Origin of the sequence: Tenacibaculum amylolyticum (assembly GCF_964511145.1) — a bacterium.
Lineage (GTDB): Bacteria > Bacteroidota > Bacteroidia > Flavobacteriales > Flavobacteriaceae > Polaribacter > Polaribacter amylolyticum.
Window position 1 is genome coordinate 55,308 of sequence record NZ_CAZEFZ010000008.1, and the last position, 57,671, is coordinate 112,978.

At 30.7% G+C, this 57,671-nt stretch carries 58 protein-coding genes (1 of these 58 only partly in view); 39 read left to right on the top strand and 19 right to left on the bottom strand.

Annotation, left to right across the window (positions count from 1 at the left end; all coding sequences use genetic code 11):
- Positions 1–209: 209 nt before the first annotated feature.
- Positions 210–866 carry an HD domain-containing protein gene (locus ACKTTC_RS04155; protein ID WP_408038540.1) on the bottom strand — a complete coding sequence of 219 codons (657 nt, stop codon included), beginning with the start codon at positions 864–866 and terminating at the stop codon, positions 210–212.
- Positions 867–928: 62 nt separating this feature from the next.
- Positions 929–1,939, bottom strand: coding sequence for an aspartate-semialdehyde dehydrogenase (locus ACKTTC_RS04160; protein WP_408038541.1), 1,011 nt, complete (start codon positions 1,937–1,939; stop codon positions 929–931).
- A 226-nt stretch (positions 1,940–2,165) separates the two neighbouring features.
- On the opposite strand from ACKTTC_RS04160, the gene trhO reads away from it, so the two are divergent.
- The 3 genes from trhO to dinB all read left to right on the top strand — a co-directional run bounded on the left by trhO (position 2,166) and on the right by dinB (position 4,972).
- Entirely contained in the window at positions 2,166–3,197 is a 1,032-nt protein-coding gene (trhO, locus tag ACKTTC_RS04165) for an oxygen-dependent tRNA uridine(34) hydroxylase TrhO (RefSeq protein ID WP_408038542.1), read from the top strand.
- Positions 3,198–3,303: 106 nt separating this feature from the next.
- Positions 3,304–3,843, top strand: coding sequence for a hypothetical protein (locus ACKTTC_RS04170; RefSeq protein ID WP_408038543.1), 540 nt, complete (start codon positions 3,304–3,306; stop codon positions 3,841–3,843).
- A gap of 43 nt (positions 3,844–3,886) precedes the next feature.
- Positions 3,887–4,972: a DNA polymerase IV gene (gene dinB / locus ACKTTC_RS04175; RefSeq protein ID WP_408038544.1), complete on the top strand. Its 1,086-nt coding sequence runs from the start codon at positions 3,887–3,889 to the stop codon at positions 4,970–4,972.
- Here the strand turns inward: dinB and ACKTTC_RS04180 are convergent.
- From ACKTTC_RS04180 to ACKTTC_RS04205, 6 genes are all read right to left on the bottom strand, one after another.
- Positions 4,969–6,909 (bottom strand): tetratricopeptide repeat protein, encoded by a 1,941-nt coding sequence (locus ACKTTC_RS04180; protein ID WP_408038545.1) that lies wholly within the window; start codon positions 6,907–6,909, stop codon positions 4,969–4,971. The two genes, dinB and ACKTTC_RS04180, sit on opposite strands and share 4 nt — an antisense overlap.
- A gap of 1 nt (position 6,910) precedes the next feature.
- The gene (locus ACKTTC_RS04185; protein WP_408038546.1) at positions 6,911–7,654 is read right to left on the bottom strand and encodes a LytR/AlgR family response regulator transcription factor; all 744 of its coding nucleotides are present in this window, start codon (positions 7,652–7,654) and stop codon (positions 6,911–6,913) included.
- A gap of 173 nt (positions 7,655–7,827) precedes the next feature.
- Positions 7,828–8,610: an enoyl-CoA hydratase/isomerase family protein gene (locus ACKTTC_RS04190; RefSeq protein WP_408038547.1), complete on the bottom strand. Its 783-nt coding sequence runs from the start codon at positions 8,608–8,610 to the stop codon at positions 7,828–7,830.
- 3 nt (positions 8,611–8,613) lie between these two features.
- Positions 8,614–10,029: a sensor histidine kinase gene (locus ACKTTC_RS04195; protein ID WP_408038548.1), complete on the bottom strand. Its 1,416-nt coding sequence runs from the start codon at positions 10,027–10,029 to the stop codon at positions 8,614–8,616.
- A 50-nt stretch (positions 10,030–10,079) separates the two neighbouring features.
- Positions 10,080–10,553 carry a hypothetical protein gene (locus tag ACKTTC_RS04200; RefSeq protein WP_408038549.1) on the bottom strand — a complete coding sequence of 158 codons (474 nt, stop codon included), beginning with the start codon at positions 10,551–10,553 and terminating at the stop codon, positions 10,080–10,082.
- Between the two features lie 17 nt (positions 10,554–10,570).
- A complete protein-coding gene (locus ACKTTC_RS04205) occupies positions 10,571–11,707 on the bottom strand; it encodes a DNA polymerase III subunit (protein ID WP_408038550.1) in 1,137 nt (378 codons plus the stop codon).
- Between the two features lie 125 nt (positions 11,708–11,832).
- On the opposite strand from ACKTTC_RS04205, the gene ACKTTC_RS04210 reads away from it, so the two are divergent.
- From ACKTTC_RS04210 to ACKTTC_RS04225, 4 genes are all read left to right on the top strand, one after another.
- Complete coding sequence (locus ACKTTC_RS04210) at positions 11,833–12,078, top strand: FeoA family protein (protein ID WP_408038551.1); 246 nt, start codon at positions 11,833–11,835, stop codon at positions 12,076–12,078.
- Positions 12,065–14,158 carry a ferrous iron transport protein B gene (gene feoB, locus ACKTTC_RS04215; RefSeq protein WP_408038552.1) on the top strand — a complete coding sequence of 698 codons (2,094 nt, stop codon included), beginning with the start codon at positions 12,065–12,067 and terminating at the stop codon, positions 14,156–14,158. The genes ACKTTC_RS04210 and feoB overlap by 14 nt, the downstream gene beginning before the upstream one ends.
- Before the next feature lie 205 nt (positions 14,159–14,363).
- Positions 14,364–17,741: a hypothetical protein gene (locus tag ACKTTC_RS04220; RefSeq protein ID WP_408038553.1), complete on the top strand. Its 3,378-nt coding sequence runs from the start codon at positions 14,364–14,366 to the stop codon at positions 17,739–17,741.
- 135 nt (positions 17,742–17,876) lie between these two features.
- Entirely contained in the window at positions 17,877–18,353 is a 477-nt protein-coding gene (locus ACKTTC_RS04225) for a hypothetical protein (protein ID WP_408038554.1), read from the top strand.
- A gap of 284 nt (positions 18,354–18,637) precedes the next feature.
- On the opposite strand, the gene ACKTTC_RS04230 is transcribed toward ACKTTC_RS04225, so the two are convergent.
- Genes ACKTTC_RS04230 through ACKTTC_RS04240 form a run of 3 tightly spaced genes read right to left on the bottom strand, consistent with a single transcriptional unit; the run spans position 18,638 to position 19,545 of the window.
- The gene (locus ACKTTC_RS04230; RefSeq protein WP_408038555.1) at positions 18,638–18,781 is read right to left on the bottom strand and encodes a hypothetical protein; all 144 of its coding nucleotides are present in this window, start codon (positions 18,779–18,781) and stop codon (positions 18,638–18,640) included.
- A gap of 12 nt (positions 18,782–18,793) precedes the next feature.
- Entirely contained in the window at positions 18,794–19,297 is a 504-nt protein-coding gene (locus tag ACKTTC_RS04235; RefSeq protein ID WP_408038556.1) for a hypothetical protein, read from the bottom strand.
- 20 nt (positions 19,298–19,317) lie between these two features.
- Positions 19,318–19,545: a hypothetical protein gene (locus ACKTTC_RS04240; RefSeq protein ID WP_408038557.1), complete on the bottom strand. Its 228-nt coding sequence runs from the start codon at positions 19,543–19,545 to the stop codon at positions 19,318–19,320.
- A 148-nt stretch (positions 19,546–19,693) separates the two neighbouring features.
- Between ACKTTC_RS04240 and ACKTTC_RS04245 the strand changes: the two genes are divergently transcribed.
- Positions 19,694–20,047 (top strand): nuclear transport factor 2-like protein, encoded by a 354-nt coding sequence (locus tag ACKTTC_RS04245; protein ID WP_408038558.1) that lies wholly within the window; start codon positions 19,694–19,696, stop codon positions 20,045–20,047.
- A 183-nt stretch (positions 20,048–20,230) separates the two neighbouring features.
- On the opposite strand, the gene ACKTTC_RS04250 is transcribed toward ACKTTC_RS04245, so the two are convergent.
- The 5 genes from ACKTTC_RS04250 to brnQ form a co-directional block, all read right to left on the bottom strand.
- A complete protein-coding gene (locus tag ACKTTC_RS04250) occupies positions 20,231–20,692 on the bottom strand; it encodes a hypothetical protein (protein ID WP_408038559.1) in 462 nt (153 codons plus the stop codon).
- Positions 20,693–20,904: 212 nt separating this feature from the next.
- Entirely contained in the window at positions 20,905–21,414 is a 510-nt protein-coding gene (locus ACKTTC_RS04255) for a T9SS type B sorting domain-containing protein (RefSeq protein ID WP_408038560.1), read from the bottom strand.
- 136 nt (positions 21,415–21,550) lie between these two features.
- Positions 21,551–22,033 (bottom strand): nuclear transport factor 2 family protein, encoded by a 483-nt coding sequence (locus ACKTTC_RS04260; RefSeq protein WP_408038561.1) that lies wholly within the window; start codon positions 22,031–22,033, stop codon positions 21,551–21,553.
- A gap of 127 nt (positions 22,034–22,160) precedes the next feature.
- Positions 22,161–22,856, bottom strand: a complete 696-nt coding sequence (locus ACKTTC_RS04265; RefSeq protein ID WP_408038562.1) for a hypothetical protein — start codon at positions 22,854–22,856, stop codon at positions 22,161–22,163.
- A 125-nt stretch (positions 22,857–22,981) separates the two neighbouring features.
- Complete coding sequence (gene brnQ / locus ACKTTC_RS04270; protein WP_408038634.1) at positions 22,982–24,253, bottom strand: branched-chain amino acid transport system II carrier protein; 1,272 nt, start codon at positions 24,251–24,253, stop codon at positions 22,982–22,984.
- Between the two features lie 41 nt (positions 24,254–24,294).
- Here brnQ and ACKTTC_RS04275 point away from each other — a divergent pair, with 41 nt between their 5' ends.
- The 4 genes from ACKTTC_RS04275 (at position 24,295) to ACKTTC_RS04290 (ending at position 29,918) form a co-directional block, all read left to right on the top strand.
- A complete protein-coding gene (locus ACKTTC_RS04275) occupies positions 24,295–25,080 on the top strand; it encodes an alpha/beta fold hydrolase (protein ID WP_408038563.1) in 786 nt (261 codons plus the stop codon).
- Positions 25,081–25,469: 389 nt separating this feature from the next.
- Positions 25,470–26,267 (top strand): helix-turn-helix domain-containing protein, encoded by a 798-nt coding sequence (locus tag ACKTTC_RS04280; protein ID WP_408038564.1) that lies wholly within the window; start codon positions 25,470–25,472, stop codon positions 26,265–26,267.
- A gap of 21 nt (positions 26,268–26,288) precedes the next feature.
- Entirely contained in the window at positions 26,289–27,407 is a 1,119-nt protein-coding gene (locus ACKTTC_RS04285) for a helix-turn-helix domain-containing protein (protein ID WP_408038565.1), read from the top strand.
- A gap of 135 nt (positions 27,408–27,542) precedes the next feature.
- Positions 27,543–29,918 carry a TonB-dependent receptor domain-containing protein gene (locus tag ACKTTC_RS04290; RefSeq protein ID WP_408038566.1) on the top strand — a complete coding sequence of 792 codons (2,376 nt, stop codon included), beginning with the start codon at positions 27,543–27,545 and terminating at the stop codon, positions 29,916–29,918.
- Between the two features lie 117 nt (positions 29,919–30,035).
- Here the strand turns inward: ACKTTC_RS04290 and ACKTTC_RS04295 are convergent, their stop codons facing one another.
- The gene (locus ACKTTC_RS04295; RefSeq protein WP_408038567.1) at positions 30,036–30,815 is read right to left on the bottom strand and encodes a hypothetical protein; all 780 of its coding nucleotides are present in this window, start codon (positions 30,813–30,815) and stop codon (positions 30,036–30,038) included.
- A gap of 114 nt (positions 30,816–30,929) precedes the next feature.
- Between ACKTTC_RS04295 and upp the strand changes: the two genes are divergently transcribed.
- Positions 30,930–31,583: a uracil phosphoribosyltransferase gene (upp, locus tag ACKTTC_RS04300; protein ID WP_408038568.1), complete on the top strand. Its 654-nt coding sequence runs from the start codon at positions 30,930–30,932 to the stop codon at positions 31,581–31,583.
- 15 nt (positions 31,584–31,598) lie between these two features.
- On the opposite strand, the gene ACKTTC_RS04305 is transcribed toward upp, so the two are convergent.
- Positions 31,599–32,501 (bottom strand): DUF6427 family protein, encoded by a 903-nt coding sequence (locus ACKTTC_RS04305; RefSeq protein ID WP_408038569.1) that lies wholly within the window; start codon positions 32,499–32,501, stop codon positions 31,599–31,601.
- A 42-nt stretch (positions 32,502–32,543) separates the two neighbouring features.
- On the opposite strand from ACKTTC_RS04305, the gene ACKTTC_RS04310 reads away from it, so the two are divergent.
- The 13 genes from ACKTTC_RS04310 (at position 32,544) to ACKTTC_RS04370 (ending at position 40,441) form a co-directional block, all read left to right on the top strand.
- Positions 32,544–32,762 carry a DUF6341 family protein gene (locus ACKTTC_RS04310; RefSeq protein WP_408038570.1) on the top strand — a complete coding sequence of 73 codons (219 nt, stop codon included), beginning with the start codon at positions 32,544–32,546 and terminating at the stop codon, positions 32,760–32,762.
- A 10-nt stretch (positions 32,763–32,772) separates the two neighbouring features.
- Entirely contained in the window at positions 32,773–33,444 is a 672-nt protein-coding gene (gene trmB / locus ACKTTC_RS04315) for a tRNA (guanosine(46)-N7)-methyltransferase TrmB (RefSeq protein ID WP_408038571.1), read from the top strand.
- Positions 33,445–33,467: 23 nt separating this feature from the next.
- Complete coding sequence (locus ACKTTC_RS04320; RefSeq protein WP_408038572.1) at positions 33,468–34,079, top strand: LysE family translocator; 612 nt, start codon at positions 33,468–33,470, stop codon at positions 34,077–34,079.
- Positions 34,080–34,083: 4 nt separating this feature from the next.
- Positions 34,084–34,410 (top strand): MGMT family protein, encoded by a 327-nt coding sequence (locus ACKTTC_RS04325; RefSeq protein ID WP_408038573.1) that lies wholly within the window; start codon positions 34,084–34,086, stop codon positions 34,408–34,410.
- Positions 34,411–34,435: 25 nt separating this feature from the next.
- Complete coding sequence (locus ACKTTC_RS04330) at positions 34,436–35,272, top strand: hypothetical protein (protein WP_408038574.1); 837 nt, start codon at positions 34,436–34,438, stop codon at positions 35,270–35,272.
- A gap of 147 nt (positions 35,273–35,419) precedes the next feature.
- On the top strand, positions 35,420–36,550 hold the full coding sequence (locus ACKTTC_RS04335) for an Mrp/NBP35 family ATP-binding protein (RefSeq protein WP_408038575.1): 1,131 nt from the start codon (positions 35,420–35,422) through the stop codon (positions 36,548–36,550).
- Between the two features lie 6 nt (positions 36,551–36,556).
- Positions 36,557–36,793 (top strand): NifU family protein, encoded by a 237-nt coding sequence (locus tag ACKTTC_RS04340; RefSeq protein WP_408038576.1) that lies wholly within the window; start codon positions 36,557–36,559, stop codon positions 36,791–36,793.
- A 125-nt stretch (positions 36,794–36,918) separates the two neighbouring features.
- A complete protein-coding gene (locus ACKTTC_RS04345) occupies positions 36,919–37,974 on the top strand; it encodes an NAD(P)/FAD-dependent oxidoreductase (protein WP_408038577.1) in 1,056 nt (351 codons plus the stop codon).
- Between the two features lie 3 nt (positions 37,975–37,977).
- Positions 37,978–38,883, top strand: coding sequence for a sterol desaturase family protein (locus ACKTTC_RS04350; RefSeq protein WP_408038578.1), 906 nt, complete (start codon positions 37,978–37,980; stop codon positions 38,881–38,883).
- Position 38,884: 1 nt separating this feature from the next.
- Positions 38,885–39,166 (top strand): hypothetical protein, encoded by a 282-nt coding sequence (locus ACKTTC_RS04355; RefSeq protein ID WP_408038579.1) that lies wholly within the window; start codon positions 38,885–38,887, stop codon positions 39,164–39,166.
- A gap of 2 nt (positions 39,167–39,168) precedes the next feature.
- Complete coding sequence (locus tag ACKTTC_RS04360) at positions 39,169–39,504, top strand: 2Fe-2S iron-sulfur cluster-binding protein (RefSeq protein ID WP_408038580.1); 336 nt, start codon at positions 39,169–39,171, stop codon at positions 39,502–39,504.
- A gap of 37 nt (positions 39,505–39,541) precedes the next feature.
- Complete coding sequence (locus ACKTTC_RS04365; RefSeq protein WP_408038581.1) at positions 39,542–39,844, top strand: hypothetical protein; 303 nt, start codon at positions 39,542–39,544, stop codon at positions 39,842–39,844.
- A 90-nt stretch (positions 39,845–39,934) separates the two neighbouring features.
- Positions 39,935–40,441: a ferritin gene (locus tag ACKTTC_RS04370; RefSeq protein WP_408038582.1), complete on the top strand. Its 507-nt coding sequence runs from the start codon at positions 39,935–39,937 to the stop codon at positions 40,439–40,441.
- Positions 40,442–40,578: 137 nt separating this feature from the next.
- Here the strand turns inward: ACKTTC_RS04370 and ACKTTC_RS04375 are convergent, their stop codons facing one another.
- On the bottom strand, positions 40,579–41,091 hold the full coding sequence (locus ACKTTC_RS04375) for a flavodoxin (protein ID WP_408038583.1): 513 nt from the start codon (positions 41,089–41,091) through the stop codon (positions 40,579–40,581).
- Between the two features lie 349 nt (positions 41,092–41,440).
- Between ACKTTC_RS04375 and ACKTTC_RS04380 the strand changes: the two genes are divergently transcribed.
- The 13 genes from ACKTTC_RS04380 to ACKTTC_RS04440 form a co-directional block, all read left to right on the top strand.
- On the top strand, positions 41,441–42,598 hold the full coding sequence (locus ACKTTC_RS04380; RefSeq protein WP_408038584.1) for a homogentisate 1,2-dioxygenase: 1,158 nt from the start codon (positions 41,441–41,443) through the stop codon (positions 42,596–42,598).
- Positions 42,599–42,686: 88 nt separating this feature from the next.
- Positions 42,687–43,847, top strand: a complete 1,161-nt coding sequence (hppD, locus tag ACKTTC_RS04385) for a 4-hydroxyphenylpyruvate dioxygenase (RefSeq protein ID WP_408038585.1) — start codon at positions 42,687–42,689, stop codon at positions 43,845–43,847.
- Between the two features lie 151 nt (positions 43,848–43,998).
- Positions 43,999–44,916, top strand: a complete 918-nt coding sequence (locus ACKTTC_RS04390; protein WP_408038586.1) for a tryptophan 2,3-dioxygenase family protein — start codon at positions 43,999–44,001, stop codon at positions 44,914–44,916.
- Between the two features lie 140 nt (positions 44,917–45,056).
- Entirely contained in the window at positions 45,057–45,860 is an 804-nt protein-coding gene (locus ACKTTC_RS04395; RefSeq protein ID WP_408038587.1) for a hypothetical protein, read from the top strand.
- Between the two features lie 195 nt (positions 45,861–46,055).
- The gene (locus ACKTTC_RS04400) at positions 46,056–46,571 is read left to right on the top strand and encodes an RNA polymerase sigma factor (RefSeq protein WP_408038588.1); all 516 of its coding nucleotides are present in this window, start codon (positions 46,056–46,058) and stop codon (positions 46,569–46,571) included.
- Positions 46,572–46,575: 4 nt separating this feature from the next.
- Entirely contained in the window at positions 46,576–47,502 is a 927-nt protein-coding gene (locus tag ACKTTC_RS04405; protein WP_408038589.1) for a FecR family protein, read from the top strand.
- Between the two features lies 1 nt (position 47,503).
- The gene (locus ACKTTC_RS04410; RefSeq protein ID WP_408038590.1) at positions 47,504–50,059 is read left to right on the top strand and encodes a TonB-dependent receptor domain-containing protein; all 2,556 of its coding nucleotides are present in this window, start codon (positions 47,504–47,506) and stop codon (positions 50,057–50,059) included.
- Between the two features lie 64 nt (positions 50,060–50,123).
- Positions 50,124–50,900 carry a DUF3108 domain-containing protein gene (locus tag ACKTTC_RS04415; RefSeq protein ID WP_408038591.1) on the top strand — a complete coding sequence of 259 codons (777 nt, stop codon included), beginning with the start codon at positions 50,124–50,126 and terminating at the stop codon, positions 50,898–50,900.
- 83 nt (positions 50,901–50,983) lie between these two features.
- Positions 50,984–52,282 carry a M23 family metallopeptidase gene (locus ACKTTC_RS04420; RefSeq protein WP_408038592.1) on the top strand — a complete coding sequence of 433 codons (1,299 nt, stop codon included), beginning with the start codon at positions 50,984–50,986 and terminating at the stop codon, positions 52,280–52,282.
- A 6-nt stretch (positions 52,283–52,288) separates the two neighbouring features.
- Complete coding sequence (pgi, locus tag ACKTTC_RS04425; protein WP_408038593.1) at positions 52,289–53,857, top strand: glucose-6-phosphate isomerase; 1,569 nt, start codon at positions 52,289–52,291, stop codon at positions 53,855–53,857.
- A 191-nt stretch (positions 53,858–54,048) separates the two neighbouring features.
- Positions 54,049–56,817 (top strand): TonB-dependent receptor, encoded by a 2,769-nt coding sequence (locus ACKTTC_RS04430; protein WP_408038594.1) that lies wholly within the window; start codon positions 54,049–54,051, stop codon positions 56,815–56,817.
- 102 nt (positions 56,818–56,919) lie between these two features.
- Positions 56,920–57,342, top strand: a complete 423-nt coding sequence (locus ACKTTC_RS04435) for a hypothetical protein (protein WP_408038635.1) — start codon at positions 56,920–56,922, stop codon at positions 57,340–57,342.
- A gap of 41 nt (positions 57,343–57,383) precedes the next feature.
- A protein-coding gene (locus ACKTTC_RS04440; RefSeq protein ID WP_408038595.1) for a lysophospholipid acyltransferase family protein crosses the window boundary here: on the top strand, positions 57,384–57,671 show its 5' end (the start). The gene runs 441 nt beyond the window's last position; only the first 288 of its 729 coding nucleotides appear in the window; it begins with the start codon at positions 57,384–57,386; its stop codon lies beyond the right edge, outside the window.

Sequence of the window (57,671 nt, forward strand, 5' to 3'; positions counted from 1 at the left end):
CTGATATAAAGATTATATTCTTTAAAAGAAGAAACGCTCAATTGTTAAATTGAGCGTTTTTATTTTGGGGATTATTACAAATAAGGGATGTAGTTTAAAACTACTTTGTAAACATATATTATTTTTAGAATATTTGCAAAAAAATTACGTTATAGAAACCATTTATTAACATAGATTAATTATTTACGAATGTAAGTAATTTACTTAGGTTAAATTGTAGCATTCCATTCATTGTAAAACTGCGTTAAAAACTGCTCCATAAACTCATGTCTCTTTGTAGCAAGCTCTTTACCTGTTTGAGTATTCATACGGTCTTTAAGTAATAAAAGCTTTTCATAAAAATGGTTAATAGTAGGTGCTTTGGAACTTTTATATTCTTCTTTGGTCATATTTAGTTGTGGAGCAATTTCAGGATCGTATAAAACTCTATTTTTAAAACCTCCATAATTAAAGCAGCGTGCAATACCAATAGCGCCAATAGCATCTAATCTGTCTGCATCTTGAATAATATCTAGTTCTAGAGATTTAAATTTTTGATTGAAGTTTCCACCTTTAAAAGAAATGTTTTCAATAATGTGTTGCACATGTTGAATGACTTCTTCATTTACTCCTTCAGCCTCTAAAAATTGTCTTGCTTTTGTAGGCCCTATAGTTTCGTCTCCATTATGAAATTTACTATCAGCTATATCGTGGAGTAAAGCGCCAAGTGCAACAATAAATAAATCAGCCTGTTTTTCTTGTTTTCCAATTTGTAAAGCATTTTTATATACGCGTTCTATATGGAAATAATCGTGTCCTCCTTCTGCGCCTTCTAGAGTCTTTTTTACAAAGACAATAGTGTTATCTATAATAAGTGTTGTGTCCATGTGTCAAAAATAAAAAATCCTGCTATGTAAGCAGGATTTTAATGTATATAAGTGTGCTACTATTAAACGGTAGCTACTGTATTTTTAAGTAAATTTTTTGAAGCTAAATACTCAGCGATTTGAATAGTGTTTGTAGCTGCTCCTTTTCTTAGGTTGTCAGAAACAATCCATAAGTTCAAAGAATTAGGTTGCGATAAATCTCTACGAATTCTACCTACAAAAACTTCGTCTTTACCTTCAGCGAAGAAAGGCATTGGATATTGATTGTTTTCAATATCATCCTGAACAATTACTCCTGGTGTTTCAGAAAGTATTTTTCTAATATCTTCTACTTCAAAATGATTTTCAAATTCAATATTTACAGCTTCAGAGTGCCCACCAACAACAGGAATTCTTACTGCTGTAGCAGTAATTCCAATACTTGGGTCGTTTAAAATTTTATGCGTTTCTCTTACTAGCTTTAATTCTTCTTTGGTATAACCAGCTTCTTCAAAAACATCACAATGTGGTAAAGCGTTTTTATGAATTTGGTATGGATATGCCATTTCTCCTTCAGCACCATTAAATTCATTTTCTAATTGCTTTACTGCTTTTACACCTGTTCCTGTAATAGATTGATAAGTTGAAATTACCAAACGTTTCATGGTGTATTTTTTATGAAGCGGAGCCAAAGCCATTACCATTTGAATGGTAGAGCAATTTGGGTTAGCAATAATTTTATCGTTTTCGGTTAGTTCTTGAGCATTAATTTCTGGAACAATTAACTTTTTTGTTTGATCCATTCTCCAAGCAGAAGAATTATCAATTACTGTAGTTCCTACTTCAGCAAACTTAGGGGCCCATTCTAACGAAGTGCTACCACCTGCTGAAAATAAAGCTACGTCTGGTTTCATAGAAACTGCAGTTTCTAAACCAACTACAGTATAAGTTGTTCCTTTAAATTCTAATTGATTTCCTACAGAACGTTCTGATGCTACAGGAATTAATTCTGTTACGGGAAAATTACGTTCTGCTAATACTTGTAACATTACGTTACCTACCATACCGGTAGCACCTACAACTGCTACTCTCATTTTTAATTTCTTTTTAACTTATTTATATTGCTGATACAAAGGTTTAAAAAAATAAGACTAGTTGTATCTCTTTTTATCTAAAATTTTATGTAAAAGTTTAATTCCTATCAATTTGACACAAAAAGTAGTATTTTAAACACTAAATCTAAAAATTATGTACATTTGCAGCGATTTTTAAAGAAAATCGTAACAAAATATCATATTGTTTAACTTAAAAAGGTATAGCATGCAACTGTACAACAAGTTAAGCGCCGAAGAACGCGCTGCATTAATAGACGAAGCGGGAAAAGACCGTATCACAATTTCTTTCTATCAATACTATAAGATAGAGAACCCACAACTTTTTAGAGATAAATTATTTATTGAGTGGAATAAGCTCGATGTATTAGGAAGAACTTATGTTTCCTATGAAGGAATAAATGCACAAATATCTGTTCCTGCTGAGAATTTTAATGAATTAAAAGAGCAGTTAGATAGCATTTCTTTTTTAAACGGGATTCGTTTAAATGTTGCTGTAGAGCAAGACAATAAATCGTTTTTAAAACTAAAAATTAAGGTAAGAAATAAGATTGTTGCCGACGGTTTAAATGATGATACTTTTGATGTAACGAACAAAGGAGTTCATTTATCTGCTGTAGAGTTTAACAAAATGTTAGAAGATCCTAATACAGTATGTGTAGATATGCGTAATCATTACGAAAGTGAGATTGGGCATTTTGAAGGAGCAGTTACTCCAGATGTAGATACTTTTAGAGACTCTTTGGATATTATAGAGGAAGATTTAAAAGAGCATAAAGAGGATAAGAACCTTTTAATGTATTGTACAGGAGGAATTCGATGCGAGAAGGCTTCAGCTTATTATAAGCATAAAGGATTTAAAAATGTATTCCAATTAGAAGGTGGGATTATAGAGTATACTAGGCAAGTAAAAGCAGAGGGAATTGAGAATAAATTCTTAGGGAAAAACTTTGTATTCGATCATAGAAGAGCAGAGCGTATTTCTGATGATGTAATTTCTAATTGCCACCAATGTGGAAAACCTTGTGATACGCATACGAATTGTGCAAATGAAGGTTGTCATTTATTATTTATTCAGTGTGATGAATGTGCAGAGCAAATGGAAAATACATGTTCTAAAGAATGTCAAGAAATCATTCACTTATCGTATGAAGAACAAAAAGAATTACGAAAAGGAAAACACGCAAGTAATAAGATTTTTAAGAAAGGTAGATCTGAAAAATTAAAATATAAGAGCTAAAGATAGCTCTGTTAAAGTTTTTAAAAAGTTCTCATTATTGAGAGCTTTTTTCTTTTTAGGAATGTTTGTTGTTAGTAGTAGCAGGAAAACTAAAAACTACTATTATATGAAAAACAAAATTACATTACTATTACTTTTTGTAGGACTTATGTCTTTTAGTCAACAAATTAAATTTACAGAAAAAGTATGGAGAGTGAATTTTTTAAATCCAGGAGTAGAGCTAGAAGTTCCTACAAGTAATTACTCAACATTTTCAGTTGGTTTAGGAGTTGGTTATGGAGGAAGTTATCCAAAAACAAGTTCTGGAGGATCTGGTTTTTTATATTCAATCAATCCTTTTTTAGATGTGCAACACAAATGGTTTTACAATTTTGAAAAACGAAAAGAGAAAAAACGAGCAACAGATAATAATTCTGGAAACTTTATTTCTGCTAGATTGTTTACGAGAGGAAATACAATAACCAGTAATTTTAATCGTACAAGCAATTTTGATTTTGCAGTAGGTCCAACATGGGGAATACAAAGGAAATACGGTAAAAACTTCCATTTATTGTTTGATGTAGGTCCAATTTATTATTTCGATACCAAAGGGAATCATAACTTTTTTCCAATAATGGTTCAATTAAATTTAGGATTTGATTTATAAATTAAAAAGAGGCTCTTTCGAGAGCTTTTTTTAATTTTATAAAATGGAGGAGCTAGAACCACCTTTTCGTAAAATTATCCATGTAGATATGGATGCTTTTTATGCATCTGTAGAGCAATTGGATAATCCTGAATTAAAAGGAAAGCCTGTTGCTGTAGGAGGAAGCAGTGTACGAGGCGTGGTTTCTGCTGCTAGTTATGAAGCAAGAAAATATGGAGTTAGATCTGCAATGAGTGGAGTATTGGCCAGAAAAAAATGTCCATCATTACTCTTTGTAAAACCTAGATTTGCACGTTATAAAGAGATTTCATTACAAATACGAAAGATTTTTTATGAATATACAGACCTGGTAGAGCCTCTTTCTTTAGATGAAGCATATTTAGATGTTACGGAGAATAAGAAAGGAAATCCATCGGCAAGTTTAATTGCTCAAGAAATACGAGAACGTATTTGGGAAGAGTTAGGACTAAGGGCTTCTGCTGGTATTTCTATAAATAAGTTTTTAGCAAAAGTTGCTTCAGATATTAATAAACCAAATGGACAAAAAACAATTCACCCAGAAGAAGTAGTTCCTTTTCTAGAAGAATTATCTGTAGGTAAATTTTATGGTGTTGGAAAAGTAACTGCAGCTAAAATGTACAATCTAGGTATTTTTACAGGTTTAGATTTAAAGCAAAAAACATTAGAAGAACTGACTAGACTTTTTGGAAAATCGGGTGGTTTCTACTACAATATAGTACGAGGAATTCATCATAGTAAAGTCAAGCCAGACAGAGTTAGAAAATCAATTGCTGCTGAGCGTACATTTAATGAAAACTTATCTTCAGAAATTTATATGTTAGACAAGCTAGAACATATTGCTGAAGAATTGGAGAAAAGGATGAAGCATTCGAAAGCTAAAGGCAAAACGGTGACATTAAAAATAAAGTATAGCGATTTTACACAGCAAACTCGTAGTAAAACAGTTCATAAATACGTTCAGCGAAAAGAAGAGTTTTTTCCAATTATAAAAGAATTGTTATTACAAGACACCTTGAAAAATTCTGTAAGATTATTGGGGATTTCTTTAAGTAATTTGAATACTGAGAAAAAAGATCCTGTTTGGATTCAGTTAGAGTTTGATTTTTAAACCAGCGAGAAAATAATAGAAACCTTTGTTCCTGCTGATGTTCCATCTTCATTTTTTAAATCGTAATATTTTAAAGAAGATTCGTTATCGTAATCTTCAGAAAATGTTTTTAATCTTTCCTTGGTTAAATCGATACCAATAGACTTCCTTTTCAATGATTTTCGTTTCTTTATTTCTCCAGCAGCGCCTCTACCAATTCCATTATCAATAATATTTACTTCTACCAAATTACCTTCAATTTTATTGGCGGTTAATGTAATTTGCTTTTCACCTTCTTTAGAAGATAGTCCATGCCAAATAGCATTTTCTAGGAAAGGTTGTAAAATTAAAGGGGGTACTTTAATGGTGTCTGAATTTAAATCAGGGTTAATTTCTACTTTATAATTTATCTCATTAGAAAAACGGATATTTTCTATACTCATGTATAAATCCATAGTCGCTAATTCCTCTTTTAAACTCACTTCTTTTACTTTAGAAACATCTAAGATGTTACGAATAAGCTTAGAGAATTTATTTAAGTAGTAAACAGCTTGCCTTTGTTCGTTATTAATAATATATAACTTAATAGAGTTTAAAGCATTAAAAATGAAATGAGGATTCATTTGTGTTTGTAAAGCTTGTTGCTCTAAGAGTAATATTTTACGATCGTTATTTAAAAGTCGTTGACGATAAATAGAGTACAAAGCAATACTCAATAACGCGATAGTAATTAATGTAATGATTAGAATATTTCTATTTCTAAAAAACTTTAATGTTTCAATTTTCGATTGACTTTCGAGGTAATTTATTTCATTGATTTTTGATTGTAAATCGTGTTTAGAAATTAAATTATTAACGTATGCTATGGTTTGTTGTCCTAAAGTATTTTTTTCTAAAGCGACAGCTTTCTTGTAAAAATCAATTGCTTTAGTGTGATCACCAAGTTCTTCATGAAGTTCAGATAAATAGAAATAACTACTTATTAAACTCTTTTTAAAACCATATTTTTTAGAAACTTCTAAAGCTTCTTTGAGTGTTGTTTCAGCCTTTTTGAATTGTTTGTTTTTTATTTGAGCTAATCCCAAATTAGCTAATGTTCTGGCATAATAGTATTTGTTCTCAAATTTAGATGCTATAGGAAAAATTTCTTCCATAATTTGCAATGCTTTAGGATGCTGAAGTGTTTTTGTATACACGCTTCCTAAGCTGTTATAGCAAATAATTTTTCCTAATTCAGAATTTATTTCTTTGTTTAGTTGAAGTGATTTGTTGTAGTTTTCTATAGCGTCATCGTAAAACAATAAGTTCTCTTGCGCAAAACCTATATTTTGATAGTTAATGGCAAGGCCTCTTTTGTTCTTTAATTCCTTTTGTATTTGTATCGCTTTTTCGAATTTTTCAAGAGCTAAATCGTATTGGTGTAATGTCATGTAAATATTACCAATACTGTTTTCAGAAATACTAATGCTTTTTTTGTTCTCTATTGTAGGGTTTTTAATCTTGTTAGCTAGGGATAATGCAGATTGATGGTAGTTTAAAGCGTTTCTCACATCATCTTGTCTTCTATAGCAAACTCCTAAGAGATTTAATGTTATAATTCTAATATCTATATCGCCAATAGATTTGGCTAGTTTTAAAGCCTCTTTGTGATACTCGGTAGCTTTTTTATAGTTAGATTTTCTTCTGTAAATTCTACCAAGACTATTAGCTGCATAAATTTGACCAATAGTATACTTGTTTTTTAAGCTTTTATCGTATAACTTCTGATAGTCTTGCTCTGTAAGAGATTTGTTATTTCTACCATTATTGTAAAAAAGAGAATCTAATTCAAAATAATTGCTTGTTTTTTCTTTTACTATTTTTTCAATAAGAACGTCGTTCCCGTTTACTTTTCCATTCTGCGAGAAAGCAACAACAAAAGAAAAAAGTAAAAAATAAAGGAGGACTTTTGGGTTCATATTAAAACTTGTCAAGAAATTCAGATTTTTTTTGTCGAGAGACAGGTACTTTATGGTTCAATTCTAACACAACATATCCATCTGTTTTGTAGTATTCTTTTACCTTGTTTAAATTGATGATATAAGAATTGTGAATTCTGAAGAATTGGCTTTCAGGAAGTAGACTGTTTACCTCTTTTAGTTTTTTAGTTACTACAATCTTTTTTCCTTCATTTGTATGTATAGAACTATAATTACCATCAGATTCTACACAAACAATTTCTTGAGGTTTTAAGAAAATTAATTTACCATCTGCATTAATGATAATTTTTTTCTCTTCTAAACGCTGATTAAAATTAAATAGAATTTTTTCAAACTTTTCATCAGTATCTACATCAGCTATTCTTCTGGTAAACTTCGTTATCTTTTTTAAAGACTGTTCTAAATCATCGGTATCAACAGGTTTTAATAAATAATCTATAGCTTCTTTTTTAAGTGCTTCTATTGCATACTCGTTATAAGCAGTAGTAATTACAATTGCAAAATCTTTTCTAGATAGTTTTTCAATAAATTGAAAACCATCCATAGTAGGCATTTCTATATCTAAGAACAAACAATCAATTTTGTTGTTCTTAATAAAGTCAAGCGCTTTTTCTGGATTAGAAAAAGTATCCAGAATTACAACTTCATCATTAAAATTAGAGAGTTCCCAAGACAAGCTTTTGATGGCTTTATCTTCGTCGTCAACAATTATGGCCTTAAGCATAGATTACAAGATATATGTGTTTGTCGCAATTTATACAAAAAAAACGACCATTCATACAGTTTTCTTGTTTTTTTAATACTTTTTATCAAGAATTAACAGGAAATTGTTGCTAATTTAATTTAAAGTATAAAAAAAGACTTACATTTTTAGTAAGTCTTTATAAATTTTATCATTTACTTATTTGGAAAATCAGGCTTTCGTTTTTCTAAAAAAGCGGTAGTTCCTTCTTTAAAATCTTCGGTTCCGAAGCATTCTCCAAAAGCATTAATTTCTGTTTGATATCCGTTTTCTCCATCTGTAAAACATGCATTGATAGCTTTAATAGCTTTGCTAATTGCTACAGAAGAATTTTTCATGATTTTTCCAGCTAATTTTTCTCCTAAAGGAAGTAATTCTTCTTGAGAAACTACATAGTTTACTAAACCATAGCTTTTAGCTTCTTCTGCACCAATCATTCCGGCAGTCATAATAAGTTCCATTGCTTTTCCTTTTCCTATAAGTAATGGTAATCTTTGTGTACCACCATACCCAGGAATTACTCCTAAAGATGTTTCTGGTAATCCCATTCTAGCATTATCTGAAGCAATTCTAAAATGACAAGACATTGCCAATTCTAAACCTCCTCCTAAGGCAAAACCATTTACTAATGCTATTACTGGAGTTGATAAATTTTCTACATAATCGAATAACAATTCTTGTCCTTTAGCAGCTAAACGTCCTCCTTCTTCTTCAGAAAAGTGAGCAAATTCTGAAATATCTGCACCTGCAACAAATGCTTTTTCTCCGCTACCAGTTAATAAAATAACTTTTACATTCTCATCACTTTCTAAAGCTTTAAAAGCTTCATGAAGCTCTGCAATCGTATTTTTATTAAGAGCATTTAATTTTTTAGGTCTATTAATAGTAATCGTTGCTAAACTATTGTTTTGTTCAACAAGTATGTTTTCAAAGTTCATGAGTTAAGTTTTTGGTAAAGTTACAGTAAAAACAGTTCCAATTCCATAGGATGATGAAAAAGTTATAGTACCATTATAGGCCTCTATAATATTTTTAATCATAGGTAATCCCAGCCCCATTCCACTTGTTTTTGTGGTGAATTTAGGTTCGAAAATTAATCGTTTATTTTCTTCGGAAATTCCCTTTCCATTGTCTGAAACAGTTATTACAATATTTTTAACTTCATCAGTAGCAACTTTTACTTCTATTTTAGGGTTTTCTTCCCCTTCTTTCATGGCTTGTTTTGCATTCTTCACTAGATTGGTAATAATCCTAATAAGTTGTGTTTTGTCTAAATGTGCATACAGTTCTTTTTCTTGAGGGAAATAATGAATGTAATCTTCATTAAAAATATCTAAAGCGTGTTTTACAACTGCTACTACGTCTAAATTCTCTTTACGTTGCGTAGGCATTTTTGCAAAATCTGAAAAAGCAGAAGCAATAGAACTCATAACATCTATTTGCTGTATGAGTGTTTCACTATATTCAGCAACTTTTCCTTTAATATTTACGTCTGTAGGATCAAACTTTCTAAGGAAACTTTGCACTGTTAATCGCATTGGAGTTAACGGATTCTTAATTTCATGGGCAACTTGTTTTGCCATTTCTCGCCAAGCCTGTTCACGTTCGCTTTGGGCTAGTTTTACAGCACTATCTTCTAACTGATCGATCATGTTGTTATAAGATTCTACAAGTGAGTTGATTTCAGCACTTGCGGCACTAAGCGTAATTTTTTCGTTACGTTTATTTAATCGCGTTTCTTTAATTTTTTCAGAAATAGTTTGAATAGATCGAGTAATATAACTTGATAGGAAATATGCCAAGGCAATAGCAGCAATAAACATAAGGATATATACCACTGTTAGTCGAGACATAAACTCTCGTAGTTCTTCTTTTTGTTCTTCGTTATCTTGAGCTATTTTTAATTCTAAAATTCCAATTCTTTTGAAACGAGGGTCGTTAATATAAGTATAAGAAGAAAGGTAAGATATTCCTTTTTCTTCTCTAGTTTTTAAAATTCTATGGTTTGAATTATTGGCAAGTTCATTTACAATTTCTTGTGATAAAGGAGTTTCTTCTACTTTTTCAAAATCATATGGAATGGAAGATTTTAAAAGGTTACCATTCATATCGTACATAGAAATAGTAAGCTTATGCACAGCAGCTATTTCGTAAATACGATCCTGAAATATTTTAGAGAGGTTTTGCGTAGATACTGGATAGGTAGTTTTTTTCTTCAGTTCGATTTCAATATTATATCGAGTAGCGTTTTCTTTTCTACCAAATCGTAAGATATTATAGTCTTTAGTTTGCTCACCATACTGATAATAGGTAACTGTAACAATTAGTATTGAAGCCATTAATACTAATAATATCATGGATAAAAATATCCGTATACGTAAAGAAATATTGTCTAGTTTCAGCAATTTTAATGTAGTTTTTTAGATTTCATAAATAACGTGTCATCAGACTCACCATCGTCATCCCAATCATAAATTACAGTTCCTTCAAATCCTTCTTTAGTAGGTTTAATTAAATACCAAGCTTCTACTTGTTTTCCTAAATAAGGATAATCTATGTATAAACTATCACCTTTTGTTTTCCAGTTTCCTGTTGTTTCTCCAACTTTAGAGCTATCAGGTTGTTTAAACCAAGCAGAAAAGGTACCATCTGCATTGTATTTAGATTGTGCTCTACCAGACGTTGGACTACTAAAATCGTCTTCAAAAACAAAAGCACTATCAGCTTTTTTATAAGTTGGATAGTCAATTTTAATGTAAGAGGTTTCCCACGAACCAACCATATAATCTTGTAATGATTTTTTTTGAGTCTTTTTTTCTGATTTACACGCAGCAAAAATTAGTCCAAACGAAACTAATATTGAAAATAATCGAATGTTCATTTTAAAATATTTTATAGTTATTCTTTGGTATGTAGTAACCTAGTAAGTTTAATAGATAAATCTAATAAAATAATTTTTGCATTACCATTTCTTTCAATATGATATTGTGCATCATTCAATTCTTTTTCAATGGTAAGAATATTTCCACTGTGAATAAAAGGAGCAAATTTTTCTAATTTAAAGTTTGCTGTTTGCGGTATTAAGTAGACTAAGTCTGGAGTACCATAATTTAGTAACAAAGCTTGTCTGAAGAATTGTAAACAATATTGAATAAATTGTTTCTGAGTTTCTCTACCCGATTTTGCAATAGCATCACTCCATTGAATTAAATCTTGAATAACAGCAGCGTTCCCTTTGGCTTTAAATGCACTACGAATCCAAGTAATAAACCATTCTTCATAAATACTATCATTAGAATCGTTATGTAATAAATGTAATGCTTTATTATAATTTCCTTCAGATTGTTGAGCAATACGAAAAGCGTCATTGGAAGACACTTGCTCTTTTTCTACTAATGTATTTGCAATGTCATTTTCACTTAAAGAAGGAAAATGCAATGCTTGACAACGAGATTTAATCGTATTAATAATTTGTCCTTCATCTTCAGTAACTAACAAGAAGATTGTTTTAGAAGGAGGTTCTTCTATAAGCTTTAGTAATTTATTAGAAGCTGCAATATTCATTTTTTCAGCCATCCATATAATCATTACTTTAAAACCACCTTCGTATGATTTTAAGGATAGTTTTTTTACAATATCTTCAGCTTCATCTACACCAATTTGTCCTTGTTTGTTTTCTACGCCAATACTTTTTAGCCAGTCGTATAAACCACTATAAGGCGTTTTAAAAATAAAATCGCGCCATTCGTCTAAAAACAAGTTACTTACAGGGTGTTTTTTAACGGAATCGTTAGTGGTTACAGGAAATGCAAAATGTAAATCGGGATGTTGTAGTTTGTTACATTTTATAGAACATGCTTCTGTATCATCAGAAAAATTGCACAATAAAAATTGCGCGTAAGCAATTGCCATAGGAAGTGTTCCAGAACCTTCTTTTCCAATAAATAATTGTGCATGTGGAATTCTACCATTTTCAGCAGAAGCTAACAGGTGTTTTTTTATGTGTTCCTGACCTATAATCTCGTCAAATGTCATGGGGCAAATATACCACTTCTGCAAAGAGGAAAAAACCATCTCTTTAGAACGGTTCTAATTTAGTATATTTGCATTTCACTACAATTCCCGCCATCGCGGGAATAATTGTATTAAATAAATCATTTTTGAGTACCATAGCATCTTTAAAAATAGGGGAAACGGGAGTTATTTCTGATGAAAATCAACATGCAATTCCATTAAAATTATTAGAAATGGGTTGTTTACCTGGAGCAGAAGTAGAATTGATTCAAATTGCACCTATGAAAGATCCTATGTACATCTGTGTAAATGGAAGTCATATTGCTATCCGTAAAGAAACAGCATTAAAAATTAAACTTACGAATTTAGATTGTATAGATGGGGAAAGATAGGATTCAGGTTTCATTAGTTGGGAATCCCAATACTGGAAAAACATCGTTATTTAATAAACTTACAGGATTAAACCAGAAAGTAGGAAATTATCCTGGTATTACAGTAGATAAAAAACAAGGAACTTGTAGTTTATCTGCTAGTCAAGAAGCAATTATTACGGATTTACCTGGAACTTATAGTATCAATCCAACCTCGGTAGATGAAAGTATTGTTGTACAGGTTTTAAAAGATGCTTCGCACAAACATTATCCAGATGTAATTTTAGTAGTTACAGATGTAGATAATTTAAAGAGAAACTTATTACTTTTTACACAAATTCAAGATGTAGGAATTCCAACTGTATTAGCCATTAACATGGCAGATCAAATGGAGAAAAAAGGAATTGCTATTGATCTAGAAAAACTTGAAAAAGATTTACAAACGAAAGTTGTATTAGTTTCAGCAAAGAGAAACCAAGGAATAAAAGAATTAAAATCAGCATTAGCAAATTATAAAGAGTTAGCATCAGTTTCAAACTTTTCAGAAGTAGCCACAAAAATAGATGGTGCTTATTTTGATAGTTTGCAAGCTGTAAATCCTGAAAAACCTTTATACCATTTGTGGTTAGAAGTAACGCAGCAAACACTTCTAAATAATGAAGAAGATTTATCAGGTTTTTTAGATGATGTTTCTAAGCTAAAAAAATACCAGCATAAAGAAACAATTTATAGATATCAAAAAATTAATCGAGTTTTAAAAGAGTCTTATGTAATAGATAAAACTAAAGCAAAAGACCTAAGAACTAGGTTAGATAAAATATTTACACATCGAATTTTTGGATATGTAATTTTCTTTGGAATCTTATTAGTCATTTTCCAATCAATTTTCGATTGGGCTACTGTTCCAATGGATTTTATAGATGGTTTGTTTGGAAATATTTCTGAATCGTTAAAGACTTCTATGCCAGAAGGGATGTTTACAGATTTACTAACCGATGGAATTATTCCCGGCATAGGAGGTGTTGTAATTTTTATTCCGCAAATAGTTATTTTATTCACACTAATTGCAGTATTGGAAGAGTCTGGATACATGAGTAGGGTAGTGTTTTTAATGGATAAAGTAATGCGACGTTTTGGAATGAGTGGAAAGAGTGTTATTCCATTAATTTCTGGAACTGCATGTGCAATTCCTGCGGTTATGGCAACTAGAACAATTACCAGTTGGAAAGAACGATTGATAACCATTTTAGTAACACCTTTTACTACCTGCTCTGCACGTTTACCAGTATATGCTATTTTAATCGCTATTATTATTCCGAGTAAAAAAATCTTTGGATTTTTAAATTTACAAGGACTTACTTTACTGGGATTATATATACTTGGATTTTCTGCCGCATTAATTGCCGCACTAATTTTACATAAAACATTAAAAATTAAAAGCAAGTCGTTTTTTGTTATCGAAATGCCAGATTATAAAATGCCTTCTCTTAAGAATGTGCTATTAACGGTACTAGAAAAGACAAAAAGCTTTGTGTTAGAGGCAGGTAAGATTATTTTAGCAATTTCTATTGTATTGTGGTTTTTAGCAACACATGGTCCAGCTTCATTTAATAATGTAGAAGAACAAGTAACTGCAGAAGCAAGCGCTAAAGAATTAAGTTCAGAAGAGTTAGAACAAAAAATAGCTTCTGTAAAGTTAGAAAAATCATATATTGGAATTGCAGGAAAAACTATTGAACCAGTAGTAAAACCATTAGGGTACGACTGGAAAATAGGAATTGGTTTAATTGCATCTTTTGCAGCTAGAGAAGTTTTTGTAGGAACATTGGCAACAATTTATAGTATTGAAGGTGTAGAAGATGAAAAAACAATTAAAGAACGAATGGAGGCAGAGGTACGCCCAGATACAGGAAATAAGCGATTTAACTTTGCTACAGGAATGTCTTTGTTAGTATTTTATGCTTTTGCAATGCAATGTATGGCAACACTAGCTGTTGTAAAAAGAGAAACAAAAAGCTGGAAATGGCCACTTATTCAGTTAATAGGAATGGGAGCTATTGCTTATATATCAGCATTTATAGTATATCAGTTTTTAAAATAATGATTCAGCAAATTATTACATATACAATCGTTGTATTCGCAGTAGTTTTTTTACTGAGGAAGTTTGTGTTTCCTTCTAAAAAGAAAACAGGATGCGATACAAATTGTGGTTGTAGTTAGGTTACATAAACATATTTACAATTAGTAATTTAGAACTACTTTGTAAATAATGAACTATTTTTGACCTTACTACGTTTAATAAAGGTATGATTAAAAAATTATTCTTTTGCTTTTTTTTAATAAGCCTTGTTGGTTTCGGACAAAAGAAACTAAAAGAATATAGAACCAAAAAGATTACGGTTAAACGAGATACGATTCAGATAGATTCTGTAAGTATCAACCCAACATTTTTTAAAGTCCGTTCGCTAGATGGAAAAGAGTTGTCTACCGAAAAATACGCTGTTGATTTTCCAAAGTCGCAAATCATTTTTAATAATGTAGGCTATCCTGAAGTCATTTTAGAATACTTACGTTTTCCTGATTTTCTTACCAAAGAATATTCACCTTTAGACGATCATTTAATTGTGCCGAATTCTAATGGTACAGATAAATTATATAGCTTAACAACAAATAAGAAAAAGTCAGGTTATAAGTTTTTTGATGGCTTAAAAACACAAGGTTTTATTACGCGGGGAATTACCTCTGGAAATAATCAGAATGCGGTAACAAATGCTTCTCTAGATTTAACAATTGAAGGAAAACTAGCCAGAGATGTTTTTATACGAGCGAATATTTTCGATACAAATTTTCCATTACAACAAAATGGATATTCTCAAAGTATTACCGATTTCAATAGGATTTTTATAGAACTATACAATAAGAATTGGAGTGTAAAAGGAGGAGATGTGCCGTTAGAAAATAAAGACAGTTACTTTTTAAATTTTGAAAAACAAGTTTCTGGTTTGCAAGTAAAAGCAAATATTAACGATAAGTTAAATGTTGCAGCTTCTGGAGCAGTTGTAAGAGGACGTTTTTCAGTATATAACTTTATCGGAGCTGAAGGGAATCAAGGACCCTATAAAATCTTTGGACCAAACAATGAATCTGCAATTGTAATTGTTGCTGGTAGCGATGCTGTTTTTGTTAATGGAAAACGTTTAGAACGAGGAGAAAATAAAGATTATATTATTGACTATAACTTAGCAGAAATACGTTTTAATACTACGTACCCTATTACTAATGACATGCGTATTCGTGTAGAATTTCAGTTTTCAGATAGAAATTATACACGTTTTATAACGTATGAAAAAGCACAATATAAAAGTGAAAATTTTTCAATCTCGGGATACTTTTATAATGAAAGCGATGCTAAAAGTCAGCCAATACAACAAAGTTTAAGCAACGATCAAAAGCAAATTTTGGCCAATGCAGGAAACGATGTTTCTCTAATGATTGCTCCAAGTGCTTTTGTAGATGTATTTTCTCCGAATAGAATTCAATATCGTAAAATTATTGTTGGAGGTATAGAAACGTTTGAGTTCTCTACAGATGAAACAGAAGAATTATATACTGTTACTTTTTCTAATGTAGGAACTAATAATGGTAGTTATATTGTAGATAGTGCTGTTGCTACTGGAACAATTTATAGATATGTAGGACCTAATTTAGGAAATTTTGAGCCTGCTATTCGTTTAATTGCGCCTACGAGTTTGCAAGTAGCTGTGGTAAATACAAACTTCTCTCCTTCTGCCAAAACAAATATTAATGCCGAGCTTGCTTATAGCGATAGCGATCAAAATTTATTTTCTTCTATAGACGATGGTAAGAATAAGCAAATAGCTACAAAAATTAACTGGAAACAACAGTTATTACAAGCACGTGCATGGAAGCTTTCTAGCAATGTAGATTATGAGTTTGTACAAGAGAATTTTAGAACTGTACAGCGTTTTAGAACTGTAGAATTTAATAGGGATTGGAATCTTAGAAATATTACAGGAAATCAACATCAATTAGCAACTGCTTTTCGATTAGAAAAAGCAAAAGAGAATTTTGTTTCTTATCGTTTCAATCACCTAACATTTTCAGATAATTTTAATGGAAATAAGCATGAAATTATAGCGAATTTTCAAAACAAAAAAACAAGATTTGGAGTTCAAGGAAATATCTTAAATAATACGTCAAACTTAGAAAAAGATGCGTTTTTCAGATTAAACTCTACACTAGAACACAGCTTTAAAAAATCGTGGTTGGGTGGTGTACTTCGTTTTGAAACGAATGAAATAAAAAATAAGGCTACCAATACGTTCAATAATTTAAGTCACCAATACCAAGAGTATGAAGGTTTTTATGGCGTAGGAGATTCTACCAAAGTATTTGCAAAATTGGGATTGAATTATAGAAGAAACGATAGTATTAGAAATAATGCTTTTGCAGAAATAAACAACCGAAATACGTTGTATTTAGATAGTAGGATTGTACAAAATGATAAAGTGACCCTATCGTTATATGCAAACTATCGATTTACAGATAATAAGTTTACTGAAAACGAACAATCGTTGAATTCTAGATTGCGATATAATCATCGTTTCTTTAAGAACTTTCTTACCATAGGAACTGTATATGAAACATCTTCGGGGAATGTGGCTCGACAAGATTTTGTGTATGTACAAACAGAGCCTGGGCAAGGTTTTTATACTTGGATAGATTATAATAACGATGGTATTCAGCAGTTTGAAGAGTTTGAAATTGCACAATTCCAAGATCAGGCATCATACTTAAGAGTTCCGCTTCCAAACGTACGATTTATACCAACACAAAAGGTATCTTGGAAACAATCGGTAACATTAAATCCATCGCAATGGAAAACTAAAAAAGGATTTCAAAAGTTCGTATCTCGTTTCTATAACCAAACGTATTTTTTAATAGATAATGAGCAACAACGAATTGGCGATAGTTTTAATTTTAATCCTTTCCAATTAGACGAAAGTCAGCTAGTTGGTTTGCAATTTAACCTTCGAAATAGTTTTTATTTTCATAGAAATTTGCAAAACTATAGTTGGGTGTATACCTACGGATTATCGAGAAACAAGCAACAGTTTTTAATAGGAAATCAAGAGAATAATTCTTTTGTTCATCAATTAGAATTTGCGCATAAATTGTCTAAGTTTTGGTTGTTTGAAGTAACTTCAGCAGTTTCAGAAAATGAATTGAACACCGAAAATTTAGTCAATAGAAATTACAAATTAAAAAATGCAGAGGTAAATCCTAAACTTACCTTTTTATATAATAAAGACCATCGACTTTCTGCATTTTATCAATTTACAAGGAAAGAAAATGTATTAGTTGGAGCAGAAAAATTGCGACAACAAAAAATAGGATTGGAGTATTATTATTTGAATAAGAAGCAAAATCAAATAGCGGCAAATTTTAATATGTTTTTAAATAATTTTGATGGAAATGCCAATTCTCCAGTAGGGTATCAAATGTTAGAAGGACTTCAAGTAGGACGAAATTTTACATGGGACGTATTGTTTAATCAAAAGCTGAATTCATTTTTAAATTTAAGTCTAAATTATTTTGGTAGAAAAAGTGAAGGTTCTAGAACAATTCACACAGGAACTGTACAATTGAAAGCTATTTTTTAGATAAATGATGTATTTTTGTTAGTGAGCTGAAAAACGGTTTTTTTAGAAAAAAATATACCGTTTTATAAGTTCGGAATGATATTAGATAGGGTATATAAAAACAAAGTAATAATTAAATCATCAAAATTCATTTTTATGAAAAAGGTAGTAGCATTAGCAGTCTTATTTATAGGTTTTTTTACACAAGCACAGCAAGAAATTAGTGTAGATTTAGGAGATGCTTTGGTAATGAAAACATTGGAGTTGTCTTATGAATATTATATCGGCGATCAATCTTCAGTGGGAATGTCTGCATTATTCAACTTTGAAGGAAAATCTTCTGATTTTAGATATAATGAAGACAATATGATTACACCTTTTTTCCGTCATTATTTTACAACGGCTCAAAACTGGAATTACTTTGGGGAATTATTCTTAGGAATTAATAGTGGAGAGAATAGTAGCAATGTTTCGTATACAGATGGCGCTTTAGGAATTTCTATTGGAAGCAAATATGTATCTAACGGAGGTTTTATGGTAAGTGTTTTAGGTGGTTTAGGAAGAAATTTATTTACAGATAAATCGCCAGCAGTAGTACCAAGAGTTGGACTAAATGTTGGGTATAGGTTTTAAGGGTTGCTTTGCATTATTTTTTTAAAGGTTTATAATTTAAAATATTTCCCCTTGGGATATGAATTAAACTCAATAATCTATCACTATACTCCAAGATAGAGTACTTTAAAGTATCAGATTTATGTTCAGTATTTAATGTTTTTATGTAATCTCTTTTAATTTTAAAATCATAGATGTCAGAAGAGGTAGTTTTTGTTCCCCTATAAAACACTACCCATTTATTATTCATAATTTCAATTCCAGCTAGAGAGTCTATTGTGCTTACCCATATACCATCTTTAAACTTAGTTAGTTTTATAATTGGTTTTTATTGTTTCATTGATTTTTATATCCTCTGTTACTCCTTTTGTAAAGTCAAAAAATTTAAATCCAAAATAAACAATCCCGATAACTACAATTCCAATTATGATTAACGTTTCTTTTTTCATACATAGATTAAATTAAGCAAGTTTTACTGTAGTATTTACGATGTTAATTAATAATTCTGTTCTTCTTCCTTGATTTTTTTCCCAATATAATAATTCATCTGTGTAATATTCTATTAAGTTTTTAAGTTTACTATTCATAAGAATAATTTCTTTAGATAACTTTTCCCAATTTTGATTTAAAGGCAACCAATCATGTCTGAATAACATGCATTTAATTTTTGTTAAATCTTTTGATTCCAACCAATTTTTTGTGTCTGAATCCATTTTTTCACCATTATCAGGTGTTGACCAAACAAGTACCTCAAAAATTAAAGCTATTTTTCTTAAGTCTGTTTGTGGCTCTATAGAATTAATGATTAATTGACTAAAGTTGTCATCAAAATATTTATTTACAAGAATATCTATATTGTCAAAAGCCAAATCCCCAATCATCTCTAAAGGTTCATTTTCAGGATAAAGATTATCTAAAATCGATTGGAAGAGCATTTTTTCAATTCGTTTATTAGAGGTGGGCATTAAATGCAGTTTATATATTGTTATTTTATTTTTTCTGCTGGTATTGTAGCAATTATATTTCCTTTAGAATCAATAAATGATTTACCATCAATTTTCACTTCTTCGTCTAAAGGCATTTCAGATAATTTTTTTACAAAATCCTTAGTGAATTTTTTGACTTCATTGCTGGGATTGGTTACCCCATTCTCTTGCATTCTTTTCCTTATCTGATAAATTCCCAGAAAATGCTGTACATCCAATTTTTTCATAGTGTTTGCAATTTTTTCATTGTAAAGTTAATTAAAAAACTAAGAATTTGATTTCTACTAAAAAACAAGAGGTTAAAAGGTACTTGTTTTGATTTCGTAAGGATTCGGCTACAATATCGTCTTAGCATACATAAAAATAAAATATAGTATGGAGAATCAAATAGAGAACGCACTTTTAGATTTAAAAGAATTATTAGGTAAAGGACAATTTATAGAAGCTATGGAAAAATACTTAGCTGATGATGTTGTTTTACAAGAAGCAAACAATGAACCAAAAATTGGTAAAGAAGTTTGTTTACAAGCCGAAAGAGAATTATTAGCTACTGTAGTTGATTTTGGTGGCTACGAAATAAAAAACATAGCTATTAATGGTGATACATCTTATTACGAAGCTGTAATGGATTTTACAACTAACGATGGTACAAAACATCATTTTGAACAAGTGAATAGAACACAATGGAAAGACGGAAAAATTATTAATGAGCGTTATTTTCATGCTTAAAACTTAATGAATATCACAAGTATAATACACTTGTAAACTCAAATCCTGATATTCATTGAGAATATCAGGATTTCTTTTTGTTGTCATTACAGGTTTTTTACTTTCAGAGAATTATAGTTTTTTGTTTTTTGTCAACTTTACAGGATATTAAGGCTGTAAGAATTGATAAAAGAATGAATGATTTTATAATTTTAATATTCCTTCTTTAATTATTTCTGTTTTTTCGTAAAACGGATTATAAGAGTCTGCTATCCATTTTTCATTCTTAAAAATATAGGATGAGTATTTATATTCGAGTTTGTGCTTAACTCTTTTTCCTCTTTTATTCAATAACCAACCTATTTCGAAAATTAAATTATCTCCCTCATTTGGTTTATAGTTAAAATCAAAACAATTTTGCCTGTTCAATTCTTTGAGTATAAAGTCTTCTGTCAATTCTTGAGTCAAATTTTGAGATGGCATAATCATTAAACCATCCATTTCGCTCCATTCTTTTCCTAAAAATTTATTTAATTTCCATTTAATAACTTTTAGAAAATCTTTTTTACCTAAACTTTTTATTTCGTCAGAGTAGAGTTCCTGAATCTTATCAATTTTCATATCTGAACAAGCACATAATTCTAACCTTTCTTTTCGATTACACATTGTTGAGTTTTGATTTTCCGATGTCGCTTAAAGGTAATTAATTATATACTTTATTATCCACAAGCACCATGACATTTTTTAGGAATATGAAGATGCACTATTCCTATTCAGAGTTTTCTCTTTTTAATCAATAAATCCTATTTCCATTCCATCAACTATTTTCATTCATTTTTAAATTGCAATAAACAGCTATATGTTACTAGAGCACTTTTTTAATTCGGTATTATTGGGTCATTGAAGTCCGTTAATGAGCATTCAGTATTAAAACTAAAGTCATTATCTCCTTCTTCAACACCAGTTACAACGCATACATAGCCAAATTTAACGAAGGTTTGTTCATTTTCTATAACTATTTTATATTTCAATGTTCCGTTTTCAATATTCAAATTTCCTCCATAAAAATTATTAATTCCGTAATTATCGGTTGTAAATATTTCATTTTCATTCAAATCATAAAGAGTTACTGAATTATTTGGATAAAAGTCAATGTTTTCAATTCTAAAAATGTCGTTAACACCATCTCCATTAGGTGTAAATAATGGAATTACTTTTATTTCACCTGCACTCTGGTTGAGGTTATCTATGTTTTGAGATGAAAATGGATTTGCTCCACAGCAAAGAAAAACTTCAGGTTGTTGTTGTGATTCATTCTTATTATTACAGCTGATTATCGTAAGTAGAATAGGTAAAATTAGGTATAGAGTCTTTATTTTTAGTTTCATATCTTATTTTGATTAAAATGTCTGTTTATAGTTTTTGTATGATTAGTGATCATGGTTTAAATAACTAATCTACTAGATTAATCATGAAAAGGAAAATCCCAAAATAACCCAAAAGAGTAACTACGATTATAAATTATTAGTTATTAACTTTTTCAGTTGAGGTAACACAGTCTATTTTCCATTCATTTCCATATTTTTTATAGATAGCAGTCCAAACAAAATGAGTTTCTCCTTCAATGGTTTCTCCTGTTTCATTTTTACGAGCAACTTTTACAATCTTATCTACTATGGTGTATGCAAGTGTTCCATCTTCAGAAAACCTGATGATAGGTTCAGTAACATCATCCCATTTTATAAACTCTACTGAAGAAAAGTAGCCGTTATATCTAGAAATAGTTTCACTCTTTTTGGGTTGAGAAACAACGCCTTTGTTAACTGAGATAAAATTTTTAGAAAGTTGATTGGCAAAAGAAATAGAATCTTTATTAAAGTGATAATCTCTTTGTAGGTTATGTAACTTTAAAATTTCCTTTGTTTCTTTTTCCTTATCAAACTGAGGCTGCTTGACACATGATGTGATAAGCAATATTAAGAATAAGGTGCATATGTTAAATCTCATCTCGTTTTAATATTTCAGGTTGTGGTTAACAGTTTATATGTAACTATTGACTATTCTTTAGTTATAAAGTTAATTAAAAAAATGAGAGTTTAATTTGTGGAAAATATTCCTAGCAATAGATAGTTTTTTATTTATTATAAGGATCCATTATCCCATTTGGTTGATAACCTTGTTTTCTTTCTTTGTCTAATTGTTCTAGATTAATAAAGGCGACTATTTCATTTGAAACAATTGAGGTGTTTTCTAATTCCAATTTATAACGAAGAGTTGTTTTATAATTTCCTTTAAATATAGGCTGTACAAACTCCCAATATTCATCTGAACCGAGAGTGATTGTATGGTAACTATTCCCACACCAACTAGATGGAAGATATGTTATTTCTGTCCATAACCCAGCTTTGGATTTAACTTCTGCTTTTATGTCTAGTCGACTATCTTGAGCATATAAATCTACCTTCTTGTCAGTTGTGTTAACTAAATATAATGTATGTCCTATATTATTTTTATAGACTTTTTGTAGTTCATTCTCGCTCAAATAAAGTCCGAATAGTCCTTTTTTAAACTTGCCATTATTGGGTTTTGCAATATTCTCTGAATGTGCTTCTCCATTTGATTCTTTAATATTTTTTTTGCTGCTAAATGCATAGCAACTTCCTCTTAATTGGAAGTCAATATTTAAACTGTCTAAATTTTTTAGACTGTCAAGTTTAATTTTGGGAGATCCGTTATAAGCAACTTCATTTGAAATATCTACCTTTCTTTTACACTGTGAAAAACAAACGATTCCAGCTACTGTTAATATGACTTTTGATATTTTTTTCATTTCTTTTTCATTTATCTAAATTAACTACAACGTTTAGATATGCGTATCTAAATATAATAAATACACACTTTATATTTCTAATTATAATATTATGTCTAGAAAAACAGCTTCTATTATAGGTGTATTTACGATTTAATTTTTTGAACTCCATTCATAATAATAAAAGCAATCAAAGCAGGTAACACCCAACCTAAATGATATTGTCCTAAAGGAATTAAATGTTGAATTCCTGTAACAGCATCTTTACCTATAATAAACTGTAAAAAATCTGGAATACTAAAAATGAATGTTACAATCACAACCGCTTTAAAAACAGCTGCAGTAGCCCATTTTTCTGGAATAACATTTAATAGTATTAGAATAATTGTTATAGGATAGATAAACATTAATGCAGGTAAAGCAATTACAATAATATAATGCACATCAAACTGCCCAACAACAACACCTAATAAACACCCAACAATTGCTGTAATTGTATACGCTTTTTGTGAGTTGTGAAATAATCCTTTAAAATAATCTGCAGTTCCTGTAATAATTCCAATGGCAGTAGTAAAACAGGCTAATGCAACAAGTACACTTAAAAATACAGTTCCTATATTTCCTAGAGTTTTTGTGCTAAGTCCAGACAATACTTCTGTTCTCGTTGCTTCTTCAGAGAAAGTACTACTAAATAATGCTCCGTTATAGATTAAACCTGCGTAAATAATTAGCAGTCCTAAACCAGCAATTAATCCAGCTTTAGAAATCAATTGTTTTTTAACTTCAAAAGAAGCATTTTTATTAAAATTCATAGAAATTACAAGTACACCACCAACTACAACAGCTCCAATAGCATCAAAAGTTTGATAGCCTTCTAATACACCATCTACAAAAGGAGTTTTAAAAAGTGTAGTAGCACTTATCGTATGTGATGAGAAAATTCCAACAAAAATAATTGACAATAATATAATGATGATAAGTGGTGTTAAAAACCGACCTAAAATTTGTAAAACCTTACTTCTGTTCATTACAAACACAAAAACCAAAGCAAAGTAAATGCTACTGGTAAGTAAGGAACCAGTTCCAAAATAAGGTTCAATTGCCATTTCGTGGGTTACAGAAGCAGTTCTTGGAGCTGGCAAAGCAATAGAAATTGCATATACAATTAAGCAATATATCAAGCTAAACGTAGGAGAAACCTTTTTTCCAAAATCGTACATAGTTCCTTGTAAACGTGCATGCGCTAAAATTCCAAGAATAGGAATAAAAACAGCTGTTATAAAGAAACCTAAAGTTACCCAGTACCACATATCTGCGGCATTTTTGCCTAAAAAAGGAGGTAGAATTAAATTTCCTGCGCCAAAAAACATAGAAAACAAAGCAAAGCCAGTAATTAGAATTTCTTTGGTTTTATTCATCATTTGTTATTTATCGATTGAAAGATACATATTTTTGCGTGATGGAAAATTCTATTGAATATAAAAAGGCAAAGGTGTCTTATGAGTGTTATGGAACAGGAGAAAATACATTGGTATTACTTCATGGTTTCTTAGAAAATTCAACAATGTGGAAGACTGTTGTTGAAACGTTTTCAAATACGCATAAGATTATTTGTGTCGATTTATTAGGACATGGTAAATCGGAATGTGTAGGATATGTACATACTATGGAAGAAATAGCGGAATCTGTAAGAACCGTTGTAGTAGCAGAAAAAGTTAGCAAACTCACTTTAATAGGACATTCTATGGGAGGTTATGTAGCCTTAGCTTATGCAGAAAAATATCCTGAAACAATAGAAAAATTATGTTTGTTAAATTCCACTTCTCAAGCTGATTCTGAGGAAAGAAAAACGATAAGAACACGGGCAATTGCAATGGCTAAGACTAATTATACAGCATTAGTGTCAATGTCCATTAATAATTTATTTGCTTCAGAAACACATACACGATTTAAACCCCAAATAGAGGAGAATAAAAAAGAAGCTTTACAAACTCCTGTGCAAGGATATATAGCTTGTACTGAAGGTATGAAGCAGAGAATAAATAGGGAAGAGGTATTAATTTCTGCTGATTTTGAAAAACTGATAATTGCAGGAGAAAAAGATCCTGTTTTATCGTACAATAGTATCAAAAAAGAGTCGGAACGAACAAAAACAAAATTGGTAACATTGTCTAACGGACATATGAGTCATATAGAAAATACAGCAGAGGTTTTAGAAGCATTGCGTAATTTTTTAACTAGCTAAAAGCGTTCTTATTTCAAGAAATAATATTGCGTTATATTTGAAAGAAATCTTTTAAAACGAATCGTCTGGATATTAAAGTAATAGTAGGGCTCATAGCAACTTTTATCACATTACTGTTTGCGGTATTTATTTTTTCAGTTAAAACAGAAAATAAATTAAGTAATCGATTATTTGGTGCATTCCTTATTCTAACATCCATAGAAACTAGTGGTTTTTTTATACACTATTTTGTGTCATTGTCCATAGGTTTTAACATGGCAAGAAATACTACGTATTACTTGCTAACACCAATATTTTATCTTTACATCTGTTCGGTTTGTTATTCTAATTTTCAACTAAAAAAACGCCATTTATGGCATTTGCTACCTTTTCTAATTGGTAATATTGTAATGATTCCAAGGTTTTATTTAGGAGATATGAAAGGTGTTAGTGAAATAACAATGGATGTGTTTAACACTTTTGAAGTACGGTTTTTACATGTTACAATGCACTTGCAATCTTTGTATTACTACATAGCTAGTATTTTGGTTTTAAGAAGAGCTAAAAAGATATTTTTCGAGAATCATTCCAATAACCAAGTAGCAACGTATAAATGGTTGTTTCAAATCATTGTTTTTTGGATGGTGATTTTTGGAATAGCATTAGTGAAAAATATATTGAAATATTCGAATGTAAATGCATCGATATTTTCATTTTCCCAAGCAATACTAGTATTAGGAGTGTTGATAATTACCTGTTGGTATATTCTAAAAGCATTGAATAATCCTGAAATTTTTAAAGGAGTTAATTCTAATACAAAATTAGTAGAAGACTTACGTAAGGAAGCGAATAGTAAGAGTGTTAATGGAGATGTTATTCAGAAGCTAAGATCTTTTATGGATGCAGAAAAACCATATTTGAATCCATCACTTTCCATAAGAAACTTAGCACAACAAATGAAGATGCCAGCAAGAGAGCTTTCAATTGCAATTAATCACGACTTAAATCAACACTTTTTCGATTTTGTAAATGAATATAGAATAAAGAGGGCTATGGATTTACTTACTAATGAAACAAACCCTAAACTAACAGTGTTAGAAATCTTGTATCAAGTTGGATTTAATTCAAAATCATCTTTTAATACCGCGTTTAAAAAGTATACGAATGTAACGCCTACGCAATACAGAAAACAAAGATTAAAAACCTAAAAATAATATATCGTTTATAGTATGGAAAATGTTTCAATCATTGCAGTTCTAGGTTTTATAATTTTTCTGTTGTTTTTGTTTTTTGCTGGTTTTCTACTTACTGTAAAAACAACAAAGAAGTTAGGGAATGTTTTACTTGCAAGTTTTTTAATTGTTACAGCATTAGATATTAGCGTGTTTTTTTACACGCAATTTATAAGACTTCCTTTAAGTGTAGAGATGTTTCGAATGAAATTAGGAAACTTAAAAGATCCGTTATTATTTCTCTATGTGTTATCAGTCATCTATACAAATTTTAAATTAAGAAAAATCCACCTGTTACACACAGTACATTGGTTAGTGAGTTTGCTAATCCTGATTCCAAATTTCTTCCTAGTTGATACTGCACTTCAAGAACAATTCATTACAAATTACGATGAATTACCAGAAGGCGTTTTTTTAAATGTTATAGGGAATTTAGTTTCGTTAGGCTATTTTATAGCCACTTTATATTATGTGTTGCGTTATAGAAAACTACTACTAGAAAATTATACAAACGAAACTATTTTTAAAAATTACAATTGGTTAAAACAGTTGTTAATTTTATTATTCATAGGACAAGTGTTGACTATTTTAAAAGGGCAAGTTAGGGATATTAGTGGCTCTGTTGAACTTACCGAAATATTTAGAATTATAGTATTGTCCTTTGGAGTTTTCTTTATTTTTTGGCTGTTTCTTAAAGCTCTGCATTCTCCAAAACTATTTGGAGGTGTAGATGTGCATTTGCAAACTTCGAAAGAGGTTGAAAAAGAAACGATAACAAATCCATCAGAAATAACAATGTTGAAGGAATATATGGAACAGAACGAACCATATTTAGATCCAACATTAACCATACGGAATCTTGCGGCACAAATGCAAATGCCAATGCGAGATGTATCAGTATTGATTAACCAAAATTTGAATCAGCATTTTTTCGATTTTATAAATCAATATCGTATTGAAAAAGCAAAAAAACTACTTACAGATACACAGCAACCTAAGTTAACAGTGTTAGAAATTCTATATCAAGTTGGATTTAATTCAAAATCTTCTTTCAATACTGCATTTAAAAAGTATACTGGAAAAACACCTACGCAATACAGAAAATCAGTAGGTTAACGTAAAGTCGAACGTTTTTGAAAAATAGTCGAACCATTTTTTGAGTTAGAAAAAGGTTCGACTTTACGTTATCGGTCGCACAGCTTTCAAGTCTTCCACACTTTTGTGTCATTAAAAACAATAACACAAAAAAATATGAAACGTTTAGTTGTATTAATAGGGATGTTGAGTTCTTTTAGTTTCTTTTCTCAAACCATAAAAGGAACGGTTAAAGATAATTTTGGAACTATAGCTTTTGCTGATATTATTTTAAAAGATACATCGAATGCGATTATCACAGGAACAACTTCTAACGACGATGGAACATTTTCTTTAGAGGTAAAAAAAGGAAAGTATGTTGTAATAGTATCCTTTTTAGGATATGAAAATTGGACCAAACAAGTATTGGTTGAAAACACGATAGATTTAGGGAGTATCATCTTGAAAGAAAACATACAAAACTTAGATGAGGTCGTTATTACAGCTACAAAAAGAAGTATTGAACGTAAAGTAGATCGACTGGTGTTTAATGTAGAAAAAAGTGTTGTAGCAGAAGGAGGAAGCGGAATAGATCTTTTAAAAATAGCGCCAAGAGTTCAAATTCAAAATGGAACTGTGGAAATTTTAGGTAAAGGGGTTTCTAGAGTTTTAATTAATGGTAGGTTATCTCCATTGGAAGGAGAAGAGTTAACTACTTTTTTAGAAGGATTAAACGGAAGTGATATTAAAAGTATTGAGGTAATTACAAATCCACCAGCAAAATATGAAGCAGCAGGAAGTGGAGGGTTGATCAATATTGTTTTGAAAAAAGCAGTCGCTAATTCTTGGAATAATACAAGTCGTGTAGTCTATAATCAAAATACCTACAACTTTGGTTCATTTAGAAATAACTTTTCTTACAATAAAAATAAGGTTGCAATTGTAGCTAGTGTAAATGCTACAAAAGGACATCATCTGCATACAGAAGATTTACAAATTCAATACCCAGTGAATTTTTGGGATATCGATATTGAGTCAAAAGAAAGAGACGATAACTATTCAGGAAGATTTCAATTAGATTATCAAGTTTCAGAAAAAACAAATTTAGGATTTCAATATTTAGGAAACTTAAGAAAACCAGGAGGTTTTACAACAGTAACTTCTAATGTGTTCGATGGAAACAATCAATTAGATCGATGGATAGAAAATAAAGGAGATAATAAAATCGAAACAAGAAACAATGCAATTAACATTCACTTAGATACCAAATTAGATTCGCTAGGTCGTGCTATTTCTATAGATGCAGATTACTTTCAGTACAATTCTAATAATGATAGAGATTTTACTACAGAAGTATTTGATAATTCAGGAACGTCATTAGGGATTAGTTCAGCAGCGCTAAATATTTCGGATCAAAATATAGAAAACTTTAGTTCAAAAATAGATGTAACGTATCCTGTTGATAATGTACAGTTATCTTTTGGAACGAAAGCGAGTTTCACAATAACAGAAAGCAGTATTTTATTCTTTAATACATTGTCTGGAACACAAATTTTAGACTATACCAGATCAAATAACTTTATGTATAAAGAAAATAACTTTGCTGGATATGTCTCTGCAAGCTCACAATTATCAGAAAAACTACAAATTAAATTAGGAGCTAGAGTAGAAAGTACAATTACAGAAGGTGTTAGTAGAGAAATGGCGCAAACCAATACAAATAATTATACAAAACTATTTCCAACAATATATGTGTCTTATAAAAAGAATGACAATCATTCGTTTAATCTATCGTATGGGAAACGAATTAACAGACCACGCTTTTCAGATTTAAATCCTTTTAGATATTATATAAATGATAATAGTTTTGGAGAAGGAAATCCATTTTTACAACCTTCTTTTACAGATAGCTTTGAGGTATCACATGCATATAAAAGAATAGTAAATTCTAGTGTGTTTTTAAATGTAACTACAGATGGATTTGGAGTTGTTTTTACATCAGATATAAATGATGAAACACAAATTGTAACTAGAGAAAATTACTTTACACAATACAATTATGGATTTACACAAAGTTTTAGTTATACAAAAGAACCTTGGTGGGAAAGTCAAAATGGAATAAACCTTTTAGGATACTATACGAAGTTTACCAAAGATTTTGGAACAACACCTAAAAACGGAATGCAGGTTATATTATCGTCTAACAATACATTTTCATTGTCGAAAAACGCGAAGTTTATTGTTAATTCTTGGTACAGCACAGCACATAATAGAGGTCTGTACAGTGTAGGCAAAATGTTTGATTTGTCTTTAGGGTATCAACACACATTTCCTGAGAGTAACTTAAAACTAGCTGTTTTTGCAAACGATATTTTTAATACAAGTTTTTTAAATAACTATACCTCAATAGTAAATGGAGTAGAGCAAGTTTACGGGCAAAATTCAAGTACAAGAAACCTTACTGTTTCGCTAGCGTATAGCTTTGGAAACAAAAAAATTAAGATAAAAAATAGAAATTTTGGAAACGATGAAGAACGAAATAGAAGTAATTAAAACAGTAAATTTCAAAATATGTAAGAAAGAATTTGTGTTAAAGAGATTGTTTTAAACGTAATCTCTTTGTTTTTAAGGTTCCTGTTTTTAGGCAGGAACCTTTTTGTTTTAACAATATTAAAAGGTATACTCTAAACCTAATACAAGTCCAGAAACAGTTTCACTACCTAACTGATAATTATGATATCCTGTATATAGAGCAGTTTTCTTTAAGTGATATTTAACCTGAGATTTAAAAACATCTACTTTTCCTTCATTAATAAAACTTCGTTTCCAACCAATATGTAAACTAATCGGTTTTACAGGATAAATTTCAGTACCAACAGAGAAGGTGCCTCCCCAAGTATCAACTTCATTGCCAACATAAGTTGCTCCAAATCCCCACCAAACAGAAAAATACTGTTCTCTAAAACGATAATAATTTAGCATTATAGAACTAATATTTAGAGATTCTGAGTTGAACAAAGTTTGTTCTGAAAAACGAAGATGAGAAGCTTCGATTCCAATAAGTGGTATTGGTTTAAAAACAGCATTAAACTCTAAACTATTAATACGATTGATTACATAATTAGCTCCAATTCTAAGACTTGATCTTTTACCAACATCTTCGAATCCTTTAAGATATTCACCTTGTTTATCGTAATAATAAGGATACGGACTTATTTCTCTGTATTCTGCGTCGCCAATACCAATTCCAAGAGTGATATCATAAAGTATTTGTGCAAAAAAATCATCAAAGAAACCATCGTTATTAGAACTCCTGCTAGAAGAGTTACTGTTGCTGGTTGTTCCAGAAGAAGATTGTTTGCTTAAGCTATCTTTGGCATTTCCTAGCTTACTTTGAGAAATTAATATAAAAGGAATGAAGCATAAAAAGAGTAGTAGTTTTCGTTTCATAGTAGTTTTCGTTTCTATCCTTCTTATCAACATTCATACCATTTAGAACAGTAAATCGATTAATGTTTCATTTAACATTTTTCTTTTTGTAACTTAGGAGCAACCAAATAAAAGATGAAAGTATATCAAATTTCAAGGGGCAATTCAATCCTTAATAAATTCTTACAGGAAATAAGAGATGTTGAAATTCAAAAAGATAGTATGCGTTTTCGCAGAAATATTGAAAGAATAGGCGAAGTATTAGGATATGAATTGAGTAAAAAGTTAGAGTACGGAAAACAAACAGTCACAACACCTTTAGGAGAAAAAACGGCTGATGCGATTCAAAATGATGTTGTTTTATGCTCAATTCTTAGAGCAGGATTACCATTACATAACGGACTTTTAAATTATTTTGATGATTCTGAAAACGCTTTTATTTCTGCTTATAGATATCATCCAAATAATGATGAAGAATTTGAAATTATAGTAGAGTATTTTGCTTCACCACCAATAGAAGGAAAAACAGTATTATTAATAGATCCTATGTTAGCAACAGGAAGATCATTGGTTTCTGTTTATCAGGCCTTAAAAAAGTATGGTACGCCAAAAGAAATTCATATTGTTTCTGTAATCGGCTCTCTAGATGGAATTGATTATATAAAAAATCATTTTCCAGTAAATACAAGTCTTTGGATTGCAGATGTAGACAACGATCTAAATTCTAAAGGATATATTGTACCAGGTTTAGGTGATGCAGGTGATTTGGCTTTTGGTCAGAAAATGTAAAAGAATTAATTCTTTCTACAGAAGAAAAGGAACAAAAGAACCTAAGAAAATTAGTAATAAAATAATATCTGCAAACCATTTTTTCTGAAATAGTTCAAAACCATTTGCAATAATAATAGTAACAGGAAATAGTAGATAGAGTATTTCTGTACCATTTCTATCTTTTATAATTACCATTAATACAAGCGCTAATAATAAATGTAAAGAAATAAGAATCCAATTCTTTCTAAATGCATTTTTAACAGCTAGCGCTTTAGGTGTTTTTAAGAATAAAGAAATCAATAGAAGAAATAATAAAACACCAATAGAGAACTGATATTTTACATTAGTATAAATCGTAAAATCATAACTGGTATACCAATCTAAAAGAGCATACACGTTATCCATACTGTCATACCAAAAATGATAGGTGAAAAATATGATGCATGGAGTTAATAAACCTAAAATAGGAGTCAGTAATTTTCTGTAATCTAGATGTTGGTGTAAAATGATAGCAAAATAGGTCATTAGAAAAAAGAGTATGCTAAAAGGCTCAATTAAAAAACAAATACCTATCCAAAAACCACTGTCAAATAATTTTTTAATACTGTTTTTAGGAGATTGAAGACTATAAACTCTTCTCATGTAAATCATTAGAATAAGACTAGCATAAAAAATAGAATTTAGCTGAATTGCTTCAGAAAAATAACCTAGTAAAATCACGAAAAACAGAAAGAAAAATGAATTGTCAAATGTTAAATTATTTCTGGAATTTACAAAATTTGCAACCCCAAATAAAACGAAAAACCAAAAAAACAATCCGAAAGATACAAGTGGAACGGTGCCTATAAAAAAACCAATAGTTGTATAGCATAGAAACAACCCAATGATAAACACCGAAATTACTGGTTTTGTATTACTGAAAAAGTTGGTTAGCATTTTTTCTTTTTATACTTTTGCAAACGTAAAGATAATCAAGTTATGTTAGGATTAAATATTTTTAGAGCAATTGGTGATTTATTTGAGATTTTATTCATCCCATTTCAATGGTTACGTTTAACAGTAGCAAAATCTGCAGGAGGATGGTGGACTTCTAACGCTATTAACTGGATTTTCGTAGTTATCTTAATTGCTTTATTAAGCTACTGGATTTCTCAAGCAATGAAGTTTAAGAGAGAAGGAACAGAAGATATAGCTTAATCTACTACTATTGGGAAGTAAAAATAAACTCAAGCGTTTTAAAGAAAACGAAACCTTTGCTAATGTAATTCAACCAACTCGAGAAGAGGTAGTTAATAACTTTTCTCATAAGGGTAAATGGAGTGAGTTTTTTAAAAACGATAATCCAATTGTCTTAGAATTGGGATGTGGTAAAGGTGAATATACAATAGCTTTAGCAGAAAAGAATCCAGATAAAAACTTTATTGGGATTGATATAAAAGGAGCTCGTTTTTGGAGAGGAGCCAAAACTGCTATAGAAAATAGTATGGAAAATGTTGCGTTTATTCGTACACAAATTGAATTGATAGACTACATTTTTGCAGAGAATGAAGTAGATGAAATTTGGATAACCTTCCCAGATCCACAAATTAAATACAAAAGAACGAAGCATAGACTTACCAATTCTGAGTTCTTAAAAAAATACCATCACATCTTAAAACCAGAAGGTTGTATCAATCTAAAAACAGATAGCGAATTTATGCATGGCTATACGTTAGGATTGTTACATGGAGAAGGGCATGAAATATTACATGCCAATCATGATGTGTATAAAAACCACTATTCACCTGAGGAGGTGACAAGTACACAAACTTTTTACGAAAAACAATATTTAGAGAAAGGAAAAGCGATAACATACGTCAAATTTAGAGTTAAGTATTAAAATATACAGAACTCTAATTATTTATGATTTTATCGCACTTAGTGCTTGGTTTCGTAACCTCATATGTTGGTTATACGCCTCCAAGTATGTTAAATATTACCGCTAGTAAAATTACCATTGAAAACAATAAAAAGATTGCCCGTCAATTTATTTTAGGAGCATCTGTAGTAGTGTTAATACAAGTTTTTTTAGGAATTTTATTAGCTTCTCTAATAGAAGAATATCCACAGTTAATTATGTGGGTAAAGCAAATAGCGGTTATTGTTTTTGCGATATTATCATTTATATTTATTTACAAAGGCGTTTCTAAATCAAAAGAAACAACATCAAAAGAAATTAAAAATGGGTTTCTTTTTGGCCTTTCACTATCATCTATAAATATGTTTTCTATTCCGTTTTTTGCCATAGCACATTCCTCTTTTGTAATGCATGGTTGGGCAATGTCTGGATTAACCTGTACTTCCGTTTTTGGAATAGGAACAGTACTGGGAACCTTTGCTATATTAAGTAGCTATGTTTTTTTAGCTCATAAACTACAGGGAAAATTACTTGCGTATTCAAAATACTTTAACATTTTGATTGGAATTATCACAGGGCTAGTTGCAATATATTCAGCTGTAAAACTGTATTTTTAACGACATGAGTACATCTGATAATTTTTTTGAAAGAGTATATGAGGTTGCACGTTTAATTCCATACGGAAGAGTAACAAGTTACGGAGCAATTGCCAAATATTTAGGAGCTGCAAGATCTGCAAGAATGGTGGGGTGGGCAATGAATAATTCTTCAGGAAAAGAAGTCCCAGCACACCGAGTAGTAAATAGAAAAGGAATTCTTACAGGAAAACATCATTTTCAAGGCACGAATTTAATGCAACAATTATTAGAAAGTGAAGGAGTTGTTGTAGAGGGAAGTCAGATTCAAAACTTCAAAGAAATATTTTGGGATCCAGCAATAGAGCTTTAGGAATAGTTTTTGATGATTTAATATCATGAAAAAAGTACTGTTACCAATAGTTTTATTTCTCTTTTGTGCTTGTGGAAAAGAAAAAGAAATTAAGCTTCTTAAACTTGTTAAAACGGAATATGATACCTTAGTTTTTAATAATCCAGAAAAAATAGCAAGAGCTAATCCTGTTATGTACGGGGTAAACGTAACAAGTGATTCTGTTATAAATTTAATACAGCCGTGGTTTCAAAAAGAAGGAATTTTCTCCGATTATAATCATGCAACAAAGAATGATAGTTTAAGAATTTATGTAGATAATTCTAGCTTCTTCCATTCAGATTTACACGGATTATCGAATACTGGTGTTCCTCCACCTCCGATGAAATTAAACGAAAGTGAGGAGGAATATGAAAAAAGAATTCAAGATTATTCAACTAACGTGAAAGCGAAAATTACTCATCAGGCAATGCTTCCTGTTTATATTTATAATGAATCTAACAGAAATCAATCTCTAAATAAGCCTGTAAATGGAGGAGATTTGTTTCTGATAACAGAAGCTAAAAATGAAAAAGGTGAATGGAAACCTATTGAGTATTTTGAGCAATTTACATTCTTATGTGGTACAGGTCATCAAGATTATCTCTTAAAATCAAAGCAATTTATTGTAGCAGGAGTAAAAAAATATTCAGGAAGTTTTAAAACGAAATTACGGCTCAAATTAAACTCTTTTGGTAAGGTTTTTTATTCAAATACCTTTGAAGGTAGTATAAATAAAAAGCAATTTGAAACCACAGAGTTATTAAAAGAGATCAAAGGAAAGTTTCAAGGGAGTACAGAAGAAAGGCTTAAAATAAAACTAGAAGGTCTATTTGTGAACTAATGTTTTTAGCTTTTCATAAAATCATAAATAGTAACTCTTAATCATAAGATTAAAAAACTCTATAAACCTATAAATAATCGCGATTTACAAGCTTTATTATCTGAATTCTAAGCATTATCTTTGTAGTTTAGAATTAATATAAACAGAATGAGCTTTAAAAAGCAAGATATATACAATGCATTAGATACGATAACGGCTCCTGGAGAAGGGAAAAGTTTAGTTGAAAATGAAAACATAAAAAACGTTGTTACTTTTGGAGACGAAGTAATAGTAGACGTTGTTATTGGAAACCCTTCTTTACAAGCAAAGAAAAAAGTAGAGGTTGAAATTATGAAAGCAATTCACCAACATGTAGATCAAAAGATTTCTGTTAAGGTGAATGTTAAAGCAGAAGTGAAGCCTAAAGAGGAAGTTAACCAAATTCGTGGTAAAGAAATACCAAATATTAAAAACATTATAGCCATTGCTTCTGGTAAAGGAGGCGTAGGGAAATCTACGGTTACAGCAAATGTTGCAGTGTCTTTAGCTAAAATGGGATTTAATGTTGGAATTTTAGATGCCGATGTTTACGGACCATCACAACATATTATGTTTGATGTGGAAAGAGAAAGACCACTTTCTGTAAAAGTTGATGGGCGTTCTAAAATGAAACCGGTAGAAAATTACGGAGTTAAATTATTATCTCTAGGTTTCTTTACCAATCCAAATCAAGCAGTTATTTGGAGAGGACCAATGGCTTCTAAAGCTTTAAATCAATTAATCTTTGATGCAGACTGGGGAGAATTAGACTTTTTATTAATCGACCTACCTCCAGGAACAGGAGATGTACATTTATCTATTGTTCAAGCATTGCCAATTACGGGAGCAGTTGTAGTAAGTACACCACAAAACATAGCATTAGCAGATGCCAAAAAAGGTGTAGCAATGTTTCAACAAGAAGCCATTAACGTACCAGTTTTAGGTATTATTGAGAATATGGCGTATTTCACACCAGCAGAATTGCCAGAGAATAAGTATTATATTTTTGGAGAAAGCGGAGCGAAAAACTTAGCAGAGGATATAGAAACTGCCTTTTTAGGAGAAGTGCCAATTGTACAGAGTATTAGAGAAGCTGGAGATGTAGGGCATCCTGTAGCATTACAAAGCGGAACTAAATTAGAAGAATCATTTAACGAAATTACAAGAGAAATCGTTTCTCAATTGTTAAAAAGAAATGCTAACTTACCGCCAACAGAAGTTGTTCGAATTACAACAATGAGTGGTTGTAGTACTAAATAAAAAATTATGTCAGCACAAGAAACACAAGACAAAGTAGAAAAAGCATTAGAAGAAATCCGTCCTTTTTTAGTAAGTGATGGCGGAAATATCAAATTGTTATCTATTGAAGATAAAATAGTGAAAGTACAATTAGAAGGAGCTTGTAGTGGTTGTTCTGTAAATCAAATGACACTAAAAAATGGTGTAGAAGCAACTATCAAGAAATACGCTCCTGAAATAGAGGAAGTAATCAACGTAGCATAACTGACTTTAGTCAGCTTTCAACAAGCATTACTTCTTTATATTTGGAAATATAAAGAATTCAAACAAATTGTATTCCGCATTAAAATGCGGAATACGTCTATAAATAAAGCATATTTTTTATCAAAATGATAAAAACAGATATATTAATCATAGGAGCAGGTCCTACAGGTTTATTTACAGTTTTCGAAGCAGGTTTATTAAAGTTACGTTGTCATTTAATAGATGCATTACCACAACCAGGAGGGCAATGTTCAGAGATTTATCCTAAAAAACCAATCTATGATATTCCTGCATATCCAGAAATTTTAGCAGGAGATTTAACAGATAGGTTAATGGAACAAATTAAACAATTTGAACCAGGGTTTACCTTAGCTGAACGTGCAGATACAATCGAAAAACAAGAAGACGGAACATTTATCGTAACCACAAATAAAGGAACAAAACATCAAGCACCAGTTGTAGCTATTGCTGGAGGTTTAGGAAGTTTTGAACCAAGAAAACCACCTATTTCTAATATTGCAGAATACGAAGGAAAAGGAGTGGAATATATGATTAAAGAACCAGAAGTATATCGCGATAAAGATGTGGTAATTGCTGGAGGTGGAGATTCTGCATTAGATTGGTCTATCTTCTTAACAGATGTAGCAAAATCGGTTACTTTAATCCATAGAAGAAACGAATTTAGAGGAGCTTTAGATTCTGTTGATAAAGTACAAGAGTTAAAGAACGAAGGAAAAATCAACTTAATTACACCTGCAGAGGTAAAAGCAATTGTTGGTAATGGTAAGGTTGAAGGAGTTGAAGTTCATAAGAAAGATGAAGATCCTTTTGTTATTGATACAGATCATTTCATACCATTATTTGGATTGTCTCCAAAGTTAGGACCCATTGCAGATTGGGGATTAGAAATTGAGAAAAACGCTATTAAAGTGAATAATGCGTTAGATTATCAAACAAATATTCCTGGAATTTTTGCTATTGGAGATGTAAACACATACCCTGGAAAATTAAAATTAATTCTTTGTGGTTTTCACGAAGCTACTTTAATGTGTCAAAGTGCGTTTAAAATTATTCATCCAGATAAAAAGTATGTAATGAAATATACTACAGTAGGAGGAGTAGAAGGATTTGACGGAACTAAAAAAGAAGCACCAAAAGCAGTTGTAAAAAAGATAGAATAATATATGACCTTAATAGAATACGTACAACAACTATCACAAGATAAGCTCTTATATTTTGCCTTACCAGTATTTTTTGTTTCTATGCTGGTAGAGTACAAAATTGCAAAAGAGAAATACCATTCAAAAGATACAGGAGTATCCTTATTAATGATGGTGTTTTCTGCGATTGTAGAGTTTATTCCCAAAGTGTTAGCATTTGTTGTGTTTTTCTATTTATATGAACTTTCTCCTTTAAAAGGAATTGTAGACAGACAATGGTGGGCTTGGATTATTTTATTCTTAGCAGACGATCTTTCTTATTATTGGTTTCATCGATTAAATCATGAAGTACGATTGTTTTGGGCCGGACATGTGCCTCACCATTCATCTGTACACATGAATTTAGGCACAGCATTAAGGCAAGGTGTAGGAGAAAGAATCCATAAATTCTTTTTTTGGTTGTGGATTCCATTGCTAGGTTTTGATCCCTTAATGATGTTTACAATGATGGGAATAAGTTTAATTTATCAGTTTTTTGTACATACAGAATTAGTTGATAAACTACCAAAACCAATAGAGTTTATTTTTAATACACCTTCACATCATAGAGTTCATCATGCATCTAATATTCGTTATTTAGATTGTAACCATGCGGGAATTCTTATTATTTGGGATCGTATGTTTGGTACGTTTTCTGAAGAGTTAAAAGAAATCGATCAACCTGTGTATGGTTTAACTGTAAATATTGAAACATTTAACCCAATTAAAGTGGCTACTCATGAATATGCTGCAATTTGGAAAGATGTAAAAAGAGCTGATAAGTGGAGTGATAAATTGAACTATATTTTCAATTCACCAGGATGGAGCCATGATGAAGAAGACAAACGAGCTAAAGTGTTACGAAAGAAGTTAAAAGAACAAGAGAATTAATATGGTACCATTAAAACTTATTGATATATGGTGGCCACCAAGCTTTGATGATTTAATAATAGTCTCATTAGATCAAATGATTGTGCTATTATTTGCAGCACTTATTTTAGGTCTATCTTTGCATTTGTTTAGTCCTAAAGAGGGTTTAGAAGACAATGTTGATTCAAAAGAATTTGAAACTAAGAACTACCCTTTGTTTATTAAAATCACCAGTTTATTTATCATCCTTGCTGTCATATGCATACCTATTTTTAAATTACTAGGAACAAGCTATTTTTTATAAAAATGGAAGATCAAGATATTACTATAAAAATAACAGATAGAGATGGTGTAATGCACGAAGTGCAAGCACCTACAGATATGAATATGAACTTGATGGAAGTTGTTCGTTCCTATGAATTAGCTCCTGAAGGAACAATTGGTATTTGCGGAGGAATGGCTATGTGTGCTTCTTGTCAATGCTATGTGAAATCAGATCACGAACTTCCAGAAATGTCTGATGATGAAGATGCAATGCTTGCAGAAGCTTTTTATGTTGAAGACAATAGCCGCTTAGGATGTCAAATACATATGACTCAAGAGTTAGATGGGTTGGAAGTTGAATTAGCTCCGGAAAGTTAATTTTTATTTATTCTAAATAAAGTAGTACATTTGCAGTATGAATGTAAATGTGAGTGCTGAGACGAGTATTAAACTCGAAGAGATAACTTTTTGCAAATACAAATTAACAACAGTAAATAAGGAGATACTATTAACATTCCCCCAGTTATTACAACTTAGAAATGCTATTGTTAAATTAACTCATCCAGAATCGCTATATGAAATTATAGATAGAGAAAACTTTGTATTACTTTTTGTAGCTGATAAACAACATCTAATCTATTTAGATATTCCTCAGTTATTATTATTAAGAGATACAATCGATTCTTTTTTCTGTAATACTAAATCAGTTTTAATCTAAATAATATCCTTATTTAGACTTTTTTCAAATTCAGTTTTACACTGTTTTCTGGGATATATATGTTGTAAATTAGCAATAAATAATAATATCATGAAAACAGCAGTAAGAAAACAAATGACAATTAATCCAGTAATAATGGATTTATTGAATGATCAAATTGCATTAGAAATGAAGGCGTCGGCTTCTTATTTAGCAATGGCTTCATGGTGCGATCAAAGAGAATTATTAAATAGCAAAGCATTTTTCTATAAACAAGCAGAAGAAGAAAGAGAGCATGCAATGAAGATATTTACATTTATTAACGATAATGGTGGTGCAGCAATGTCTCCAGAAATTCATAATGTAAATAATGATTTTGATAGCCTAAGAGGTATTTATGAAGCTTCTTTAGAACAAGAAATAAATGTAACTGAATCTATTTTCAGAATTTTTAAATCAGCAAGAAAAGAAGACGACTTTGTAACAGAAGTATTCATGCAATGGTTTATTACAGAGCAATCTGAAGAAGAAGATACTTTTAGAAGCATTTTAGATGTCTTCGATCTAATGGAAGGAATGCCATTAAAAATGATCGATGAGAGATTACCAAAAGAATAAGCTCATTTGAGAGTGTAATAGTTGAAATAAAAGATCGCCTAAAAAGACTAGCTGTCAAAAGAATACTGAGAATATTAAACGACAATAAAATATCTTTTTAGACGATTTTTTTTATGCTTTTTAGTTAAGTCAGCTATCTAGTTATCAAACTCTTCTTCTATTTGCGCAACCCATTGTTGTAATCGATCTCCAGTTAACTCTGGTTGATTATCTTCATCTAAAGCTAAACCATAAAATAAATCTTCTTCTTCGATTTTTGCTTTGGATTCAGTAAAATCATACCCTTCAATAGGCCATTTTCCTATTACAGTTCCTCCGTTCTGTATAATTGTAGTTGCAAGAATACCAACGCCATCTATAAAATACTCACCATAACCATACTGATCGCCTAAACCATATAGAGCCACTGTTTTTCCGGAAAAATCAATTGTTTCGAATTCATCAAAAAAGTTTTCCCAATCACTTTGTAAATCACCATCATACCAAGTAGATAAACCTAAAATTAGTTTATTGTACCTATTAAAGTCAGATTTTTTAACTACTTCAGCCTCTATTACATCAATATCTAAATTACTAATGTCAATTAAATTATGTGTTACTTCTTCTGTCATTCCGGTATCAGAGCCGTATATCAATCCAATGGTATCCATGTATAATTATTTAGGTAGCGATATGCTATAAAAACGCAAATTTATTTAGATTGAGTATAAATAAAAAATTTAATTACTTTAATTAGCTTATAATTAACGAATATTCAGGCTATAAATAGAGTAGATCTCCCAATATCCTAGCTACTTTTAGTATATTTGTAAGACAACAACTAAATCGCTATAAATGTATTGGTTAGGTTTACTATCACATTTAAAGTTTATGATAAAACGAAATCCAGAATGATACACTCTTAAGTATCACCAACAATACTGTTGATGGATTTTAGTTAGGATTAGAAAATTTCTGATATTCAGAAAATCAACTCAAGTTTCACTTAAAAAAATAAGAATGCCTTTTTATCATAAATTAGGAGAAATACCACATAAACGTCATACACAATTTCGTAAACCAGATGGAAGCTTATATTATGAGCAATTATTTGGTACTATAGGTTTCGATGGAATGTCGTCAAATTTATACCACGAACAAAGACCAACCCAAGTAAAGGAGATTAAAAAACAATACAGCGTATCTCCTAAAATAGCAAAGAAAAACAATATACAATCGTATCGATTTAGAGGATTTCAAGTTCCTCAAGTAGCCGATTATTTAGAAAGTAGAAAAATAGTATTAACCAATTCAGATTGTAATATTATTTTATCTGCGCCAAAAGAATCTACAAAAGATTATTTCTATAAAAATACAGATGCAGATGAAGTAATTTTTGTGCATAAAGGAACAGGGAAACTAAGAACTCATATGGGAAATTTAGATTTCAAATATGGAGATTACTTAGTAATTCCTCGTGGAATGATCTATAAATTAGATTTTGATACAGAAGATAATAGATTATTTATTGTAGAATCATACAGACCTGTATATACACCAAAAAGATACAGAAACTGGTTCGGACAGTTATTAGAACACGCACCTTTTTGTGAAAGAGATATTCGTCAGCCGCAAGAATTAGAAACGTATAATGAGAATGGCGATTTCTTAATTAAAGTGAAAAAGCAAGATGAAATCATAGAAATGGTGTATGCAAGCCATCCTTTTGATGTTGTAGGTTATGATGGGTACAATTATCCATATGCATTTTCTATTCACGATTTTGAGCCAATTACAGGTCGTGTACATCAACCGCCACCAGTACACCAAACTTTTGAAACAGATGCCTTTGTAATCTGTAGTTTTGTTCCAAGATTATATGATTATCATCCGCTAGCAATACCAGCTCCATATAATCATAGTAATATAGATTCTGATGAAGTATTGTATTATGTAGATGGAGATTTCATGAGTAGAAATGATATTGATGCAGGACATATTTCTTTACATCCAGCTGGAATTCCTCACGGACCACATCCAGGAGCAACAGAAAGAAGTATTGGAAAAACCGAAACAGAAGAGTTAGCGGTTATGGTAGATACTTTTAAACCACTTATGGTAACAGAAGAAGCAATGAAAATTGCTGATGAAGATTATTATAAATCTTGGTTAGAGTAGTGTTTAATGCCTAAATGGAATAATTTGAAAATGTAAAAAGAATAGATTTTCAAGTTTATCAATTAACAAATTATCAAATAAGAAAGAAATGTCAAAAGATATAAAATCAGTAAACTACGGTTTAGAAAAAATATTTGAAGGAGCGCAAGATTTCCTTCCACTTTTAGGAACAGATTATGTAGAATTCTATGTAGGAAATGCAAAACAATCTGCACACTTTTATAAAACAGCATTCGGATTCCAATCCTTAGCATATAAAGGATTAGAAACGGGATCTACAGACGAAGTGAGCTATGTATTAGTACAAGATAAAATTCGTTTAGTATTAACAACTCCATTAAATAGTAAATCGCCAATTAACGAGCATATTGTAAAGCATGGAGATGGTGTTAAAGTAGTAGCATTATGGGTGGAGGATGCGCGTTCTGCTTGGGAAGAAACTACCAAAAGAGGAGCAAAGTCGTACATGGAGCCTACTGTAGAAAAAGATGAACATGGAGAAGTAGTGCGTTCTGGAATTTATACCTACGGAGAAACGGTACATATGTTTGTAGAACGTAAAAACTACAAAGGTACTTTTATGCCTGGTTTTATGGATTGGAAATCAGATTATAATCCACCGGCAGCTGGTTTAAAATACATAGACCATATGGTAGGAAATGTTGGTTGGGGACAAATGAATAAATGGGTAAAATGGTATGAAGATGTAATGGGGTTTGAAAACTTTTTATCATTTGATGACAAACAAATCCATACAGAATATTCTGCTTTAATGAGTAAAGTAATGAGTAATGGGAACGGTCGTGTAAAATTTCCAATTAACGAACCAGCAAAAGCAGTTAAAAGATCACAGATAGAAGAATATTTAGATTTTTATGAAGGTGAGGGAGTACAGCATATTGCTGTTGCTACAGACGATATTATTAAAACAGTAGCACAATTAAAAGCAAATGGTGTAGAGTTTTTACCACCACCACCACAATCGTATTACGATATGATTCCTGAGCGTTTAGGTGCGCATATGGAAATTATGAAGGAAGATATTTCTAAATTACAAGAATTATCAATTTTAGTAGATGCTGATGAAGAAGGATATTTATTACAAATATTTACAAAACCAGTAGAAGATAGACCAACCTTATTCTTTGAAATTATTCAACGTATGGGAGCAAGAGGATTCGGAGCAGGAAACTTTAAAGCCTTATTTGAATCTATTGAGAGAGAACAACAAAGAAGAGGTACATTATAATATAGAGTACTAATGAAACTTAAAAACCAAGAAAATAACTAGCCATTTTCTTGGTTTTTTATTGTGATATTAATGTAAAAAGAGAGAGCGTTAAATAATATATTTTAATGAATAAAGAATAGTAAATTTGAAGCCTTACTAAATTCAACCCATGAATAAAGAAGAATTACTAAAAGCCATCGAAGAAAAATACGAGAAACTTGGTGTGCCCGTAGAAGCAATGCTAGAAGGATTACTGTGGAGTAAACCTATTACATATTGGGATTACATACAAACAGATGCACTACTAGGTTTACAAATACCAAGAACTACGCAACCAGACGAAATGGTATTTATCATGTATCATCAAGTAAATGAGTTATTATTTAAGATGATACTGTGGGAAATAGATCAAGTAGCGAAATCTATAGAAATATCTGCTGAAAAATTCTCTAAACATTTAATGCGTATTAGTAGGTATTTTGATGTGTTATGTAGCTCTTTCGAAGTAATGGGAGAAGGAATGGATGTAGATCAGTATTTAAAATTTAGAAATACATTAACTCCAGCAAGTGGCTTTCAAAGTGCTCAATATCGTAAAATAGAATTTGCTTCTACAGAGTTAATTAATTTGATAGATATTCGTTTTAGAGATACAATAGATAGAGGTTCTTCTTTTAAAAATGCTTATGATCACTTGTATTGGCAAGCAGCAGGTAAAAATTATACTACCGGGCAAAAAACAACTTTATTAAAGCTGTTTGAAAAGAAATACATGGGCGAGTTTATTGAATTTATGGAAGATTATAATGATATTAATCTTTCAAGAAAGTTTAAACAATTACCAGTCGAAGTTCAAGAAAACGAGTCGTTGATTAAAGCAATGAGACATTACGATTATACAGTTAATGTAAAATGGGTAATGGCACATTATAACGCAGCAGGAAAATATCTTGGAGGGAATGAAAAAGATTTAGAGGCAACAGGAGGAAGTAATTGGAGAAAATACTTGCACCCAAAATATCAACGAAGAGTTTTCTTTCCTTATTTATGGAGTAAAGAAGAGTTAGAAAACTGGGGAACTTTTTAAAAGAAAATAAAACATTAGTATATAAAAACACTTGTCTGAAAAGGCAAGTGTTTTTTTGTTAGAAAACTTTTTTTAAAAAAGCATAGGGAAAAATAAAAGTGGGTTGTATTAAACCTGTAATAACATTAAAATAAGTTAAAATGAAAAAATTACCCATCGTATTAGGTTTGTGTGTAGCAACATTAACCAGTTGTGTAGAATCAAACTTAGAGCCAATTCAAGACGAACAAAATAGTGAACGAGTAGTGTTTAATTTCGATTTTGAAAATGGAAATCACAACTTTGTGAGTCATGCTTCAGGAGACTTTACCGAAAATAAACCTGTAATAGATTTAGTACAAGCAAACAATCGTTGTGGAACTCTATTTAGAGGAAAGACAGAAGATTTTACAGCATGGAAAGGATACGATTTTAAAGGGAACGATACGCAGTTTTTAGGTTTAGATATGGGAGGTTGCGAAGGTTTCTTTAATGGAGTTGTAACAACAAGTTTTACGGTTGCAGAGGAACTTCCAGAAGGGAAAGCAAAATTGAAGTTTAAATATTATATGCCAGGAGATTTTACAGGATGGGAAAGTGGATACTATTTTAATGTATATATAGAATCAAAAGAAGCAAATAGTAATAATGATAGAAGTTTAGAAAATGCATTAGTAAAATTTGCAGTACAAGAAAATCAAGATGGATGGGTAGATTTTTCTAGTATAGTTCCTATAAGTTTAAGGCAAGGAGAATATAATTTAGTAGTTCAAATAATAGGTTCATCAGCAGCTATTGATGATATCATGTTGGTCGAATTTGATAATCAAAATAATGGAGACAATGGTGATGGTCAAAACGATGGAGATAATGGTGATGGTCAGAATGATGGAGACAACGGTGATGGTCAAAATGATGGCGACAATGATCAAGGAAATGGAGATGGAGATAACAGTAATAATTAAAGTGGGGAATTCAATACTATAAATAAAAGATAAAGAAAGTGTTCGCGCAGTTAATTGTAAGTTGATATTGTGCAAAAAAAAGCAGAGTAATTGTTCACCCTTCCATCATCCACTCCTGAACATTCTCTGCTTTTAATTAAAAACATAATATATGTGTTAATATGTATTTAACTAAAAGACACTAACTTTGCCTCAATGAAAGAAGATGAGAAATCATTGTGCGATTCGAAAGTTTTCGAAGAAGTCTACAAGGCAAATGTAACAGCTTTAAGAAACTATATCTATTATAAATCTGGAGACATAGATATGGCGGAAGACATTGTACATGATTGTTTCATGAAAGTATGGAATAATTGTTCAAAAATAGTCTACGGAACTGTAAAAGCATTTTTATATAAAATCGCTTCTAATACGTTCTTAAATAAAGTAAAACACAAAAAGATTGTTTTAGAACATCAAAAGTTAGCACCTAGTAAAACAACAACTAATGAAGATCCAGAGTTTGTACTAGAAGAAAAAGAGTTTTTAAAAAAACTGCAAACTGCCATAGCAGAATTACCTGAAAAAGAGCGAGAAGTATTTTTATTAAATAGAATAGATAAGAAAAAATATAGAGAGATAGCAGACTTACTAAACATCTCAATAAAAACAGTAGAAAAGAGAATGACTGGTGCGCTTAAAAAATTAAGAGGACAAATAGAAGGTATTTAAATTGATGGAAAATCAAGAATTCGACATATTATTAAATAAATTTATAGAGAATACAATTTCTCAAGAGGAACTGATAAAACTGAAATCATTTAAACAGTTTTCTTTGTATGAGAAAGTATTGAACTATTCCTCAGATTTTAAAGCACCACATATAGATGAGCAACAATCGTTTGACAATTTTATAAATAAAGCAACAACCAAAACGAATTCAAAAGTATCTAAACTTGTAATTCAACTAAATATAAAAACCATAGTCGGAGGAATAGCTGCTGCTGTTTTACTATTATTTGGATTATTTCAAATTTTAAACCCGAATCAAACATATACAACCGATTTTGGAGAACAATTAGCAGTGTTATTACCTGATAGTTCACAAGTTTTATTAAATGCTGAAACCTCCATAACATTTGACAAGAAGAATTGGGATAAAAACAGAACTGTATCTTTACAAGGAGAAGCCTTTTTTAAAGTAAAAAAAGGAAGTAAATTTAAAGTTGTAACAGAAGAAGGAATTGTAAGTGTATTAGGAACTCAATTCAATGTAAATGAACAAGAAGACTTTTTAGAAGTTCAATGTTTTGAAGGAAAAGTAAGCGTAGAAAGAAATGGAGAGCAATTCATTCTTTTAAGAGGACAAGCTGTAAGACAAATTAAAGAGAACTCATTTGAAGAGTGGAACTTCACAAACGAAGGTCCGTCATGGGAAAACTTTGAAAGCAGTTTTAAAAATACACCATTACAATACATTATCAAAAGCTTTGAAAAGACTTATGGTGTGGAAATAATTACACAAAATATAGATTTGCAAAAACGTTTTTCAGGAAGCTTCCCTAATACAAACAAAACTGTGGCTATAGAAACTATTGCAAATTCTATGAATCTTGAGTATCAGATAAAAAACGACAAACAAATTACGCTTCGTTCCAAATAGTATGCTAAAAATTAGACTACTTCTCATCAGTCTTTTTTGCAGTACACTACTCATAAGTCAACAAGAACAAAAAAAGACACTCAAAGAAATCTTAACAACCATAGAAAAATCATTTAATATTAAATTTTCATTTTCTGAGGAAGTTATAGAAGGTAAAGTAATAGAATTAAATAATGAGAAAAGCCTTTCAGCTATTCTAGCTCGAATAGAAACTAAAACAGGTTTAGAAATAAAAAAAATTAGCAACAGATATTATACTATCGCACAGAAACCTAATCAAACTATTTGCGGTTATGTATATGATATTGCTACAGGACTACCATTAGAAAATGTTACCATTATTGCAGACGGAAAAGGAGTAGGAACTAACGAAAAAGGTTTTTTTACCCTAAAAAATGTCAATCCATCAGAAATCATAAAAATATCTTATGTAGGATATACAAGTGCTGAGAAAAAAGTTTCAGAAATAAATAATATTAACTGCGAAAGAATATACATAGGAGAAACATTAGATCTATTAAAAGAAGTTATTATTTCTAGCTATTTAACCAATGGTGTTGTTAAAAAAACAGACGGTTCTATTACGTTAATACCGAGAAAACAAGGAATATTGCCAGGACTTACAGAAGCAGATGTATTATTAAGTACACAACAATTACCTGGAATTCAAAGTCCAATAGAAAATGCTGCTGGAATTCATATAAGAGGAGGAACACCAGATCAAAACTTAATTTTATTCGACGGAATAAAACTATACAATACATCACATTTTTTTGGTTCTATTTCTGCCTTCAATCCATACATTGTAGATAATGTTACGGTATATAAAAATGCATCTAATGCAAAGTATGGAAATCATATTGCAGGTGTAATAGATATAAAAACTATGTCAGATATTCCAGAGAAAACATCCTTTGGAGCTGGCTTTAATTTTACTACAGCAGATGTCAATACAACAATTCCTATTGATAAAAAATTAGGAATTCAATTTTCTTTCAGACGTTCTATATCAGATATTTTAAATACACCAACATTTGATAAACTATCTCAAAAAGTATTTCAAAATACAATTATTGCTGATGGAAGTACTTTAACAAAAGAGCAACCTTTTATTGAAGATGAGAACACATTTAGCTTTATAGATTTTAATACTAAATTAATCTATCAACCTAATAAGAATAATACAATTTCACTACAGCAAATTAGTATTAAAAACAATCTAGATTATATTCTTGAAAATAAAAACGATATAGAAGTAAGATCCGATGAAATAAATATAGAAAACGATGGGTTTGGGATTTCATGGAATAAAAAATGGAGTGAAACTTTACATCAAGAAACGAGTGGTTATTATTCTAATTACACACTTTTTTACGATGGTAACAAAACCAGAAATAATACCATTTACGACTATACAATTAAAAATAATGAAGTAAAAGAAATTACGGTTAGCACGCAGTTAAGTCAAAAATTAAATGAGATAAGCACACTAAACTTTGGATATCAGTTTACACATAGCAACATTTCATTCAATCTAGAACAAGAAAACACAGATTTATTCACAAACGCAGTAAATAAAGGAAATAATACCAATAACCAACAAACAGTACTTTTAGAATATATCTTAAAAAAATCCAATACATTTAATTTACATGCTGGGTTAAGATCTAGTTATATGCCATTATTAGATAGAACATTCTTAGAACCTAGAATTTATACGAGATTAAAATTATTTCCATCGTTTTGGATAAATGCATCAGCAGAGTTTAAACAACAGTATACTAGTAAAATAGTTGAATTCTTTACTTCAGATTTCGGATTAGAAAATGAATTATGGGCCTTGTCTAATGATAAAGAAATACCAATATTAAAAAGTCAACAGTACACAGCAGGATTATTGTTTAACAAAAATGGTTGGATTATAGATGCAGAAGTGTATTATAAAGTAATCGATGGTTTAACTTCGCTTTCAACAGGATTTAATAATACAACAGGTGAAACTATTTTTAACGGGAATGCAAGAATTTTAGGAGCAGATGTACTGCTTAAAAAGAATTGGTCTCCTAAAATAAGTTCATGGATAAGCTATACTTTTGGAGACAATAGCTTAAACTTTTCAGGGCTTAATGAAGGAAAATCTTTCAAAGGGAACTTTAGTATTTCAAATGCGGTATACTTAGCTCAACAAGTAAGTATAGATAATTGGGATTTCTCTGTTGGGTATACTATTAGAGGAGGTTTACCGTTTAGTGGATTAAGAAGTAGTTTTAATGAAGAACAGCAAGAAATACAAGAAATTACAAATTTTAATATCAATTCATTGCCAGATTTTCATCGTTTAGACGCTTCTGTCACCTATGATTTTTTCTGGGATAAAAAACGAAAAATAAGATCGAAAGTTGGAGCATCTTTTATTAATATTTACGATCGAAAAAATATTATACAAAGGAGCTATGAAAAAGCTATAGATCCTAACGATGGAAGGCAGATTATAAATACAGTAGATACCTTTTCTTTAGGATTTACTCCAAATATTGTGTTTAGAATACAGTTTTAGTTAAAAACTGCTAATTACTATTTTGGAACAATAATTGTCATACTTTTTTTATAAGTTTGGAAATATGAGAACTACCATTAAAATATTGTTAGCCATTTTGGTTCCTTTTTTAAGCGTTGGACAAGAGAAAATACCAGCATTTAAAGATGGAGAGTGGCTGCGTTACAAAATGAGTTATAGCGGTTTTTTAAAAGCAGGAGAAGCTACGCTAGAATTAAAAGAAACTGATTATAACGGGAAAAAAGTACTTCACGCTATAGGAAAAGGAAGAACCTCAGATATTGTAGGTTGGTTTTTTAAAGTGGAAGATATTTACGAAAGTTATTTTGACACATCTGACGTGAAGCCATATTTGTTTAAAAGAAATATTAACGAAGGAGGATATAAAAAGAATAAACAAATCACTTTCGATCATCATAAGAACACAGCTTATGTAGAAGATTTCCTGAAAAAGAAAGACAGTACTATATCTGTAACCAATCCGCAGGATCTAATTTCTACATTTTATTTTTTACGAAATCACGATACGAGTAAACTAAAAGAAGGAGAAGACATTGAAGTAGATATGTTTTTCGATGAAAAGAAATACCCTTTTAAACTTCATTTTGTAGGTTATGAAACATTAAGTACTAGGTTTGGTAAAGTAAGAACTCAGAAATTTCAACCGTTGGTACAAGCAGGACGTGTATTTAAAGCACAAGAAAGTGTAACCATTTGGATTACTGCCGACGATAACAAAATACCAATTAAAATGAAAGCATCTTTAGCCGTTGGTTCGTTAAGAGCAGAACTAGATGGTTATAAAGGATTGGCAAATCCATTCGAAATCGTTTTCGAGTAAAAAATGTTACATATTGTTAAAGTCTTACTATAAATTGCTTTAATTTGTACTTTTGTGTTTGGTTCAAATTAAAAAGCAAATAGTTGAAAACTACTAAATATACTACAGTTTTATTATTATTCATTACAATTTTCTATGCTTGCAAAGAAGAAAAAGCAACCGAAACACCAGAAGTAGTTGTTGAAGAAGTGATTCCAGAACCAGAAATAAAATACGGACTCAATTTCGATAATTATAAAGTTATTAATGATACTATTAAAAGTGGTGAGAGCTTTGGGATAATTCTAGATAGACATCATGTCTTTTATCCAAAAATTAATGAAATTAGTACAACTATTAAAGATACATTCGATGTTAGAAAAGTTAGAGCAGGAAAACCGTATACAATTCTAGCTTCTAAAGATACTTCTGAAATTGCTAAAATATTTATATACAAACATAATGCAATAGAATCGACGGTTATAAATTTTCAAGATTCAATTATTTCAGCTTATAAATATAGAGAACCGATTAAAATAGTAGAACAAGCTGTTTCAGGAAAAATTATTGATAACTTTTCAAATGCAATAGATACTTTAGGATATGCAATAACTTTAGCAAATGAGGTTGCAGATATTTATTCTTGGACGGTAGATTTTTATAGACTACAAAAAGACGATACTTTTAAAATAATTTTTGAACAAAAATTCATCAAGGATACCATACCTGTAGGCTTTGGAGATATTAAAGCAGCTGTTTTTAATCATAAAGGTCAAGAGCTATATGCTTATTTGTATCAAACAGATTCTATAAAAGACATTCCAGATTATTTTGATAGTGAAGGAGGCTTGCTTAGAAGACAATTTTTAAAATCACCAATAAAGTTTCAATATAGAATTTCTTCAAGGTACAACTTAAGAAGAAGAATTAAACTGTACGGAAATAAAGTAAGACCACATAAAGGAACTGATTTTGCAGCACCTTATGGTACACCAATTATGACTACAGCTAGTGGAACTGTTGTAGAATCTTCAAGAAGAGGTGGAAATGGTAATTATGTAAAAGTAAGACATAACAATACCTATAGTACTCAGTATTTACATATGAAACGAAGAAATGTGCGAGTAGGAGATTATGTAAAACAAGGAGATATTATCGGTTGGGTAGGTATGACAGGAAATACAAGTGGACCACATGTATGCTATCGTTTTTGGAAAAATGGCAGACAAGTAGATCCATTTAGACAAAAGTTACCTACTGCAAAACCAATGGCAGATAGTTTAAAACCTAAGTATTTCGAATTTATTAATCCAATAAGATCACAATTAGATAGCATTCCGTTACCACCTAGTGAACTGCCAATAGAAGAAGAGGTAACAGAGGAAATTATTGCTAAAAACTAACAAACTATGGCTTTGAAAAACATTAACCCGACTCAAACTGAAGCTTGGAAGAAGCTCTGGGAACATTATAAAGACACACAAGATCAAAGTTTAAAAGAATTATTCAGAACAGATAAAGAGAGAAAAACAAACTTCTCAATTACCTTAGATGATCTAGCAGTAGATTATTCGAAGAATAAAATCACAAAAGAAACTTTAGATTTATTAGTAGAATTAGCGAATGAAGTTGATGTTAAAGATGCTATAGAAAAATATTTTTCTGGAGATAAAATTAACGCTACAGAAGGAAGGGCAGTATTACATACAGCATTAAGAAGTAATTCTGAAGAACCAGTTTTAGTAGACGGGAAAGATATAAAACCTAAAATACAAACAGCACTTAGAAAAATTAGAGCGTTTAGTAATAAGGTAATATCAGGTAAATGGAAAGGATATACAGGTAAGTCTATTACAGATGTTGTAAATATCGGAATTGGAGGATCAGACTTAGGTCCAGATATGGTTGTTGAAGCGTTAAAGTTTTATAGAAATAAACTAAATGTACATTTTGTATCTAATGTAGATGGAGATCATGTTTCAGAAACTATTAAAAGATTAGATCCAGAAACAACCTTATTTGTAATTGTTTCAAAAACATTTACAACCCAAGAAACCATTAGTAATGCAAATACTATAAAAGATTGGTTTTTAAGGTCAGGCTCTATTTTCGATGTAGCAAAACATTTCGTGGCAGTTTCTACAAACTTAGAAGCAGTGTACGATTTTGGAATCGATAAAAACAATGTATTCCCAATGTGGGATTGGGTAGGAGGTCGTTTCTCTTTATGGTCTGCAGTAGGTTTATCTATAAGTTTAGCTGTTGGTTTCGATAATTTCAGAGAATTATTAAATGGAGCCGAAGAAATGGATATACATTTTAGAACGGCAGACTTTAACGAAAATATCCCTGTAGTACTAGCATTATTAAGTATTTGGTACAATAATTTTTATGGCGCAGAAACAGAAGCTGTACTTCCATATACACAATACTTAGCTAAATTACCAGATTATTTACAGCAAGCCATTATGGAAAGTAATGGGAAAGGAGTAGATAGAAATGGAGATAAAGTAACCTACGAAACAGGAACAATTGTATGGGGAAGCACGGGAACAAACATGCAACATGCATTCATGCAATTAGTACACCAAGGAACGAAACTAATTCCAGCAGATTTTATAGGTTATAGAGAATCTTTACATGGTTTAAAAAGTCATCACGAAAAATTAATGGCGAACTATAACGCACAAATGGAAGCTTTAGCATTTGGTAAAACCAGTGAAGAAGTACATTTGGAATTAAAGACAGCTGGAGATTTTGATAAAATAAACCAGTTATTACCATACAAGGTATTTGAAGGAAATAGACCAAGTAATGCAATCTTATTTGAAAAACTAACTCCAAAGTCATTAGGGAAACTAATTGCTTTGTATGAACACAAAATTTTTACACAAGGAATTATATGGAATATATATTCATATGATCAGTTTGGAGTAGAGTTAGGGAAAGAATTAGCAAAAAAAATACTTGCATCTTAAAATTACAACGAGCTTTTATAGGATAGCTATATGCTTAGAAATAAAAACACTACATTAAAATGTGGTGTTTTTTTATGCTTTTTTTTAACTAAAATACTTAAGAAGTTGTTAAAACTTAACTTTTAGTTAACATTACTACCCTTTAAAAGGTAGAATTTTGTGGCGTTTTAAAATGACAATATAAAAGTATAATGAAAAATTTTAAAAATTTATTACTTGTAGCAGTCTTCTTTATTTCGGCTACAGTTTTAGCTCAAACTAGAATATCAGGTACAATACTTGATGAAACTGGTGAGCCATTGCCAGGAGCATCTGTGGTAGTAAAAGGTACTGCTAACGGAACTTCAACAGACTTCGATGGTAAATTTATGTTAAACGCTTCTAACAGTTCTGGGGTAGTAGTAGTTTCTTTTGTTGGTTATATTAACAAAGAAGTTGCTTTTAACGGAGCTGGAGATTTAGGGTCAATAGGATTAAATCCAGATGACAACGTATTAGAAGAAGTTGTTATTAAAGGATTAATTGATGTTGCTAAAGATAGAGAAACGCCAGTAGCGTCTTCTACTATTAAAGCTGCAGAAATTCAAGAAAAATTAGGATCTCTAGAATTTCCTGAGATTTTAAATAATACTCCATCTGTTTATGCAACAAAATCAGGTGGTGGATTCGGAGATGCAAGAATTGATATTCGTGGATTTTCACAAGAAAATATTGCAGTATTAATCAACGGGGTTCCTGTAAATGATATGGAAAACGGACGTGTATTCTGGTCTAACTGGGCTGGTTTATCAGATGTTACAACTGCAATGCAAGTACAAAGAGGTTTAGGTTCTTCTAAATTAGCAATTTCTTCTGTAGGTGGTACAATTAACATTATCACTAAAACTACAGATAAGAAAGAAGGAGGAGCGGTAACAGGTAGTTTTGGAAATGATAACTATTTAAAAACTATTGCTACTTACTCTACAGGTAAAAATGAAAATGGATTTGCAGCATCTTTCTTATTTAGTAGAACTGCTGGAGATGGATATATTAACGGAACAGAATTTGAAGGATATAACTACTTCGTAGGTTTAGGTTGGGAAATTAATGAAAAGCACGATATCCAGTTTATGTTAACTGGTGCACCACAAACACACAACCAAAGAACTACAAGTTTCTTTAACATGGGAACTTTAGCTGACTACGATAGATATGGAAACAGGTATAACTTCACTGAAGGTACATTAGACGGAGAAGAGTTTAACTGGAGAAAGAATTTCTATCACAAGCCAGTAACTTCTTTAAACTGGAACTGGGAAATTAATGAAAACTCATCATTATCTACATCAGCTTACGTTTCTTTTGGACGTGGTGGAGGAACAGGAGATATTGGTCGTATCGATGGAAAATTTGCTAGTGATACTGACTTAAGAAATCCTGATAATGGTTTATTCTTATTTGACCAATTAGTAAGATCTAATTCAGGTTTAGGAGGTACTTTTAGCGATGGGTTCACATATAATAACGTAGTAGATCCAACTACAGGATTATTCTTAGTAAACGATGATGAATTACGTTCTGATGATCTTCCAGCTGGTTTAGCAAGAAGAAATGGTATTATTCGTAGAGCTTCAGTTAACTCTCACAACTGGTACGGTTTATTATCTAACTTCAATACAAAATTAAGCGAAGAGTTTACTTTAGATTTCGGTGTTGATATTCGTTCTTATAAAGGAATTCACTATAGAAGAATTGACGATTTATTAGGAGCTCAAGGTTATCGTGATAATGACAACATAAACCAACCATTTAATGTGTTAACGACAGAGTACTCTTCTGATTTATCAAGTTTATGGAATGTATTTAGAAGTACAGATGATGAAGAAAAAATTAACTACCATAACGATGGTTTAGTACGTTGGTTTGGAGGATTTACTCAGTTAGAGTACAAAAACGATGAAATTTCAGCGTTTGTTCAAGCTGGTCTATCTAATCAAGGATTCAAAAGAATTGATTACTTCAACTATTTAGATTCTGATCCAGCAAGAGAAACTGACTGGGTGAACATCTGGGGTGGAAACATCAAAGGAGGAATCAACTGGAACATTAACGAAGAGCACAATGTATTTGCAAATGGAGGTTATTATGCTAAGCAACCTTTCTTTGATGCAATCTTCTTAAACTTCAGAAATGATATAAACCCTAATTATACTAATGAGAAAGTATTAGGTTTTGAAGCAGGATATGGATTTAGAACTTCTAGATTCAGTGCTAATGTTAACTTATATAGAACTCAGTGGGATGATAGGTTTATTAACATTAACTATGAAAATACAGCTGGAGATGAAGGAACAGCTAACTTACAAGGTTCGTCTCAGGTACACTTAGGAGCTGAGCTTGATGTAAACTATAAGATTACTGAAGATGTTAAATTCTTAGGAGCATTCTCTTGGGGAGACTGGTCATATAGAGGAAATATTTCTGGTAATGCATTTGATCAAGATCAAAACCAAATTGGTAGCATCGATATCGATCTTAACGAAGTTCCTGTAGGTAACTCACCTCAAACAATTTTAAGTTTAGGAGTTGAAGTTAAGCCTTTCAAGAACTTTAAAGTAGACCTTACTCAAAGATATAACGATAGATTATTCTCTGCTTTAGTTTTAGCTGAAGGACAAGATGGATCTATTAACGATGATGGAACATTAAGAAACGGTCCTATTGAATTACCAGGATATGCTGTTGCAGATTTTGGAATGTCATATAAGTGGTTATTCGATGAAGAAAGTAACCAATCTATAAACTTCAGATTAAATATTAACAATGTATTTGATCAAGAGTATATCGCAGAATCTAGAACAAACTATTTAGTTGGTCATAGAGGTACAGATGCAAACTACCAAGGAGTTGATTTAGATAATAAAGCATTCTTCGGATTTGGAACTACTTGGAACTTCTCAGTAAGATATAACTTCTAATAAAGAAGTATTAGAAAATAAATAAAACCACCTCAATCGAGGTGGTTTTTTTATGCGTAAAATTCAGTACTTTTACAAAGTTAAAAAACGAACAAAATTATGATAAAAGTAATTCACTCTTACTGGGCGTATATAGTACTAATTGTGCTTGTATATACTGTATTTAATGCAATAATTGGATTGGTGCAAAAAAAAGAATTTACACATAAAGATTTTCGATTAGGGTTATTCACTTTAATAACAGCGCACATACAATTATTAATTGGTATTGTATTATACATTTACGAAGGAAGATTCAATAATATAGGAGCAACAATGAAAGTTCCAGAAGCAAGATTACTTTCATTAGAACACCCAATTATGATGCTTTTAGCAATTGTATTAATCACTGTAGGATGGTCTAAGCATAAAAAGAAAGTGAAAAGCGAAGCAAAATTTAAAACATTTGCTATTTTTTATGGAATAGCACTTTTATTAGTTTTATCAAGAATTCCATGGTCCAATTGGTGGCCTTTTAATTTATAAAAACAATTCCCGCGGTAGCGGGAATCTTATTTTTACGAACAATGAAAATAATCAGTTATATACTATCACCAATTTTTATGGTGGTATTTTTTGTAATATTATTAATCTTTCATCCTTTACAATGGATAGGATTAAATGTATTTGGTGGAAAAGGACACCAAACTGTAGTGAATTACCTAAATTGGTTTTTGGTAAAATCATTACTAGTATTAGGAGTACGAGTAAAAGTTACCAATACACACAAATTACCAGAGAATACAACTTTACTTTTCGTTTCAAATCACCAAAGTATGTTTGATATTCCACCAATAATTTGGTCTTTCAGAAAA

Excerpts from the sequence above, each read along its gene's own strand:
- ACKTTC_RS04155 (WP_408038540.1), bottom strand. The coding sequence starts at position 866 with ATGGACACAACACTTATTATAGATAACACTATTGTCTTTGTAAAAAAG.
- ACKTTC_RS04160 (WP_408038541.1), bottom strand. The coding sequence starts at position 1,939 with ATGAGAGTAGCAGTTGTAGGTGCTACCGGTATGGTAGGTAACGTAATG.
- trhO (WP_408038542.1), top strand. The coding sequence starts at position 2,166 with ATGCAACTGTACAACAAGTTAAGCGCCGAAGAACGCGCTGCATTAATA.
- ACKTTC_RS04170 (WP_408038543.1), top strand. The coding sequence starts at position 3,304 with ATGAAAAACAAAATTACATTACTATTACTTTTTGTAGGACTTATGTCT.
- dinB (WP_408038544.1), top strand. The coding sequence starts at position 3,887 with ATGGAGGAGCTAGAACCACCTTTTCGTAAAATTATCCATGTAGATATG.
- ACKTTC_RS04180 (WP_408038545.1), bottom strand. The coding sequence starts at position 6,909 with ATGAACCCAAAAGTCCTCCTTTATTTTTTACTTTTTTCTTTTGTTGTT.
- ACKTTC_RS04185 (WP_408038546.1), bottom strand. The coding sequence starts at position 7,654 with ATGCTTAAGGCCATAATTGTTGACGACGAAGATAAAGCCATCAAAAGC.
- ACKTTC_RS04190 (WP_408038547.1), bottom strand. The coding sequence starts at position 8,610 with ATGAACTTTGAAAACATACTTGTTGAACAAAACAATAGTTTAGCAACG.
- ACKTTC_RS04195 (WP_408038548.1), bottom strand. The coding sequence starts at position 10,029 with ATGATATTATTAGTATTAATGGCTTCAATACTAATTGTTACAGTTACC.
- ACKTTC_RS04200 (WP_408038549.1), bottom strand. The coding sequence starts at position 10,553 with ATGAACATTCGATTATTTTCAATATTAGTTTCGTTTGGACTAATTTTT.
- ACKTTC_RS04205 (WP_408038550.1), bottom strand. The coding sequence starts at position 11,707 with ATGACATTTGACGAGATTATAGGTCAGGAACACATAAAAAAACACCTG.
- feoB (WP_408038552.1), top strand. The coding sequence starts at position 12,065 with ATGGGGAAAGATAGGATTCAGGTTTCATTAGTTGGGAATCCCAATACT.
- ACKTTC_RS04220 (WP_408038553.1), top strand. The coding sequence starts at position 14,364 with ATGATTAAAAAATTATTCTTTTGCTTTTTTTTAATAAGCCTTGTTGGT.
- ACKTTC_RS04225 (WP_408038554.1), top strand. The coding sequence starts at position 17,877 with ATGAAAAAGGTAGTAGCATTAGCAGTCTTATTTATAGGTTTTTTTACA.
- ACKTTC_RS04230 (WP_408038555.1), bottom strand. The coding sequence starts at position 18,781 with ATGAAAAAAGAAACGTTAATCATAATTGGAATTGTAGTTATCGGGATT.
- ACKTTC_RS04235 (WP_408038556.1), bottom strand. The coding sequence starts at position 19,297 with ATGCCCACCTCTAATAAACGAATTGAAAAAATGCTCTTCCAATCGATT.
- ACKTTC_RS04240 (WP_408038557.1), bottom strand. The coding sequence starts at position 19,545 with ATGAAAAAATTGGATGTACAGCATTTTCTGGGAATTTATCAGATAAGG.
- ACKTTC_RS04245 (WP_408038558.1), top strand. The coding sequence starts at position 19,694 with ATGGAGAATCAAATAGAGAACGCACTTTTAGATTTAAAAGAATTATTA.
- ACKTTC_RS04250 (WP_408038559.1), bottom strand. The coding sequence starts at position 20,692 with ATGTGTAATCGAAAAGAAAGGTTAGAATTATGTGCTTGTTCAGATATG.
- ACKTTC_RS04255 (WP_408038560.1), bottom strand. The coding sequence starts at position 21,414 with ATGAAACTAAAAATAAAGACTCTATACCTAATTTTACCTATTCTACTT.
- ACKTTC_RS04260 (WP_408038561.1), bottom strand. The coding sequence starts at position 22,033 with ATGAGATTTAACATATGCACCTTATTCTTAATATTGCTTATCACATCA.
- ACKTTC_RS04265 (WP_408038562.1), bottom strand. The coding sequence starts at position 22,856 with ATGAAAAAAATATCAAAAGTCATATTAACAGTAGCTGGAATCGTTTGT.
- brnQ (WP_408038634.1), bottom strand. The coding sequence starts at position 24,253 with ATGAATAAAACCAAAGAAATTCTAATTACTGGCTTTGCTTTGTTTTCT.
- ACKTTC_RS04275 (WP_408038563.1), top strand. The coding sequence starts at position 24,295 with ATGGAAAATTCTATTGAATATAAAAAGGCAAAGGTGTCTTATGAGTGT.
- ACKTTC_RS04280 (WP_408038564.1), top strand. The coding sequence starts at position 25,470 with ATGATTCCAAGGTTTTATTTAGGAGATATGAAAGGTGTTAGTGAAATA.
- ACKTTC_RS04285 (WP_408038565.1), top strand. The coding sequence starts at position 26,289 with ATGGAAAATGTTTCAATCATTGCAGTTCTAGGTTTTATAATTTTTCTG.
- ACKTTC_RS04290 (WP_408038566.1), top strand. The coding sequence starts at position 27,543 with ATGAAACGTTTAGTTGTATTAATAGGGATGTTGAGTTCTTTTAGTTTC.
- ACKTTC_RS04295 (WP_408038567.1), bottom strand. The coding sequence starts at position 30,815 with ATGAAACGAAAACTACTACTCTTTTTATGCTTCATTCCTTTTATATTA.
- upp (WP_408038568.1), top strand. The coding sequence starts at position 30,930 with ATGAAAGTATATCAAATTTCAAGGGGCAATTCAATCCTTAATAAATTC.
- ACKTTC_RS04305 (WP_408038569.1), bottom strand. The coding sequence starts at position 32,501 with ATGCTAACCAACTTTTTCAGTAATACAAAACCAGTAATTTCGGTGTTT.
- ACKTTC_RS04310 (WP_408038570.1), top strand. The coding sequence starts at position 32,544 with ATGTTAGGATTAAATATTTTTAGAGCAATTGGTGATTTATTTGAGATT.
- ACKTTC_RS04320 (WP_408038572.1), top strand. The coding sequence starts at position 33,468 with ATGATTTTATCGCACTTAGTGCTTGGTTTCGTAACCTCATATGTTGGT.
- ACKTTC_RS04325 (WP_408038573.1), top strand. The coding sequence starts at position 34,084 with ATGAGTACATCTGATAATTTTTTTGAAAGAGTATATGAGGTTGCACGT.
- ACKTTC_RS04330 (WP_408038574.1), top strand. The coding sequence starts at position 34,436 with ATGAAAAAAGTACTGTTACCAATAGTTTTATTTCTCTTTTGTGCTTGT.
- ACKTTC_RS04335 (WP_408038575.1), top strand. The coding sequence starts at position 35,420 with ATGAGCTTTAAAAAGCAAGATATATACAATGCATTAGATACGATAACG.
- ACKTTC_RS04340 (WP_408038576.1), top strand. The coding sequence starts at position 36,557 with ATGTCAGCACAAGAAACACAAGACAAAGTAGAAAAAGCATTAGAAGAA.
- ACKTTC_RS04345 (WP_408038577.1), top strand. The coding sequence starts at position 36,919 with ATGATAAAAACAGATATATTAATCATAGGAGCAGGTCCTACAGGTTTA.
- ACKTTC_RS04350 (WP_408038578.1), top strand. The coding sequence starts at position 37,978 with ATGACCTTAATAGAATACGTACAACAACTATCACAAGATAAGCTCTTA.
- ACKTTC_RS04355 (WP_408038579.1), top strand. The coding sequence starts at position 38,885 with ATGGTACCATTAAAACTTATTGATATATGGTGGCCACCAAGCTTTGAT.
- ACKTTC_RS04360 (WP_408038580.1), top strand. The coding sequence starts at position 39,169 with ATGGAAGATCAAGATATTACTATAAAAATAACAGATAGAGATGGTGTA.
- ACKTTC_RS04365 (WP_408038581.1), top strand. The coding sequence starts at position 39,542 with ATGAATGTAAATGTGAGTGCTGAGACGAGTATTAAACTCGAAGAGATA.
- ACKTTC_RS04370 (WP_408038582.1), top strand. The coding sequence starts at position 39,935 with ATGAAAACAGCAGTAAGAAAACAAATGACAATTAATCCAGTAATAATG.
- ACKTTC_RS04375 (WP_408038583.1), bottom strand. The coding sequence starts at position 41,091 with ATGGATACCATTGGATTGATATACGGCTCTGATACCGGAATGACAGAA.
- ACKTTC_RS04380 (WP_408038584.1), top strand. The coding sequence starts at position 41,441 with ATGCCTTTTTATCATAAATTAGGAGAAATACCACATAAACGTCATACA.
- hppD (WP_408038585.1), top strand. The coding sequence starts at position 42,687 with ATGTCAAAAGATATAAAATCAGTAAACTACGGTTTAGAAAAAATATTT.
- ACKTTC_RS04390 (WP_408038586.1), top strand. The coding sequence starts at position 43,999 with ATGAATAAAGAAGAATTACTAAAAGCCATCGAAGAAAAATACGAGAAA.
- ACKTTC_RS04395 (WP_408038587.1), top strand. The coding sequence starts at position 45,057 with ATGAAAAAATTACCCATCGTATTAGGTTTGTGTGTAGCAACATTAACC.
- ACKTTC_RS04400 (WP_408038588.1), top strand. The coding sequence starts at position 46,056 with ATGAAAGAAGATGAGAAATCATTGTGCGATTCGAAAGTTTTCGAAGAA.
- ACKTTC_RS04405 (WP_408038589.1), top strand. The coding sequence starts at position 46,576 with ATGGAAAATCAAGAATTCGACATATTATTAAATAAATTTATAGAGAAT.
- ACKTTC_RS04410 (WP_408038590.1), top strand. The coding sequence starts at position 47,504 with ATGCTAAAAATTAGACTACTTCTCATCAGTCTTTTTTGCAGTACACTA.
- ACKTTC_RS04415 (WP_408038591.1), top strand. The coding sequence starts at position 50,124 with ATGAGAACTACCATTAAAATATTGTTAGCCATTTTGGTTCCTTTTTTA.
- pgi (WP_408038593.1), top strand. The coding sequence starts at position 52,289 with ATGGCTTTGAAAAACATTAACCCGACTCAAACTGAAGCTTGGAAGAAG.
- ACKTTC_RS04430 (WP_408038594.1), top strand. The coding sequence starts at position 54,049 with ATGAAAAATTTTAAAAATTTATTACTTGTAGCAGTCTTCTTTATTTCG.